Below are 45,060 nucleotides of genomic sequence, written 5' to 3' on the forward strand. Positions count from 1 at the left end.
AGAGGAGTAAGAGATAGAGCTTTTTTCTTATATAGACTTGCTAAATTATATGCTTAAATATAGAATCCCTCAGATTGTTACGTTGACCCATAATTTGGGCGATCTAAAGTATATAAAAAAAGAGAATCCAATTTCTCGGATTCTCTTTAGAGAGCGGAAGACGGGGCTCAAACCCGCGACCCTCAGCTTGGAAGGCTAATGCTCTATCAACTGAGCTACTTCCGCAATTTTTGTGGGCAAAGATGGATTCGAACCACCGAAGGCGTAAGCCAGCAGATTTACAGTCTGCCCCATTTGGCCACTCTGGTATTTGCCCTTTATTTTGCTCTTGAGGAGGTTTGTTTCTCAATTGCGGTGCAAAGATACAACTATTTATTTAAACTCCAAACAAAATCAATCATTTTTATTGCAGTAATTGCACATTCGTCTCCTTTGTTACCCAGCTTACCACCGGCACGATCCTCTGCTTGCTCCATTGTATTGGTGGTAATTAATCCGTAAATTACTGGTATATCGCCAGTTGCGTTTAGCTCGGTAATTCCTTGAGTGGCTCCCATGCAAACATAATCAAAATGCGGAGTATCTCCTTTAATTACGCAACCGATTGCGATTATTGCATCAATATCACAATTTTCCATCATTTGATTAGCGCCAAAGGTAAGCTCGAAACTTCCGGGTACGGTTTTTACCAGAATATTTTCATTTTTGGCTCCATGTTTTTTTAATGTATCGACCGCTCCTTTCAGTAAAGCACCTGTAATATTGAAGTTCCATTCAGATACAACAATGCCGAATTTCATATTCTCTGCGTTCGGAACAGAGTTGAAATCGTATTCGGATAAATTATGGTAAGCTGTTGCCATAGTAAGTAGTAATTTGAATTTTGGGGATTGACTTTTAAACGTAAATAACGCAGATAATGCGGATTTGTTCATTTTGAAATTCGCGTTATCTGCGTTATCCGCGTCTAAAAAGTATAATATACTTAGTTATATATAGTAAGGTATTTAGAGCCTTATTATTTTTTCATCAATTTAGCTTGTTCGATGTATTTGTCGATGTCCATTGCTTGGTAAGACTGGAAATATTTATCCTTAATCTTAGTATAAGCGTTTACTGCATCGTCATATTTTCCTTGTTTTACCAGGATTTCTCCGGCTTGCAACAGGAAGATCGGGCTCAGTGTATTGTTGTCAGCTTTGTCTGCTGCCGACAGCAGAGTAGAAGCCGCTTTATCTAATTGTCCAAGTTGTGCATAGCAGTTGCCGGTAGCACCCAAGATTGCCGGAGCAACCATCTGGTCGCTTCCATCGAAGCTATCCAGCATCTTTACTGCATCTTCATATTTACCGAGTTGTGCGTAGCAGATACCTGCATATGCTTTTGCCAAGTTAGCGGCTTTTGTTCCACTGTAGTCATCCGCTACTTTCAGGAAACCGGCATAACCGATACTGTCACCGTTCAGAGCCTGCTCAAAAGCGTCCTGCTCAAAGTATTCCTGTCCTTTGAAAAGAGCAGCTTGTGCTTTTTCTTCACGAGGTTCAGCATAGAGGTTTTTGTACATGATAAAACCTGCTACAATAATAATCACAGCAACAACACCGCCGATGATTGCGTTTTTGTACTTGATAAGAAACGCTTCCGATTGTGTCAGTGCATCTTCTACATTCAGATGTTCATTCTGATTTTTTTGTTCTGCCATTTTTATATGATTCTTTTTGTTATTATTCACTGTTTGATATTTCGACTCGCAAAATTAGTTTTTTTATATCTACAAATGAAATTTAGAGCCATCTTTTTTTATTTTACCTCCGAAAACCACGAAAATCTTGCTACTTTTGTGAACAAATTAACGTGTAAACAATGATACTGAAACGAATATCCATATTGAATTATAAGAATCTGGAAGAGGTGGAGCTGGGATTCTCCGCTAAACTGAACTGTTTTTTCGGACAGAATGGAATGGGAAAGACCAACTTGTTGGATGCGGTGTACTTTTTATCTTTCTGTAAGAGCTCCGGTAATCCGATTGATTCTCAGAATATTCGTCATGAACAGGACTTCTTTGTTATTCAAGGTTTCTATGAGGCGGAGGATGGAACTCCCGAAGAGATTTATTGTGGAATGAAACGCCGTTCGAAGAAACAATTCAAAAGGAATAAGAAAGAATACAGCCGTTTTTCGGACCACATCGGTTTCCTGCCTTTGGTCATGGTGTCGCCTGCCGACTCAGAACTGATTGCCGGTGGAAGTGATGAACGCCGACGGTTTATGGATGTGGTGATTTCCCAGTATGATAAGGAATACCTGGATGCATTGATCCGTTATAATAAAGCATTGACGCAGCGCAACACTTTGCTGAAAAGCGAACTGCCGGTGGAAGAAGAACTCTTTCTGGTGTGGGAGGAGATGATGGCACAAGCCGGTGAGGTTGTATTCAAGAAGCGTGAGGTGTTTATCAAAGAGTTTATTCCTATATTCCAGTCTTTTTATTCATTCATTTCTCAAGATAAGGAACAGGTTGGACTGTCTTACGATTCCCATGCGCGGGAGGCTTCTTTGTTGGAAGTATTGAAGCAAAGCCGGGAACGGGATAAGATTATGGGCTTCTCTTTGCGGGGAATTCATAAGGATGAACTGAATATGCTTTTAGGGGAGTTCCCGATCAAGAAAGAAGGTTCGCAAGGACAGAATAAGACGTATCTGGTTGCTTTGAAACTGGCACAATTTGATTTTTTGAAACGTACCGGAAGGACTGTTCCTTTATTATTGCTGGATGATATCTTTGATAAGCTGGACGCTTCACGTGTGGAGCAGATAGTGAAGTTGGTTGCCGGAGATAATTTCGGGCAGATCTTTATTACGGATACGAATCGGGAACATCTGGATCGCATTTTGCATAAAGTGGGCAGTGACTATAAGATGTTTTTGGTTGAAAAAGGAATCATTCGCGAAATGGAGGCTGAACAATGAAACGTAATGACGCTGAACAGATAGGGAAACTGATACAGCAATTTCTTCGTCAGGAGAGTTTGGAGTCTCCGTTGAATGAACAAAGATTGTTGGATGCCTGGCCTGAAATCTTGGGACCTGCGGCAACTTATACCAGCAATCTTTATATCCGTAATCAGACTTTGTATGTGCATCTCACTTCTGCGGCTCTTCGGCAGGAGTTGATGATGGGGCGTGAAATGCTGATACGTGCGCTTAATACGAAAGTGGGGGCTACCGTTATTACAAATATTATTTTTCGTTGATGGTTATAATAATATCCATGCGGATGTCGAAAGATTCCGCAGGAACTTCTTCTACTAATTGGAACGGAAAACAGATACCTGCTTTGTAGGCTGATGGTATGCGTGGTAAAAGTCGATCGTAATATCCTTTTCCCCGTCCCAGACGGTTTCCTTTCAGGTCAAAAGCTACTCCGGGAACAGCGATAAAGTCTATGGTTGCATAGTCGGTAAATAATTCTCCCGTCGGTTCTTCTATGCCATAGCTTCCAGTTGCCATGTCTTCGGGACCGGTATATATCCGTAATTCTAAATCATCGTCTACCACTACCGGGAGTAGAATACGTTTCTTTTTGCTCCATTTTTGTACAAATGTATGTGTTTCTACTTCATCCTTCAATGAATAGTAAAGTAAAACGGTGCTTGCCGCCCTAAAAGCCGGATGGGCTTCGAGGGCGGCAAGTATTTGGGTTGATAGTGACTTCCGCAACACTGAATTATAATGTGTCTTCAGTGTTGCTATATGTTTACGCAGTTTCTTTTTTCTTTCCATCTTTATTGGTTGCTTCTTCCTCTTCCACAGCTATCGGTGCTTTGGGAAAAGCTTCTCCTTTTTCGAGTATTTCAATACCTTTGTTGACAGTGGAGTCACTCTTGTTAAAATACTGAAGATAAGCCTCCAACCCTAGCATATTGTAGATGATGTTGCCATAAATGTTTTTTTCTAACAGCTTATACGACTTTTGGATCAGGATATTTCTTCTTTTCACTCCCTTACTGTCAGCAAAGCGGACAAACTGTTCTACCAGTCCTTGACGGCGGAGATAATTCAACAGTTCTTCTTCCGTCTCGTACTCGCTGAGCTTTTTCCGGTTATTGTCGGTATATTGGAAAGTAAATTGGATAGTCAGTCCGCGACCGATAACCGTAGAAAGGTAAGAAGTGACTCCTGTAGTATCTTGCGGTACGAATATATCCGGCATGATACCGCCGCCGCCATATACGGTACGTCCCAGACTGGTGTTATAGCGTTCTTTTTCATTCTGCTTGATACTGTCGCGTGAGAAAAATTCTCCATGCTCATAACGGTTGTATAAATCCAGTTCGTAGTTCCGGTCTTTGCCACTTTCGTATGGGCGTTGGATACAACGTCCGGACGGAGTGTAATAGCGGGCAATCGTCAGACGGATAGCGGAACCGTCACTGAAGTCGATAGGTTGCTGTACAAGTCCCTTGCCGAACGAGCGTCGTCCGATAACTGTTCCCCGATCGTTGTCTTGGATAGCTCCGGTGAAGATCTCGCTGGCAGAAGCGGAACCTTCGTCAATGAGTACGACGAGTGGCATTTTCTGGCAACTGCCTGTGCCGTTAGCAAATTCTTCTGCACGGGGATATTTACGGCCTTGCGTATATACTATCAGTTTTCCTTCCGGCAAGAATTCGTTTACCATGCGGATAGCTGCTTCCATATATCCTCCGGTGTTACCACGCAGGTCGATAATCAGCCCCTTGCACTTTTTATGGTTCAATTGTGCCAATGCGTTGAGCAACTCTACATGAGTGGTACGTCCGAACTTGCTCACTTTTATGTAGCCGATGTCATCGTTCACCATATAAGCGGCGTCTACAGTATTTTGAGGAATATCTCCACGTGTGATATTGAAGTTCAACAGGTCTTTTTCTCCCATGCGTTTGATTCCTAATTTCACTTGAGAACCTTTCGGCCCTTTCAAGGTACGCATGGCCCGTTCGTTGGTTACTTTCTTGCCGACAAATAAACTGTCGTCCACAGTGACGATACGGTCGCCTGCCATCAGTCCCACTTTTTCAGAAGGACCTCCCTGAATGACTGCATTCACATGAATAGTGTCATTCTGTATGGTGAACTGAATACCGATTCCACTGAAACTGCCTTCCAACTCCGAATTGACTTCTTCGAGGTTCTGTGCCGGGATATAAGTTGAGTGCGGATCAAGTTCGGCAAGAATCTGCGGCATAGCTTTTTCTACGAGGTCGGTCATGTTTACAGTGTCTACATATTGGTCATCTACGATTCGCAACAGTGCGTTCAGCTTGTTGGAGGAACCATTGATGATACCTAAACGGTTACCGGCGAAATGTTTGGCATAAAATGTGCCGATAAGAATTCCGATTACCACGCTGATTGCTATAATGACAGGTGTAAAACGTGAAGAGCTTTTTGTACTCATGTCTATTCCTTTTTTAAAACGTTCGTCTTATTTATTCGTCTTATTATTTGTCCGAAGCAGGCTTTTCATCCGGTTCTGTATAGATGACTTCGATTCCTGCCCGCTTTAATAACTCTATTCCATCTTCCAGGCGATAATGTTCCGAGTAAACCACCCGTTTGATACCTGCCTGTATGATTAATTTGGCACATTCGATGCAGGGAGAAGCGGTGACATACATCGTTGCACCGTCACTGCTGTTGTTTGAACGTGCTATTTTGGTGATCGCATTTGCTTCCGCATGCAGAACGTATGGCTTTGTCACGTTGTTTTCATCTTCACATACATTCTCAAAACCGGAAGGCGTTCCGTTATATCCGTCGGAGATAATCATTTTATCCTTGACGATTAAAGCTCCTACTTTGCGGCGTTGGCAATAGGAGTTCTCCGCCCATATGCTAGCCATGCGTATATAACGTTTGTCAAGTTCTGATTGTTTCTTCTCTGTGTCCATATTGTGTGTCGGATTAGTTACTGATTAACAACGTAAAAGACCATTCGAAAGGTCTGCTGACTTCCGGTAGGCTTATACAAAAGGTATAAATTTTTGCTGTCCCCTTCGTAAGATGTCGCATTCTTGAGACCTTCCAGAAAATTTTTGGCAAGTTTATCGCCTCCGTCCTTTCCTTCCGTGATATTGGCTTTGAACTTATTGTCTTTGCCGTTTGCACTCCAGGTTCCGGCAAGGGGATACGAAGTGATAACGCTTCCTCTTATGTTTCCTTTAATCAGATCATCTTCAGTTGTACCCTCAAATATAACATTGTATGTGCCATTTTTTTTTAAGTTCATCCATACTTTTCTTCTTTTCCGCTTCATTTTCCCAAAAGCCGAACATCTCGTGCCCTCCATCAACAGTGATATAGTTTAGCTTCCAAGTCTTTCCTGTAAATATGGCGGCTACATCATCCGAATCATTACATCCTGAAAATAAAGGAAGTAATAATAATAGTCCTATTATTTGAAATATACTCTTCTTCATAGTTAATACTTATTTCTTTATTCCATTTCTGATTAGCAACGCGTCAATAGACGGTTCTTGTCCTCTGAAACGTTTGTAAAGTACCATCGGGTGCTCAGTTCCTCCTTTCGATAGAATGTTGTTACGGAACGAATCGGCAATTTCACAATTGAATATTCCTTTCTGCTTAAACAGGGAGAATGCATCTGCATCCAACACTTCCGCCCATTTATAACTGTAATATCCTGCGGCATAGCCACCGGCGAAGATATGAGAAAATTGTGTACTCATGCAAGCTTCTTCGATGACAGGCAATATCTGCGCCTTTTTCCAGGCTTCCTGCTCGTAGGCTTTCACATCCCCTTCAAAGGCTGTATTGCGGGTATACCATGCCATATCGAGCAGACCGAAACTTACCTGTCGCAAACAAGCGTATGCTACATTAAAATTTGAAGCGTCTACCAATCGTTTTATTAAATCATCCGGCAGAGCTTCACCTGTCCGATAATGGCGGGCAAATGTATTTAGGAAATCCTTTTCTATGGCAAAATTCTCCATGATTTGTGAAGGCAACTCCACGAAGTCCCAATATACATTGGTTCCGCTCAAACTCTTATAGGTAGAGTTGGCAAACATACCGTGCAGGCTATGCCCGAACTCATGAAGGAATGTCTCTACTTCATTGAAAGTCAGCAGGGAAGGCTTGTTTTCGGTCGGTTTGGTGAAATTCATTACAACGGATACGTGCGGACGACTGTTTTCACCGGTTTGCTTATCTATCCATTGATCTTTGTAGCTGGTCATCCAAGCTCCGGCACGTTTTCCTAGACGCGGATGGAAGTCAGTATACAGGACAGCCAGGAATTTCCCGTCTTTATCGAATACTTCAAATGCCTCTACATCTTTATGGTAAACAGGAATCTCCGTGTTTTTGCGGAAAGTTATTCCATATAACTTTTCTGCAAGTCCGAATACTCCTTTCTTTACTTGTTCGAGTTCGAAGTAGGGGCGAAGCATTTCTTCGTTGATATTGAATTTCTTATCTTTCAGCTTGTTGGAGTAATAACTCCAGTCCCACGGCATTAAGACAAAATCCTCTCCTTGCTCTTTACGTGCCAACTCCTGTACCTCTTTGTATTCCTGTTGTGCGGTAGGTGTGTATGCTTCCAACAGTTGGTTAAGCAGCTTGTATACAGACTCGCTGTTTTCGGCCATCCGTTTTACGAGCGTATATTCCGCATAATCCTTGTAACCTAGCAATTGCGCTATTTTCATGCGCGTATTTGCTATCTTTTTTACGATCTCGATATTGTTGAATTCGTTGTCATGCGTACATTTTGTATTGTACGCCATGTATAACCTCTGCCGTAAATCACGGTTGTCGGCATAGGTCATAAAAGGAACATAACTTGGCGCGTGAAGGGTAAATGCCCATCCTTCTTTATCTTCACTTTTCGCTGTTTCGGCAGCTGCTTCCACAATAATTTCGGGAAGTCCGGCAAGACTTTCTTTTTTCGTCAACAGCATTTGGTAGCGATTTGTTTCTTTTAAGTTGTTCTCGCTGAAAGTCAGTGTCAACTTACTTAACTCGGTGGTTAACCGACGGTATTCTTCACGTGCTTCTCCTTCTAGATTAGCGCCGTGACGAACGAAGCTGTTATAGGCATTTTCCAACAACTTACTTTCTTCCGGATTGAGCTGTAAGTTTTCTTTTTGGTTGTATACCTCTTTTACACGTGCAAAGAGTTTTTCGTTCAACGTGATATTGTTACTATGCTCGCTGAGTAGCGGCATTATTTTTTGCGCCAATGCCTGCAGGTCATCGTTGGTTTCCGCACTGAGCATATTGCCGAACATGGCGGTAACTCTGTCCAGTAACTCTCCGGATTGTTCGAAAGCTTCTATTGTATTTCGGAAGTCTGCTTTTTCCGGGTTCTGTATGATAGCATTTATCTCTGCATTTTGTTGCTTGATTCCTTCAAGAATAGCAGGTTCATAGTGCTCGGTTTTTATACGGTCAAAAGGCACGGTTTCGTGCGGTGTCAAGTACTGCCCGAAGAAAGGATTCTGGGCATTTATTATATTACTCATGCTGCAAATTAGTATCAATGTTATTAATAATCTTTCCATAAGAACACAAAACTACTAAAATTGTAGCTTACTATGCGGATAAAAGCTTGCTTTTTAACAATATATAAAATGAATACAAAAAAACCGCTACGGTTATCCGCAGCGGTTTCTTATATGTTAATCTTCTAATTAAGCGTTAACTGATGCCATGTGAGCGATCAAATCAAGAACTTTGTTAGAGTAACCGATTTCGTTGTCATACCAAGATACAACTTTAACGAATGTGTCAGTCAAAGCGATACCGGCTTTAGCATCGAAGATAGAAGTACGAGTGTCACCCAAGAAGTCAGAAGAAACAACTGCATCTTCAGTGTAACCCAGGATACCCTTCAATTCGCCTTCAGAAGCTTCTTTCATTGCAGCGCAGATTTCAGCGTAAGTAGCCGGTTTAGCCAAGTTAACTGTCAAGTCAACTACAGATACGTCCAAAGTCGGAACACGCATAGACATACCAGTCAATTTGCCGTTCAATGCAGGGATAACTTTACCTACAGCTTTAGCAGCACCAGTAGAAGAAGGGATGATGTTACCAGAAGCAGCACGACCACCTCTCCAGTCTTTCATAGAAGGACCGTCAACTGTTTTCTGAGTAGCAGTTGTAGAGTGAACTGTAGTCATCAAACCGTCAAGGATACCGAACTTGTCGTTCAATACTTTAGCGATAGGAGCCAAGCAGTTAGTAGTACAAGAAGCGTTAGATACGAATTGAGTACCTTTAACGTATGTTTTTTCGTTTACACCGCAAACGAACATCGGAGTGTCATCTTTAGAAGGAGCTGACATTACAACATATTTTGCACCAGCCTCGATATGAGCCTGAGCTTTGTCTTTGCTCAAGAACAAACCTGTAGATTCCACAACGTATTCAGCTTCTACTTCATTCCATTTCAAGTCAGCCGGATTTCTTTCAGCTGTGATACGGATAGCTTGACCGTTAACGATCAATTTGCTGTTTTCAACATCTGCTTCGATAGTACCGTCGAATTGACCGTGCATTGTGTCATACTTCAACATGTAAGCCAAGTAATCAACCGGGCAAAGGTCATTGATACCTACGATTTGAATATCGTTTCTCTTCATTGCAGCGCGGAAAACGAAACGTCCGATACGTCCGAATCCATTAATACCTACTTTAATCATTTTGTTTAAACTTTTAAGGGTTTTATAATATTTGTTCAAATATCTCTCGGTCTCCGCATTTGTTTTATTTTTCAAATGCGGTGCAAAATTACAAAAATGTTTTTATATTCGCATATTAAATTCACATTAAATATTGAAAAAAGATGGGAAAGAGTACATTTTTACAGGACTTTAAGGCGTTTGCAATGAAAGGAAACGTCATTGACATGGCTGTCGGTGTGGTTATTGGTGGGGCGTTCGGCAAGATCGTATCATCGCTGGTTGCTAATGTAATTATGCCTCCGATCGGCTTGCTGGTTGGCGGTGTGAATTTTACGGATTTGAAATGGGTAATGAAGGCGGCTGAGATTGGAGCCGACGGCAAAGAGATTGCGCCTGCGGTATCATTGGATTACGGTCAGTTCTTGCAGGCTACCTTTGACTTTCTGATTATTGCCTTTTCTATATTCTTATTTATACGCTTGATTACGAAACTGACGGCTAAGAAAAAAGAGGAAGCGCCTGCCGCACCTCCTGCTCCTCCTGCACCTACGAAAGAAGAGGTGCTGTTGACGGAAATTCGTGACTTACTGAAAGAGAAGAGAGATTAATTCCGATAAAATATAGGAGGAGATTCCGGGCGTTATCCTGTGAATCTCCTTTTATTTTTCTCCTTATTATTAATAATAGATTGCGTACTTTTTTCTACTTTTGCAAATCATTTATTTAAAATCCAACCATTTATATGCAGGAAAAAATAATAATTCTTGATTTCGGTTCACAAACAACACAGCTTATAGGTCGTCGTGTGCGCGAATTGGATACATATTGCGAAATCATTCCTTACAACAAATTTCCAAAAGATGATTCTACAATTAAAGGGGTAATCCTTTCGGGCAGTCCTTTTTCGGTTTACGATAAAGATGCGTTTAAAGTCGATTTGAGTGAGATTCGTGGTAAATATCCGATATTGGGTATCTGTTATGGTGCACAGTATCTGTCGTATACCAATGGTGGAAAAGTGGAACCGGCGGGTACACGTGAATATGGACGTGCTCATTTGGCTTCTTTCTGCAAAGATAATGTGCTGCTGAAAGGAGTGCGTGACGGCTCGCAAGTATGGATGAGCCACGGTGATACGATTACTGCTATTCCTGATAATTTCAAAAAGATCGCTTCGACGGATAAAGTAGAGATTGCGGCTTATCAGATAGAGGGTGAGCAGGTATGGGGCGTACAGTTCCATCCGGAGGTGTTTCATAGTGAAGACGGTACGCAGATATTGAGGAATTTTGTGGTGGATGTCTGTGGTTGCAAGCAAGACTGGTCACCGGCCTCTTTCATTGAAAGTACTGTAGCTGAATTAAAAGCCCAGTTGGGAGATGATAAGGTTGTGCTCGGTTTGAGCGGTGGTGTAGATTCTTCTGTTGCTGCCGTGTTGCTGAATAAGGCTATTGGCAAGAACCTGACTTGTATTTTCGTAGATCATGGTATGCTGCGTAAGAATGAGTTCAAGAATGTGATGAAAGATTACGAGTGTCTCGGACTGAACGTGATTGGTGTAGATGCCAGCGAAAAATTTTTCTCGGAACTGGCGGGCGTGACTGAGCCGGAAGGTAAACGTAAGATTATAGGTAAGGGTTTTATCGATGTATTCGATGTAGAGGCTCATAAGATAAAGGATGTAAAATGGCTAGCTCAGGGAACAATCTATCCGGACTGCATCGAGTCGTTATCTATTACAGGTACGGTGATTAAGAGCCATCATAATGTAGGTGGACTTCCTGAAAAGATGAATCTGAAATTGTGTGAGCCACTTCGTTTGTTGTTTAAGGATGAGGTTCGTCGGGTAGGTCGTGAGTTGGGTATGCCGGAACATCTGATTACCCGCCATCCGTTCCCGGGACCGGGGCTGGCAGTGCGTATTCTGGGTGATATTACCCGTGAGAAAGTACGTATCTTACAAGATGCGGATGATATTTTTATTCAAGGATTGCGTGATTGGGGACTGTACGATAAAGTATGGCAGGCGGGAGTTATTCTGTTGCCGGTGCAGTCTGTCGGTGTCATGGGTGACGAGCGTACGTATGAACGTGCTGTTGCATTGCGTGCTGTGACCTCAACCGATGCTATGACTGCCGATTGGGCACATTTGCCATATGAATTTATGGGTAAAGTATCAAATGATATTATTAATAAGGTAAAAGGCGTGAATCGCGTAACCTATGATATTAGTTCTAAGCCGCCAGCTACCATAGAGTGGGAGTGATAAATTATTCCTAGTTATATATCAAAACTCATCACGGGTTACACAGATTTTTGGTTAAAACGAACTTTTAATGTTAATCTGTGGAAATCTGTGTAATCTGTGGTGAAAAATTTAGCAGTAGTCGAATTGTTTCGTTTATTGCAGAGCCACTTCTAATCGTTCACTAACTTCACTGCGTCCGGGATTAGGATCTCTTTCCGGCGTAATTCAAGCACACCGTTGTCTTGCAGTTCATTAAGAGCTTTGGACGTATTCAGCCGGGTGTCATCCAGATAACGGGCAAGGTCGTCCATCTTTACCTTGAATATTTTTTCTCCCTGTGTTTTTTCGCAATGTAGCAGGAAGAAACGAATGATTTTATTTTTCAAGTCCTGAGCCGGTTCCTCCCATAAACGGGAATAAAGATTTTGTGCCCGGTTACTGACAATATTCATGTAGTTAAGCCGGAAAATATCATATTTGAACAGGTCGCTGAGCACAAAGGCTTTGCTGATACTTACAGTATGCGCTTCTGTATGTGCTATGTAAGAAGAGGTGTAATGGGTGCTCATTCCAAACAGTGATTGCGGCTCTATTAAATAAGGTGCTTCCATCTGTTCGATGACTGTGTATATATTTTTGGGGGAATTTGTGACGATTGAAACTTCTCCTTTCAATAGAAAACAAAGTTGTGTGCAAGCACTTCCATTTTCAATGATGGTCTCCCCTGCTTTATGTTTGATAAAGTGTAGCTTTACTTTTTCCAGAATACTGGTAAAATCTTCATTACAAAGACCTTGAAATAAAGGCAATTGGAGCAAAGTGTCGAACATTGTTTCCATACGTCGTAATTTCTTGTTAATCGTACAAATTTACTCATAATACGATACTGCTGTCAACATCTGACCTCTCTTTTTGTTTTTTTTATTGTTTGAATGCATAAAAATAGAGTATATTTGCAGAAAAAAAAGGAGGAAATTATGTTCACAGGCTTTAATTGGCAGCAGATGGTCAGTGCGTTTATCGTACTTTTTGCCGTAATAGATATTATCGGCTCTATACCTATTATTATTAACCTAAAAGAAAGAGGCAAAGATGTAAATGCGATGAAAGCTACTGTCATTTCTTTCGTCTTGTTGATCGGGTTCTTCTATGCGGGTGATATGATGTTGAAGCTTTTTCATGTGGATATTGAGTCATTTGCGGTTGCCGGTGCATTTGTTATTTTCCTCATGTCTTTGGAGATGATTCTGGATATTGAGATATTTAAGAATCAGGGGCCTATCAAAGAGGCTACTTTGGTTCCGCTTGTTTTTCCTCTGCTTGCGGGCGCCGGAGCTTTCACGACGTTGCTTTCTCTCCGTGCCGAATATGCAAGCGTTAATATTATTATAGCTTTGGTGCTGAACATGATCTGGGTATATTTCGTGGTGAGTATGACCGGACGTGTTGAGCGTTTCCTCGGCAAAGGTGGTATCTATATTATTCGTAAGTTCTTTGGTATCATTCTATTGGCTATTTCCGTCAGATTGTTCACCGCCAATATAACGTTATTGATTGAAGCGTTGCATCGGTCTTGATTAATAATCTAATCTTTACTTGTTTTCTACTTGTTATTTTTGTATATTTGCATTACTTGAACGTCTCCTGTCATAGTTGCAGATAGATGGGAATTTCTTGTTTGTCATGAAAAGACCTCTGTTATTAAGTTAACCTTATTGTATATAAGTAAAAAGAAAAAATCACGGAACAATGAAACAAAAACGATATTTGTTGATCAGCCTTCTCATTTTTTGCTTGTTTGTAACATTGCAATGGGGCTATGCAAATACTACTATATTGTCCAATTATCGTTATGGACTTACCTTCAAAGCACATACTGTTAATCAGGATCAAAGAACAAGTCTTGATCTGACTCCGGATAGAAGTCTGCATCTGGGTAATAAGTTCTCGCTTAGTTTTGACATTAAGTTGAGAGAGGAATTGCATACTTATGGATATGTGTTTAGAATAATCTCCGACGATACTTCTTCTTGCTTGGATTTTATATCTTATCAACTACGATCCAAATTCAATTTTATATTGAACAAAGGTAGTTCGATTGTTGAGAATGTGGATTTTATAGACAGTACTCAAATAGTAAAGGATGAGTGGATTAAGATAAGGCTTGATTTCACAGAACAGGGGATTAAGATTTCGGTGAATGAGGCTACTCAAATGATGCGTCATTCTTTTAAAGACTTTAACAGTCTAAGTTTCTTATTTGGAAGCAATAGGCATCCAAAGTATTATACGACCGATGTTCCTCCCGTTAGTTTGCGTAACATTGAATTGCATAATCAGGATGGTAGAATAATACGATGCTGGAAGCTGGCCTTGCATAACAGAAAAGGAGAAACAATGGATGAAGTAGAGGCTCAACGTGCAATTGTTCAAAATGGCATTTGGGAAATAGATAGACATTATAACTGGCAGAAAGAGAAATCCCTGAAATTTGATAGTAAGAAGTTTCAATGTCAAAATCTTCAATTAGCTTATGATAGTATAGGTGGTAGGATATTTATGGTACTAAAAGAGAAGGTATTGGTCTACCATGTCGATAATAAACAGGTAGATACTCTATCAGTTGAAAAAGGAGAACCTTATTTTGGAGTATCCCGACAGGTTATTTATTCTGCTGCTACTGACGAGTTGATTTCCTATTCTACTGAACATCCTCTTTTAAGCAAATATAATTTTGCCACGCATGAATGGTCGATTCCTTCTACGTGGGAAGTGGACTCCAGACAGCATCATAATCATATGATAGATCCGGAAACCAATCATTTGATCCTTTTTGGAGGATATGGACGCCATACTTATAATGCAGATTTTGTGGAAAAAGGTTTGAATGACGGAGATCAATGGCAAATTATTTCTTTGGATTCCTGTATCACTCCTCGGTATTTAAGTGCTATGGGCATTGAGGATAAAGACCACATTCTTATAATGGGCGGGTATGGAAGCCGTTCAGGAAAGCAGGAAGAGTCTCCACAGAATTACTATGATCTTTATCGGTTGAATATCCGGGATAAATCATGTTCTAAAGTGTGGTCTTTTTTTAATGAAGGCGAGCATTTTACGTTTAGTAATTCAATGATAATAGATACTGTCGCTGATAAGTTGTATGCTTTGGTTTATAATAATGATCGTTTCCATACCAATCTCAACTTGTGCAGTTTTGATATTTGTACCTCAAATCCACAATCCAAAATAGTAAGTGATTCTATCGAATATGATTTTCTGGATATTAAGTCTTATTGTGATTTATTTCTTTATCAAGACCAGATGTTGTATGCTTTTGTTGTTCAGGAGAAGATACCGGGTGAGTCAGTTTTAGATGTATATTCTTTAGTATATCCTCCTTTATCGTCAGATGAGATTTATATGGAAAAGAACAAAGATTGTCATTTTTCTACATGGGTTATCTATGGAAGCATTTTAATATGTCTGGTATTCTTCTTCGTTATTGTATATGTCTACAAGAAAAAGAAAAGTAAAACAACTGGAGTTTCGATGACTATTTCCAAAGTGGAATATGGAGAACAAGAGATTGCTAAGCCATCTAACAGAAAAATATCTGCAATTTTACTTCTTGGTGGTTTTCAGGTCTTTGATAAACAAGGGAATAATATAACGGGTGAATTTACGCCTACTCTAAAATTACTTTTTCTTTTCCTATTGCTAAACTCCATCAAAGGTGGAAAGGGAACAACTTCACAAAGATTGGAAGAGACTTTTTGGTTTGATATGAGTAAAACGAGTGCAGCCAACAACCGTAGGGTTAATATCCGTAAACTTCGGCTAATTCTTGAGACGGTCGGGGAAGTACAGATTGTCAATAAAAATGATTATTGGTATATTGATATGGGTAAAGATACTCTATGTGATTATCATCAGGTATGCCAGATCTTAAATGCTTTTGAATTCTATAATTCTTCTAATAAAGAAATGATTGTCAACTTTGTAGAGTTGGCATCTTTGGGGGTGTTGCTGCCTAATGTAAGTACGGAATGGGTGGATGAATATAAATCAGAGTATTCTCATAACGTTATAGAACTACTTCTTTCTATCAGTGTTCGTGAAGAGATTGTGAAAGACAACAAACTATTGCTGAAAATAGCGGATATTATACTGATGCATGACTGTACGGATGAAGATGCTATTCGTATAAAGTGCAGGGCGTTATTTCTGTCTGGACAAAAAGGACTTGCTAAACAATGTTTTGATAAGTATTGTGCTGATTATAACCGTTTATTGAATACTTCTCCCGAATTTACATACGATGATGTGATTTGTGAGAGCTGATAGGTGGAATTTATTTTTTGAATGAAATAAATTTTGCATTAAAAGTGCATTAATGATTTCCCGGAAGTGGCTTTATTGCTTTCGGGTTCTTTTATTTTCTTCATAAGAGGGCAAAATATTTCTATTTTTTTTCTCTTTGTTTATCAGGTACTTATATGGAATGTGATAAGAAAAATCATATTATTAATATGAAATTAATGTTGTGATAATGCCTCTCATATACTTTCGCAGTACCAATTAATCGCAAATCTATCGAGTTATGAAGTGTACTGATACCTCTTGAGTAGGTTCATGATTCATAGTGATCTATAATAGATGATTGATTGAACAATATATCAACTTAATTTATAATTTATGAAAGCACGCATTTGCAAAGAGAAGCACTGGAATGTGCATTTAAGGTTCTTTCTTGTGATGATGGGAGACTTACTGTTCTCAGTTTCTGTTCTTGCCCAAAGTAACCTGATAACGGGTAAAGTTATAGACAACGCCAGCGAACCGATTATTGGAGCCAGTATTCAATCTTCTGTGGTCGGGAAGGGAACTATCTCTAATATGAATGGAGATTTTTCCATTGAGGTTCCTGTCGGGACGGAATTAACTATTAGTTTTCTTGGTTACCGTACTCAAAAAATAAAAGTGTCTGATATGCGGTCTTTAGTTATCAAATTGCTGGAAGATACACAGGCGTTGGATGAAGTGGTAGTGGTAGGTTATGGAGTTCAGAAAAAAGAGAGTTTGACGGGTGCTATTTCTAATATTAAAAATGATGAGATTATTAAAACGAAAGCTACCAGTCTGGCACAATCACTTGAAGGGAAAGTCTCGGGATTGAAGATACGGCAGAATGACGGTGAACCGGGACAATTTCGTTCCGATATCAATATCCGTGGTTTGGGTACTCCGCTTTTCATTATTGATGGGATTGTCAGAGATGGGGCTAATGAGTTTCAGCGTCTTAATCCGGATGATATAGAAAGCATTTCTTTCCTGAAAGATGGTACTGCAGCTATTTATGGTATGAATTCGGCTAATGGAGCCATTGTTGTAACAACAAAAAAAGGATATAAAGGAAAAGCGAAAATATCCTTGTCGGCTAATTGGGGATGGTCTAAACCGACTAATATTCCTAGGATGGCAAACGCAGCTCAATATATGGAGCTTAGAAATGATGCTGCAATATTAGGAGAAGGTAATCCATTGGTTACAAAAGAAGAACTGGAATTATGGAAGACGGGTGCTTCTGGATATGCCAGTACTGATTTATACGATCATGTGATTAAGAATAGTTCTATTCAGCAGCAATATACTTTGTCCTTGCAAGGAGGTTCGGATATTGTCTCATACTTTGGTAGTTTTAGCTATGCATCTGATGAAGGGTTGTTGAAATCCGGTGATTTGAGATATGAGAAATTTACTTTTCGTTCGAATACTGATATAAAAATAGCTAAAGGATTGACCGCAGGAGTTAATTTGGCAGGTAGATATGATAAGACCAGCCAGCCATGGAACTCTTTCTATGAGATCTTCAAGCAGACCCGTGTGAATGTGCCGACTGTGCCTGCGTATGCCAATAACAATCCGGACTATTTGGCAACTCAAAGTATGGGAATTAATCCCATTGCTTTGGCGGATGCGGATATGACAGGTTATCATTATTATTATAATAAAAACTTTCAATCGACATTCACTTTAAAATATGAAGTACCGTTTGTGCAGGGATTATCTATACAAGGGCAATTAGGCTATGATTATAATCACAATAAACATAAAGGATTGAGAAAGAAGTTTTCTACTTATACATACGCTATCGAAACGGATGAATATATAGAGAATGAATACAATAATCCTTCTATGATACAAGTGAATAATAACGAAGCGAGCAGGCTTGACATGCAAGCACAAATCAGTTACAATAGGTTGTTTAATGATACACATAATGTAAGTGCTACATTGGTTTATGAAAGGAGACAGGAAAAAAGCGATTGGTCGAATATAGAACGTAAGTTTGATTTATTGACTTATGATGAAGTAGATTATGCCGGATTGAAAGATGCTGTTTCAGGGGGGATGTCCAACGAACAGGCTTTTATCTCGTATGTCGGTCGGTTTAACTATGATTACAAAGGAAGGTATTTATTAGAATTAGGATTCAGAAATGATGGTTCTTACCGCTATGCTCCTGGTAGCAGATGGGCTTTTTTCCCTATGGGGTCTATTGGTTGGCGTTTGTCGGAAGAGAAGTTTTTGAAGGAAAAGTTGGGCTTTCTTGATAATCTGAAGATCAGGGCTTCATACGGGGAGTCCGGACAGGATGCAGGTGATCCGTTCCAATATGTGTCGGGTTATAATCTTAATGTTGGTATTTATGAATTTAATGACGGAACTACTACTTCGGGCATTTCTGCTCCCTCTATTACGAATACGAATTTAACTTGGTATAAAGCTAAGTTACTTGATATAGGATTCGATCTTTCTATATTCAAAGGATTATTCTCTTTGGAGTTCGACTTATACCAAAGAAAAAGAAGCGGATTGTTAGCTACAAGAGTGGTGGCATTACCTAATACATTTGGTTCGCAACTGCCACAGGAAAATTTGAATAGTGATTTGACGAGGGGTATTGACATAACGCTCGGGCATACTAATAAGATCAGAAATTTTTCTTATAGCGTCAAAGCGAATATGAACTTAGCCCGCACCCGGATGGAGCATGTAGAAAGAGGACCTTTCACCAGTAGCATGGATCGTTGGAGAAATCAGTCTTCCGGACGTTGGAATGATTTCACATGGGGGTATCAAACTAATGGGCAATTCCAAACTACAGAGGAAATAAAATATGCTCCTGTTCAGGATGGAGAGTTGGGAAATAGCAAGGAACTGCCGGGGGATTACCGTTATGTAGATGCTAATGGTGACGGTATTATCGATGATAATGATAGAATGCCTCTCTTTTGGTCAGGTACTCCACTGATTCATTATGGCTTTAATTTGGAGGCTTCTTGGAAAAATTTCGATATCTACGCTTTGCTTCAGGGAGCGGGAATGTATACTGTCCAGTTTTCAGAGGTTTATGCCGAGGTACTGTGGTCAAAAGGAGCGAATACTCCAGCCTATTTCTATGACAGATGGCGCAAAGAAGACCCTTACAATCCGAATAGTAAATGGGTTGCCGGGAAATGGCCTGCTACCCGTTTAATACAGGATACTGGAGCTATGTATAAAGAGAGTAATATCTGGCGTCGTGATGCTTCTTATTTAAGACTCAAAACTTTGGAACTGGGTTATACATTGCCAGACTGTATTTTGAGAAAGAGCGGTATTAGTAATATACGATTCTATATTAATGGCTATAATCTTTTAACCTTCTGTGATTCTTTTGTGAAAGCGTTTGATCCGGAAAAGGTGGAAGGCTCTTATAGTGCTGGAATGAATTATCCTCTGACTAAAAGTTTTAATATTGGTTTTACTGCTAATTTCTGATAGATTATGAAATATAAGATTATATTATTGCTGAATATGGCTCTTCTTTTTGCAGGATGTACGGATATTCTGGATATAGAGCCTAATAATAAGGTGGTTGCAGACAAAGTCCTGACTACTGAAGAGGGGATTGCGATGCACATGGCAAATCTTTACGGCCGTCTTCCTATCGAGGACTTCTCTTATGCGATTGATAAGGGCTTTAATTTGGGAATTGGGAATACTGACCCGAATAATGGTGGACGGGCTGCTGCTATGTACTGTGACGAAGCTATGCATTCTGAATTCGACGAATGGGGAAGTGAAGGATTTAATTTTTGGGAAAGATATACGGATGATAAAGGTTTGTATAATGCTTCTGTTGGTATTTACACATTGATAAGGGATATTAATAACCTGTTGGAAACGATTCCTACGTTGAATACTTCCAATGATAAAAAAATATTATTGGAGGGTGAAGCAGCTTTTCTACGTGCATATACATATTTTGCTTTGGCAAAGCGGTATGGTGGAGTTTCGATTATCAAGAAAGTTCAGGTGTATAATGGAGATGTAGAAGAATTGAAAGTGCCCCGCAGCACAGAAAAGGATACATGGGATTTTATCTTGAGCGATTGTGATGACGCTATCCGGAAACTAAGTGAGTCTTCAGAAGATACTCGTCGTGCTAATAAATGGATTGCATTGGCACTGAAGTCTCGGGCAGCTTTATATGCAGCTTCGATTGCCAAATATACTCATGAGCCTTATGTGGGTCTGTCGGGGCCGGCTGTAGAACAGAAACTTGTGGGTATTGATGCTTCGGAAGCAGATCGTTATTATGAAATTTGTATGCAGTCGTCTGATGAAATAATGAAGAGTGGGTTGTATGGTTTATATGGTGCAGAACCTCAAAGCAGAGACGAAGCTATCGTAAATTATAAAAAACTGTTTGAGGATCCAAGCAGTGTATTGAATGGAACGAAGGAACCTATTTTTATTAAAGGATATACATCTGGTACCCAACTTGCACACAATTATGATATTTGGTATCGTCCTAATCAGGTAGCAAACGGCTGGCCGCATCCGGGACGTATGAATCCTTCGTTAGATCTGGCCGATATTTATGAAGATTATACGGATGACGGGCAAGGATTAAGTAAGCCTATCCGTACTCGTGTGGATAATAATGAAATTTTTTCTGGTTTTGACAGAAATGCTAACTATTATTCTTATCCAATGGATGCTCCTTATGAAATATTCAATGATAAGGATATTCGTATGTGGGCTACTATGATTCTTCCGGGTACGCAATGGAAGGGACAGAAAATCATTATTCAGGGAGGATTTATTCGTCCCGATGGAAGTTATGTGTTCAGAACAGATGCCAGTACTCAGGGGAAAGATGGAAAGACCTACTATTCGTTTGGTGCGCAGGATCAGAAAATGTATTCGGGATTTAGTTCTGTTGGTGGTAACTACACCCGTTCTGGTTTTCTTCTTCGCAAATTCTTGCAGGAAAGTAAAGACGTGACTTCTGAGTGGAATAAGGGATTTACAGATTGGATCGAATTTCGTTATGCTGAGATTCTGATGAATTATGCGGAAGCATCCATAGAACATTCGTCTGCAACGGGTGAACAGCTGAAAAAAGGGAAAAAAGCGCTTAATGCTGTTAGAAAGCGAGCTGCACACAAAGACGAAATTCCATTAACAATAGAGAATGTACGTAAAGAGCGTTTTGTTGAATTTGCTTTTGAGAATAGACGCAGATGGGATCTGATTCGTTGGAGGATATTTCATAAGGAATATGAGAACCGAATAAAGAAATCCTTGGTTCCGTTCCTCGATTTAAGAGGAGAAACTCCTAAATACATCTTTGTACGCATGGATGCTCCTGGAGTGAACAAACATTCGTTTGATTATTCCTGGTACTATCAGGATATTCCTGGTACCGGTAGTAACGGACTTGTTCAGAATCCTTGATATATCAAAACTTTACTTTAAAGACAGAAAATATGAAAGCAACTTTTTATTTATTGAAAATAATATTCTTTTCCATATGTTTTGTAGCATGTGAAAAGGACAATCTGGATATAGCCCCAAATGCTACATTCGGTGGGGAAATCCGGGATATGGAGACAGGTGAGTTGGTGGAGCAAGAGATAATCAGAGGTTCGCAGATTTATTTTATTGAACTCGGATGGGACAATCCTCCTGTTCAGGCAATGGCTGTTAAAAATGACGGAACATTCCAAAATAATCTCATGTTTGCGGGCGATTACAAAATAATTCTGAATAAGGGGAATTATATTCCTCAAGATACGATTGATTTTAGAATTAATAAAGGAAAGAATTATAAGGTGTTTGAGGTTCTGCCTTACATACGTATCGTGAATCCTGATATTAGATATAAAGGTAATAAAGTAGTAGCAAAATTCAGTTTACAGCAATATACGGTAGATCCGGTAAAAACAATCGCTCTATTTGCACATACAGAGTCCCATGTAAGTAGTAATATCCAGACAGCTAAAGTGAGTAGTGAAATAAATACTGCTGTATCACCTTTGACGGAGTACGAATTGAGCATGGATTTGAGCCAGACTACTGGAATTGAACGGGAACATAGTTATTTTTTCAGAATCGGAGCATTGAGCAGTACGTCGGAAGCTAAATATAATTATTCTCCTGCAGTAGAAATCGACTTATAAAGGAATAGGACATTTATGAAAAGAAAAATACAAGATTGCCTTGCATACAGACTGTTTTTGTTGTTACCACTTTTCTCGTTTGGAGGATGTGTGGAGATAAAAGCTCCTGTTGATTACGTAAATCCATATATGGGAAATATTAGTCACTTGTTGGTACCGACTTATCCGACTGTCCATTTACCTAACAGTATGTTACGAATATATCCTCAAAGGGAGGATTATACAAGTAATAAATTGAAGGGATTACCTGTGATAGTGACAAGTCATAGAGGAAATTCGGCCTTCTCTATCAATCCGTTCAATAGCTTTTGTGATAGTTTAGAGAAGGGTAGTAGGTCTTCTTTTATATTGTATAATTACGATAATGAAAAGATCAAGCCTTATTATTACAGTGTTTTTTTGAGTGACTATGATATAGAGGTAAAATATGTCCCTTCTCATCAGTCGGCTTTATATCAATTAGATTTCCGGACAGGGCAACCTGGGCTTTTGATCGGGGCGACAAATGGAGAGTTGCATGTAGAGAAAAACAAAGTTTTTGGTTATCAGCAAATCGGTTCCTATGAGACAAGAGTGTATCTTTATCTGGAAACGGACGTGGTTCCTTTACAAACGGAAGAAGGAAATACTGTCGTAATGAAATTTCCAGAGAATGATAAAAGGATTAATCTTCGTTATGGAATCTCTTTTATAAGTGTAGATCAGGCGAAAAAAAATATGGAACGCGAAGTGGCTGGAAAGGATTTGGAAACTCTTACACGAACAGGTAGAACTATTTGGAATGATGCTCTTGGAAAGATTCAGGTAAAGGGAAACTGTGAGGATAGTAAGACTATATTCTATACTTCTTTATACAGAACATATGAACGAATGGTTTGTCTTTCTGAAGATGGACAGTATTATAGTGCTTTTGACAATCAGGTTCATCAGGATAGCGGTGTTCCTTTTTATACTGATGATTGGATCTGGGATACGTATAGAGCTACCCATCCATTGAGAATATTACTGGAACCGGAACGCGAGAAATATATGATTCAGTCTTTTATCCGGATGGCTGGTCAGATGAAACATTTTTGGATGCCTACTTTTCCGGAGATAACAGGTGATAGCCGACGGATGAATTCAAATCATGGGGTGGCTACTGTACTTGATGCTTATGTAAAAGGAATTACGGATTTCGATTTAAAGGAAGCATATCGTGCTTGTAAAAATGCTATCACTGAAAAGACATTAGCACCGTGGTCGGATATGGAAGCCGGAAAGCTAGATTCTTTTTATGTGTCAAACGGATATTTTCCGGCGTTAGCTTCTGGTGAAGAGGAAGTTGTTTCCGAAGTACATAGTTTTGAGAAAAGGCAAGCTGTTGCTGTGACATTAGGTACAGTGTACGATGAATGGTGTCTGGCACAAATAGCCAGACTGCTGGATAATAAAGAGGATTACAATTACTTTTTGCAAAGAAGTTTGAACTATCATCAATTGTTTAATGCAGAAACAAAATTTTTTCATCCTAAAGATAGTGAAGGAAATTTTATCACTCCGTTTGATTATCGTTATTCCGGTGGAATGGGTGGAAGGGATTATTATGGCGAAAATAATGGATGGGTTTATCGTTGGGATGTCCCCCATAATGTAGCGGATCTTATCAAACTGATGGGAGGGAAAGAGGCGTTTGTTGATGAGCTGGAAAAGATGTTTGATACTCCTTTAGGAAAAAGCAAGTATGAATTTTTCTCCCGTTTTCCTGATCATACAGGTAATGTCGGACAGTTTTCTATGGCAAATGAACCTTGTTTACATATTCCTTACTTATATAACTATGCCAATAAACCCTGGATGACCCAGAAAAAGATTAGGACATTACTGGAGGAATGGTTTAGAAATGATTTGATGGGGATGCCGGGAGATGAGGATGGTGGTGGCATGAGTGCATTTATTGTCTTCTCGCAGCTAGGTTTTTATCCGGTTACGCCAGGATTACCTATATATGTCATTGGAAGTCCGGTGTTTGAACGGGCAAAAATTCAGTTGAGTGATGACAAAACCTTTGAAGTATATTGCCATAATTATTCGCCGAAACATAAATACATTCAATCGGTTAAGCTGGATGGAGTGGAATGGGATAAATCTTGGTTTAGTCATGAGGAACTGATGAAGGGAAATAAATTAGAAGTAACGATGGGGGCCTATCCCAATAAGGAGTGGGCGTCTCAAGACCAGTCTGTCCCTCCTTCATTTGAAATGAGAAAATAAAGAATATGAATAATTAAAATTAAATCAATTATGATGCAGAGACTCTTTTTTATGATGATTTTTTTCTTGTCACTTTCATTGGAAAGTTGTAGCAAAGAAGATGATAATAATCCTTCTAATTCGGAGAATAACGGAGGAAATAATAATTTAGGTACAGAGTTGGATTATGATACTTTCTGCTTTTATTATGATTGGTATGGAAGTGAGGCTATTGACGGTCAATATAAACATTGGGCCCATGCTATAGCACCCGATCCTAATGGTGGATCCGGTCAGAATCCGGGGACCATTCCGGGTACACAGGAGAGTATAGCCAGTAATTTTTATCCTCAATTAGGAAGATATAGTAGTAGTGATCCTAATATTTTGGCCAAACATATGGATATGTTTGTTATGGCGCGTACCGGAGTGTTGGCACTTACCTGGTGGAATGAACAGGATGAGACTGAAGCCAAGAGAATCGGTCTTATACTGGATGCAGCAGATAAGAAAAAAATAAAAGTATGTTTTCACTTGGAGCCATATCCCAGCAGAAATGTGCAGAATCTTCGGGAGAACATAGTTAAATTGATAACGAGGTATGGAAATCACCCGGCCTTCTACAGAAAGGATGGCAAACCTTTGTTTTTTATTTATGACTCTTATTTAATCGAACCTAGTGAATGGGAAAAGTTATTAAGTCCTGGTGGCTCCATTACAATCAGAAATACAGCCTATGATGCTTTGATGATTGGATTATGGACTTCTAGTCCGACAGTGCAACGGCCTTTTATTTTGAATGCTCATTTTGATGGTTTCTATACATATTTTGCAGCTACCGGGTTCACGTATGGTTCTACCCCGACTAATTGGGTAAGTATGCAAAAATGGGCAAAGGAAAATGGTAAGATATTTATTCCAAGTGTGGGTCCCGGATATATAGACACACGTATACGTCCTTGGAATGGTTCGGTAATCCGGAATAGAACGGATGGGCAGTATTATGACGCTATGTATCGAAAGGCCATTGAAGCTGGGGTTTCGGCTATTTCTATTACCTCCTTTAATGAATGGCATGAAGGGAGCCAGATAGAACCGGCTGTGCCTTACACAAGTTCCGAGTTTACTTATTTGGATTATGAGAACCGTGAACCTGATTATTATCTCACCCGCACTGCGTACTGGGTTGGGAAATTTAGAGAAAGCAAACAATAATTATATTTGTTAATAAAAATAAACCATGAAAAAAGTCACAAAAGTAAAGATGTTGTTAATAATGCTATATGCATTGTTTATATCAGTATGTTCTATTTCTTGTTCTGATGACGACGATAATGTGCTAAAGGTAGACACAGTAGCTTTTATAAGCCAACTGACTGATTATCAAAATCAGCTGGAAACATTGAGGGATGGATCGCAGTATGGAAATAAGACGGGAATGTATCCGGAAGAGAGCAGGGATATACTTGAACTGGTATTAATCCAGATAAAAAAGAGTATCCGGCAAATTGAAAACGGAGAAGAGACTAATCCTTCACAGGAGAAAGTGGATGAATTGATTCAGGCTGCTAAAAAAGCGATGGAGGATTTTAAAGCAACTGTGATTATAGAATATGTTTCTGTAGCTGCAGAATTGTATGTAGACGGACAAAATGACGGGTATATTGATTTTGGAGCAAGTGAGAACTATTCTAAGTTTGGTAATACTGGTGAACAAGTTTTTACTGTTGAGTTGTGGGTGAAGTTGAAATATACTTCCGGTTTTGGTAGTGTGGTGGATGTCTTTATCGAAGATAGTCCCGGACATTATAGAAAAGGATGGGTAATTAATAACTTTGATAATAAGAGACTACGTATGTCGTTGGGAATGGATAATTGGGGATTGTTGGAACCTGGCATTGATTTCAGTACGACAGAGAAATGGGTTCATTTTGCAGCAGTTATTAACGAGAAAGGAGTTGATGGAGATGTTAATTCAGAAGGAAAACCTATTGTTGTAAAAGTGTATATGAATGGCGAATTGAAGGATCAGGCGACAGGGCTTGATGGTAATCCTTATAATCCGAATGATTTGGGAACATCTATGATTGCTTTTAGACATATGGGGGGGAATCTTGGTATGACAAATGACTGGAAACTATCTGGATATATCAAACATTTCCATCTTTGGAAATCTGCCAAGTCACAGGGAGAAATTAAAAAGCTGATGAATGAGGAAATTAAGGTTACAGGACAGGAAGATGATTTAGTTTGTGGATGGGAGTTTGATGCAACAGTGGAGGATGATACTAATATACCTGATTTGACAGGCAAATATTCTGCTAAGTTGCTTGGAGAGTATAAGTGGATTCCTTTGGAATAAAAGATTCTTTATCTGTTTCCTTTGGTAGGGCAGAAGCTTTTTGAGGCTGTCAGAAGTTTGGATTTACTATGTTTGGGATATTTTGTCTCTAATCAATCAGATAGTAAAACAGGCTTTTGACAGCTTTACTTTTATTTGATAAATTAAATGTGGTCTGTTTACTCTGCTATTTCAGCCCTTTAAGGGCTTTTTCCTTTCTCTTCTTCATTATTTTCCTCTTCCATTTCATCTGCAAAAGGTTCCGGCCGTTGCGGTCCGTGATTTACGAAAACGAAAGCGCAGAGCGTTCCCATAATTCCTCCGCTAAGATGTCCTTCCCACGACATATTGGTAGGGGAGAAATAAGGAAACATATGCCATATAATTCCTCCATATAAAAAGGTGACAAGTAAAGAGATGGCAATGAGTAGAACATATTTGCGGAGAATACCACTGAAAAAGAGAAAGAAGGCAAAGCCATAGATCAGTCCGCTGGCACCGATGTGCCATCCCGGTTTTCCGATCAGAAAAGTAAGTAGTCCGCTTCCGAGCCAAATGAGAATAAAAATTTTACTGGCTATTCCCCGGTAAAAGTAAAAAAGACACCATGACAAGAAGAATAAAGGGATTGTATTTGCTAATAAATGACTGAACCCGCTGTGTATCAGCGGATGGGTTAAAATGCCGGTCAGTCCCCGTTTCTCCATAGGATATACCCCCAAGCGAGAGAAGTCCCAGTCCATCCCGACTTCCATAATCTTGAGTATATAGAGAATAAAAATAAGGAACAAAGGCTTTGCTGTAGCCAGCATGATACGCTGAATATCTTGCTTCATGACATTCTTTTCTTTAGATATTTTACGCAATACTACGAATATTTGCACAAAATCTGAAAATAAAAAGCCTTTTTATTTTTGTTTTTATCTATAATTTGTACATTTGGGCGTTATACCTATTGTATATGCTGCTACAGCCAATATATACGGTATGTAACAATAAATAGGTATACGATATAATGACCAATAATTAACCTTTAAATAATGCACAACTATGAGTTATTTACGATTTGACAAGACCCTCATGACGAATCTCGAAGAGTCTCTTCAAAGAGAAATTCTTCGGACGAACAAGGCAGGAGCTTATCATTGTACAACGATTGTTGATTGTAACACACGCAAATATCACGGCCTGTTGGTGATTCCTATCCCCAATATAGACGATGAAAATCATGTGCTGCTATCTTCTCTTGATGAAACGGTAATTCAACACGGTGCAGAGTTTAACTTGGGATTGCATAAATATCAAGGAAATAACTTCAGTCCTAACGGGCACAAGTATATCCGTGAATTTGATTGTGAACATATCCCGGCGACAACTTACCGTGTTGGAGGTGTGATTCTCCGCAAAGAAAAAATCTTTGTACATCATGAAAATAGAATCCTGATTCGTTATACGTTGCTGGACGCTCATTCGGCGACAACTTTGCGTTTCCGGCCGTTTCTTGCTTTCAGAAGTGTACGCGAATATACCCATGAAAACGCTCAGGCGAGCCGTGAGTATCAATTAGTGGAGAACGGAATCAAGACTTGTATGTATCCCGGATATCCGGAACTTTATATGCAGTTGAATAAAAAATGTGAATTCCATTTCCAGCCCGACTGGTATCGGGGAATCGAATATCCGAAGGAACAGGAGCGCGGATATGACTTCAATGAAGATCTTTATGTACCTGGTTATTTTGAAGTAGATATAAAGAAAGGAGAAAGCATTGTTTTCTCTGCCGGAATTTCAGAAACGACGACTCGCAGGCTGAAACAGACATTTGAAGCGGAAGTGGCCGATCGTACACCGCGTGATAGTTTCTACCACTGTTTGGAGAACTCTGCTCATCAATTCCACAATCAGCAGGAGGGCGAACACTATATTCTCGCCGGTTATCCGTGGTTCAAATGTCGGGCGCGCGATATGTTCATCGCTTTGCCGGGACTGACACTTGCCATTGACGAGATAGATCAGTTTGAAGATGTGATGAAAACGGCGGAAAAGGCAATCCGTAACTTCATCAATGAAGAACCTGTGGGGTACAAAATTTATGAAATGGAACACCCAGATGTGTTGCTGTGGGCTGTATGGGCTTTGCAGCAATATACCAAAGAAACTTCGCGCGAACAGTGCCGCCAGAAATATGGAGAGCTTTTGAAAGATATCATGGTATTTATCCGTCAAAGGAAGCATGACAACCTTTTCCTGCATGAAAACGGACTGTTGTATGCCAACGGTACGGAGAAGGCGATTACTTGGATGAACTCTACGGTAAACGGTCATCCGGTGATTCCGCGTACGGGATATATTGTTGAATTTAATGCGTTGTGGTATAATGCGTTGCGCTTTGTGGCTGATTTGGTACGCGAAGGTGGTGATGTAATCCTTGCAGATGAACTTGATGCGCAGGCCGAAGTGACCGGTAAATCATTCGTGGAGGTGTTCCGTAACGAATATGGATATTTGCTCGATTATGTAGACGGCAATATGATGGACTGGAGTGTACGTCCGAACATGATATTTACCGTAGCATTTGATTATTCTCCTCTGGACCGGGGGCAGAAGAAACAGGTGCTCGATATCGTAACCAAAGAATTGCTCACTCCTAAGGGGATTCGTTCGCTGAGCCCGAAGAGTGGGGGATACAATCCGAATTATGTAGGTCCGCAGGTACAGCGTGACTATGCTTATCATCAGGGAACAGCTTGGCCTTGGTTGATGGGATTCTATCTGGAGGCTTATTTACGGATTTATAAGACCAGCGGACTGTCGTTCGTCGAACGTCAGTTGATTAGCTATGATGATGAAATGACCAGCCATTGTGTGGGGTCCATTGCCGAGCTATTTGACGGGAATCCGCCTTTCAGAGGACGTGGCGCCGTGTCGTTTGCCATGAATGTAGCGGAAATATTGCGTGTTTTGAAGCTGCTGTCTAAATATTATTAAAGAAAGGAGGAACGAAGATGAAAGTTTTAATGTTTGGATGGGAATTCCCCCCGAAAATATATGGTGGTCTTGCAGTTGCTTCTTACGGAATAACTAAAGGATTGAGCTTGCAGGGTGATATGGAAACAGTATTTTGTATGCCTAAGCCTTGTGGTGAAGAAGAAAAGTTCTTGAAAATAATCGGCATGAACCAGGTGCCTGTTGTGTGGCGTGATGTCAATTATGACTATTTGAAGTCACGCTTGCAGGGATATACGTCACCGGAAGAGTATTATGCTTTCCGCGACCATATCTATGCCGATTTCTCGTATATGCATGTCAATGATTTGGGATGTATGGAGTTTGCAGGAGGTTACCCCGGTAATCTGCATGAGGAAATCAATAATTTTTCGATTATTGCCGGAGTAGTAGCCCGTCAGCAGGAGTTCGACATTATCCATGCACATGACTGGCTGACTTATCCTGCCGGTGTGCATGCCAAGATGGTGAGCGGAAAACCGCTTTGTATCCATGTGCATGCTACGGATTTTGACCGTTCTCGCGGAAAAGTCAATCCGACTGTCTATTCGATCGAGAAGAACGGTATGGATCATGCCGACTGTATCATGTGTGTGTCCGAGCTTACCCGGCGTACAGTGATAAATGAATACCATCAGGATCCAAGAAAAGTGTTTGCCATGCACAATGCCGTTTATCCGTTGTCGCAGGAACTGCTGGATATTCCGCGTCCCGACCATTCGAAAGAGAAAGTGGTTACTTTCCTCGGACGTATCACTATGCAGAAAGGTCCTGAGTATTTTGTGGAAGCTGCCGCTCTGGTGTTGCAGCGTACCCGTAACATCCGCTTCGTGATGGCAGGTTCGGGTGATATGTTGAATGCCATGATCAATCTGGTTGCCGAGCGTGGCATTGCCGACCGTTTCCACTTCCCGGGATTTATGAAAGGCAAGCAGGTATATGAGGTTTATAAGAATAGTGATGTATTCGTTATGCCTTCGGTATCAGAACCTTTCGGTATTGCCCCGTTGGAAGCTATGCAATGCGGAACGCCTTCCATCATATCAAAGCAGTCGGGATGTGGTGAGATTCTTGATAAGGTGATTAAGACCGATTACTGGGATATTCATGCGATGGCCGATGCGATTTATTCCATTTGTACTAATCCGTCTCTTTTCCAATATCTGCAGGAAGAAGGAAAACGGGAAGTGGACGGAATTACTTGGGAAAAGGTAGGCCTGAGAATTCGTGCCCTTTACGAGGATGTGTTAAGAAACTATGGTAAATAACGAAACAATATACAAAAATGAGAACTATCTGTCTTTATTTTGAAATACATCAAATTATACATTTGAAACGTTATCGTTTCTTCGATATCGGTAATGACCATTATTATTACGATGATTACGCGAATGAAACGGGTATGAACGAGGTTGCCGAACGTTCATATATTCCTGCTCTCAGTACATTGATTGAGATGGCTAAGAATTCGGCTGGCGCTTTCAAAGTGGCGCTTTCTATCTCGGGCGTGGCTTTGGAACAGTTGGAGATCCATGCTCCGGCAGTAATTGATTTGTTGCATCAGTTGAACGATACCGGTTGTTGCGAGTTCCTTTGCGAACCTTATTCACACGGTCTGTCCTCACTTGCTAACGAGGATTGTTTCCGTGAGGAGGTGATTCGCCAACGTAATAAGATGAAACAGATGTTTGGCAAAGAACCGAAAGTGTTCCGTAATTCCAGTTTGATTTACTCGGACGATATTGGTGGATTGGTGGCTTCTATGGGCTTCAAAGGAATGTTGACGGAAGGTGCTAAGCATATATTGGGATGGAAGAGTCCGCATTATGTATATCACTGCAATCAGGCTCCCAGTCTCAAACTTCTGTTGAGAGATTTTAAGTTGTCGGATGATATCAGTTTGCGTTTCTCCAACTCGGATTGGGCGGAATATCCTCTGTTTGCCGATAAGTATATCAGTTGGATTGATGCGTTGCCACAGGAAGAACAGGTTATCAATATCTTTATGGAGTTGAGTGCGCTTGGTATGGCTCAGCCGTTATCTTCCAATATTCTTGAATTCCTGAAAGCTTTGCCGGAATGTGCAAAAGCGAAAGGTATTACTTTCTCTACACCGACCGAAATTGTGACGAAACTGAAATCTGTATCTCAGCTTGACGTTGCCTATCCTATGTCATGGGTGGATGAGGAAAGAGATACCAGTTGCTGGTTAGGTAATGTCATGCAACGTGAGGCTTTCAACAAATTGTATAGTGTGGCGGAACGCGTTCATCTGAGTGATGACCGGCGTATCAAGCAGGACTGGGATTATTTGCAGGCAAGCAACAACTTCCGTTTCATGACGACGAAGAATACGGGTATCTGGCTGAATCGCGGTATTTATGACTCTCCTTATGATGCGTTCACGAACTATATGAATATCTTGGCCGATTTCATCAAACGGGTGGATGCATTGTATCCTGCCGATGTGGATAGCGAAGAACTTAATTCTTTGCTGACTACGATCAAGAATCAGGGAGATGAAATTACCGGACTAGAGAAGATGGTTGAGAAATTGCAGGCAAAGGTGGCTAAGGAAACTGCTGCTAAAAAAACGACTGCAAAGTCGGCAACAACAAAGAAGGTCGCTGTTAAAAAGACTGAAACTGAACCGAAAAAGACAGCCGGAAGACCTAAGAAAACGACTGGAAAGTAAGAAGAGGTAAATTCTTGTTATACACAAAGCCGCGGACAGGATGCGATTCCGTCCGCGGCTTTGTAATGTGCTTTTATGGGGAATACTCTATGGCTATACAGAAACAGCGCAGGTTGCATTAATGCAACCTGCGCTGTTTCTGTAAGTTCTTTTATAGTGTTCTATTTATTGAAGTTTGTAGAAATAACTTCAAGTTTTAGTTTGTATTTATCTTGTTCATCCTCGGATAAAGTGGGATCTGTTGCATTAGCTCCCCCTTTTAAACGTGCATAACCGGGTTTTAAATCGTGTTGTATGCTGATTACATTGGACGAAGTTCCATAATTACTGTTTGCAGAAGAGTCTTTAGTTACAAGTACCGGAATAAGTACAAATTTGTTCCAGTCTTCTCCTTTATCTTTATCAGCCAGACAGTTGTTTACCATCTGCGTGATATTGTTGAATGTGTATGCGGTGAGATTTCCTGTAGAAGATGAATAATCAAACAGGGATGATTTTATACCATCACTCAGTTCATTGTTTTTGAAGAAATCGTCTTTGTATTTTTTACGTATCAACAGGACACTTCGCGGAACGGACATTCCGAATTTCTTGTCGCTTGTTGCTTCATTGTAGATAGGAATGCTTAATTTAACGGCATTCAGCGTATCACTTCCAAGTGTGTTCGATATTTCTTCAATAGGAAGTGTTACCTCTGTGAATATTCCTGCGGGACTTTTTAAGTAAGTACAGTCTTTTCGGTCAATGCACTCTTCTATTTTCGTACCATTTTCCAATTTGTTTGCTTGAATAACTTCACGTGTGGATGTGAAAGAGCGGCCGGCATATACTACGGAATCCTTCCCTAAGGATGTGCGCAATTTGGCACCTGTTATACTGTCTCTGGCGTGTTCCAGAAATGCTACATCCATTTGTACAGCGTTAACGTAGAGAATAGTACCGTCTCCGTAATCGCTTTCGACATATAATCCGGGAAATATATCTTGAAATTTCTTATACAAATCTTTCGTACGTCCTTCTTTTAATAATTCCTTGCCCAACTCTTCCGTTCTTGCCTTATCTAACGTGATTTTGACATAAGGAGTGTAGGTTGAAAGATTACGTATAGAATCACTGACGGATAAATCGACTGCCGTGTAAGATTTTCTACCTAATAAACTTGTCTCTTTATCATAATAGAGATCGGGGTCGATATTGGTATAGTAAGCATTAGGATCTTTGTACCAATATTCATTGGTACCTTCCTTTTTTTTGTCCAATTCATACATACTCAAGCGGCAGGCAGTCAAAGAATCTCCGAAGTAACTGTCATACCAAAGATAAATATTGATCTGACAGTTGCCGATAGAAGTCTCTCCGTCTTTAATAGTAGTGTAGTTTTTGTGTACGCTTTCTTCTACATTGTTGAAGTCTGCTATCATCTTTCCAGTACCACTATTGTAATCTCCTTTGAAGGCTTCAGGGAAAGTCATACCTTCCGGGCAGTTAAGCTGGACTAAAAAGCCTGCTTGATAAGTCCCGAATATTTCATCTGTAAACTTACCCACATACCCGATATTTGTTTTGGCATAAACTTCTCCAACGGGAATAGATTGGGTTGTTACATCAAATGTCGTTAGTTTTCCATTAATATTCTGGTCACTTCCCGGAAACATTCCCAGTCCTAATCCGGCTGTGTTATCATCACAGTTCCAAAAAGTGATTGCCAGTAAAGCTATTAAGGCATATTTTGCTTTCATGATTGTCGTATCTTGAATTTTTTATTCTTCTTTGTTATTGTCGGCAGCGGCTTCCCATACCTGATCGTAGAATTCATTACAGGCGTCTGCATAGTTTTCCGGATTTTGGTAATCAAGTACCAGCTTGCCTGATTGGCGGGCATATTCAATAATAGATTCGTCCACTTTTTCACTGTTTTGTATTACTCCATCGGAATAATCAACAGCTAGTTTGCAGAGAGCAGCATAATCTACCGGTTCTTTCAAATCACCCAAGTCTTTTCTTGTGATACCTTTCAACATCAATTTAGTTGCAAAGTCATCGCTAAGTGTATTTTTAAAGTCGTCTTCATAAACCGAGAATACTACTTTAGCGTCACGGAAGGAAGGCTCGTCTTTGTAGGCTTTCTTAATATAAAGAGGAGCCAAAGCAGTCATCCAGCCGTGACAGTGAATTACATCCGGACACCAGCGTAACTTCTTCACCGTTTCCAGTACGCCGCGTGCATAGAAGATAGCGCGGCTGTCGTTATCATCATATTCCACACCGTTTTCGTCTGCTGTCTGCAAACGGTTCTGGAAATAATCATCATTATCGATGAAATATACCTGCATACGTGCAGATTGGATGGAAGCGACTTTTATAATCAGGGGATGGTCAGTATCGTCAATAATCAGATTCATACCGGAAAGGCGAATCACTTCGTGCAACTGGTTTCTGCGTTCATTGATGTTTCCCCATTTGGGCATAAAGGTTCTGATTTCACGGCCTTTTTCTTGGATCGCCTGTGGAAGGTTTCTACCTATATTGGCCATTTCGGATTCTGAAACGTAAGGTGTAATCTCTTGAGTAATAAATAAAACTTTATTCGCCTTTGTCATAATAACAATAGTTCTCTATAATATTGTGCAAAGATACGAAAAAAAAGACACATTAAATAAGATATTCTTTCTTTATGTGGCAAATATTAGTTTATTTTGCAGAGTTTTTGCAAACGAGTAAAACATAAACCAATAGACGAAAATGAAAGTAGTGCACACTATCAAGGACTTACAGGCCGAATTGTCGGCACTGAAAGTCCAGGGTAAAAAGGTAGGATTGGTTCCTACAATGGGTGCTTTGCATGCGGGACACGCATCTCTGGTAAAGCGCAGCGTAAGTGAGAATGGTGTAACTGTAGTGAGTGTCTTTGTGAATCCCACACAGTTTAACGATAAAAACGATTTAGAGAAATATCCGCGTACGTTGGAGGCTGATTGCAGCTTGTTGGAAGAATGTGGGGCAGCATTGGTCTTTGCTCCTTCGGTGAGCGAGATGTACCCGGAACCGGATACCCGTCAGTTCAGTTATGCTCCGTTGGATACTGTGATGGAAGGAGCGTTCCGTCCGGGACATTTCAATGGCGTTTGCCAGATTGTCAGCAAGCTGTTTGACGCAGTGCAGCCGGATAGGGCTTATTTCGGTGAGAAGGATTTCCAGCAGTTGGCGATTATCCGTGAGATGGTTCGGCAATTAAATTATTCTTTGGAGATTGTGGGTTGCCCGATCGTACGTGAAGAAGACGGGTTGGCATTGAGTAGCCGTAACAAACGTTTGTCTGCAGAAGAACGTGAAAATGCTTTAAATATTTCCCGCACATTATTTAAAAGTCGTAACTTTGCGGCCACTCATACGGTAAGTGAGACGCAAAAGATGGTGGAAGATGCGATTGAAGCTGCACCGGGCTTGCGTTTGGAGTACTTTGAGATTGTAGACGGAAATACATTGCAGAAGATAAATGATTGGGAAAATACTTCTTATGCGGTAGGGTGTATCACCGTATTCTGCGGGGAAGTACGACTGATTGATAACATTAAATATAAAGAATAACTAAAAAGACGAAACCTTATGATGATTGAAGTGTTGAAGTCGAAAATTCATTGCGCGCGCGTCACGGAAGCTAATTTAAACTACATGGGTAGCATCACGATTGATGAGGATTTGCTGGACGCTGCAAACATGATTGCGGGTGAGAAAGTGTATATTGCCGATAACAATAACGGTGAGCGCTTTGAAACCTACATTATCAAAGGTGAACGCGGTTCGGGCAAGATTTGTCTGAATGGTGCTGCGGCACGTAAGGTGCAACCGGATGATATTGTTATTATCATGTCTTACGCACTGATGGATTTTGAAGAAGCCAAGTCGTTTAAACCGACAGTTATTTTCCCAGATCCTGAGACAAACCAAGTGGTAAAGTAGGAAAGTATCTTTGATATTTGAATAATAAGGAAAGCCCCGTCTACATCAAGTAAACGGGGCTTTCCTTATTCTATTTTTATTATGCTGAAGCAAGCGTCGGCGGTTAGTTACCGGCATTTGCTTTTAGTTGCTCATTCATGGCAGCAGCAGCCTTGCGGCCGTCTCCCATGGCGAGAATGACCGTAGCTCCACCGCGCACGATGTCACCGCCTGCATAAATCATGGGAATGGAAGATTCCATATTGTCATTAACGGCAATCGTTCCTTTGCGTCCTAATTCCAGCCCTTTGATAGAACTCGGAACAATCGGGTTGGGAGATACACCTACACTGACGATGGCCAGATCGATGTCTATTGTTTCTGTTGCTCCGGGAATGGGTACAGGACTGCGACGTCCGGAAGCATCCGGTTCACCTAATTCCATCTTTTGCAGGACTACCTGTTTTACGCATCCCTGTTCGTCGGCTATGTATTCGATGGGATTATGGAGTGTCAGGAATTCTACTCCCTCTTCTTTGGCATGTTTTACCTCCTCGATACGTGCGGGCATTTCTTCTTCCGAACGGCGGTAGATAATCATGGCACGTTCGGCACCCAGACGCTTGGCGGTACGAACAGAATCCATAGCTGTGTTTCCGCCACCGATAACCGCTACATTCTTGCCGAAAGCTACCGGAGTGTCGGATTCTTCACTGGCTGCGTCCATCAGATTGACACGGGTGAGATATTCGTTGGAAGACATGATGTTGATCGAGTTCTCTCCGGGAATATTCATAAAGTTCGGCAGTCCCGCACCGGAAGCGACAAATATACCTTTGAAACCTTCTGCCTTCAAATCCTCCACGCTGATTGTTTTTCCTACGATGCAGTCCTTGATAAAGTTAACCCCCATCTTCACAAGGTTGTCTATTTCTACATCTACAATCTTGTTGGGCAGACGGAATTCGGGAATACCGTATTTCAATACACCACCGATTTCATGTAATGCCTCAAATACAGTTACATCATAGCCAAACTTAGCCATATCACCGGCAAATGCCAGTCCGGCAGGTCCGGAACCGATTACTGCTATTTTGATACCGTTCTTATTAGCGATGACAGGTACTGAAATTTGTCCGCTTTCGCGTTCGTAATCAGCGGCAAAGCGTTCCAAATAACCGATAGCGACCGGCTTCTCATTCATTTTCAGATGAATACATTTTGATTCACACTGTTTCTCCTGCGGGCAAACACGACCGCAAACAGCCGGAAGCGCACTTGTCTCTTTCAAGGTTTTGGCTGCTTCGAGGAACTCTCCGCGCTCGATATTTTTGATGAAACGAGGAATATCGATACCTACCGGACAGCCTTCGGTACATCCCGGATTAGCACAGTCAAGACAACGTTTGGCTTCTGTAACTGCCTGTTCTGCCGTCAAACCTTGATTTACCTCTTCTTTGCGGCTGTGTGAACGGTATTCCGGGTCAAGTTCATTCATCTCTACACGAGGAATCGCTGTACGCTCTTTGGGTTTCATTGATTTGCGCAACTCCTGTCTCCAGGCTGCATTACGGCTGTTTTCGTCTATTTCTTTAGTGGCTTCACATTCTGACTCCAGCTTGTGCATTTCTTCGCGTTCGATATTCTTGAATGCGCCCATACGTTTCAGCATTTCGTCAAAATTAACCTGGTGACCGTCAAATTCGGGACCGTCTACACAAACGAATTTTGTTTTTCCTCCTACGGTGATACGGCAAGCGCCGCACATACCTGTTCCGTCCACCATGATGGTGTTTAGTGAAACATCGGTCGGAATCTCATATTTTTTGGTTAGCAAGCAAACGAATTTCATCATGATTGCAGGACCGATGGCGAAGCATTTATCCACTTTCTCGCGTTTGATAACTTCTTCCACACCTTCCGTCACCAAACCTTTGCGACCGTATGAACCGTCGTCCGTCATGATGATTACTTCGTCGGAACTTTCACGCATTTCTTTCTCCAGGATGATAAGGTCTTTGTTACGTCCCGCCAATACGGTAATCACACGATTTCCGGCAGCTTTCAAAGCCTGTACGATGGGGAGCATCGGAGCAACACCTACACCACCACCGGCACAAACTACTGTTCCGAACTTCTCTATGTGTGTAGTCTGTCCCAACGGACCTACTACATCCGTAATGTAATCACCCTCGTTCAGCTCACAAAGACGGGTTGAAGAAAGCCCGACTTCCTGTACTACTAAGGTAATAGTGCCTTTCTTTACGTCAGAACCGGCTATAGTCAGAGGCATACGTTCTCCCTTTTCGCCTACACGCACGATGACGAAGTGTCCGGCCTTACGAGATTTAGCAATCAGAGGAGCTTCAATCTCAAATTTGAATACTTTCTCAGAAAAGCGTTCTTTGCTAATGATTTTGTTCATTATCTAATTATTTTGTTGGTTTTATTACGTAACTGCTATCAGAATGTTATAAATTTCGGCAAAGATACAGCTTATTTACGAAAAACAAAAAGAAAAGCCACTCTTTTGATGAGTGGCTCTTTATATACTTGCTCTTTTATTAGTCTATCATGTCAAAGCCGCAATATGGAACCAGTACTTTCGGGATTCTGATACCTTCCGGAGTCTGGTTGTTTTCGAGCAAAGCGGCAACGATACGGGGGAGTGCCAATGCCGAACCGTTCAATGTATGGCAAAGCTCGGTTTTCTTGTCCGCGTTACGGTAGCGGCATTTCAGGCGGTTGGCCTGATAAGTATCAAAATTGGATACGGAACTTACTTCCAACCAGCGTTTCTGTGCTTCCGAATATACTTCAAAGTCGAAGCAGAGCGCAGCGGTGAAACTCATGTCGCCACCGCAAAGGCGAAGTATGCGGTACGGAAGTTCCAGTTTCTGCAACAAACCTTCTACGTGGTCAAGCATTTCCTGATGAGACTGCTTAGAGTGTTCCGGCTTGTCGATACGGACTAATTCTACTTTGGAGAATTCGTGCAGGCGGTTCAGGCCACGCACATCTTTGCCGTATGAACCTGCTTCGCGACGGAAACATTGAGTGTATGCGCAGTTCATAATCGGTAGCTGTTTCTCTTCCAGAATTACGTCACGATAGATGTTTGTCACAGGGACTTCTGCTGTCGGGATCAGATATAAATCGTCTACTTCGCAGTGATACATTTGTCCTTCTTTGTCGGGAAGTTGTCCTGTGCCGTAACCGGAAGCAGCGTTGACAACTGTCGGCGGCATGATTTCGGTATATCCGGACTTGCGTGCTTCGTCCAGGAAGAAGTTGATAAGGGCACGTTGAAGTTGTGCGCCTTTACCTTTGTATACAGGGAAACCTGCACCTGTGATTTTTACACCCAGATCGAAATCAATCAGGTCGTATTTTTTAGCCAATTCCCAATGAGGAAGCGCATCTTTAGGAAGTTCTGTTTCCATGCCCCCCATCTTTTCTACGACATTGTCTTCTGCTCCTACACCTTCAGGTACACTGTCATAAGGAACATTGGGGATCGTGTAGAGCACGTTCTGCATTTCTGTTGCAGCTTGTGTCATGACAGCATCCAATTCTTTGTTACCTTCTTTCAGTTCGGCAACGCGGGCACGTGCAGATTCAGCCTCTTCTTTCTTGCCTTCTTTCATCAGTTGTCCGATAGTACGCGAAAGCGAGTTGACCTCTGCCAGGTTTTTATCTAATTGATTTTGTGTAGTACGTCTCTTGTCGTTTAAAGCAATCACTTGGTCGATTGTCTCTTTTGCATTTTTGAAATGCTTCTTTTCCAGTCCGCGGATAACCGCCTCTGTGTTTTCTGTAATTTGTTTAATGGTAAGCATATCTATACTTTTAATGAACTTTCGTTTAATGGATGCAAAGATAAAGAAAAAACAAAGAACCAAGCAATGAAAACTGACATAAAAAAGAAAGGAGATGCAATCACTTGGATTACATCTCCTTCTCTTGAATATTTTCTGTAATGCAATTACGCTTCAGTTGCAGGAACAACAGAAACATATCTTCTGTCTTCTTTGCCTACCTTGAAACTAACTGTACCATCTACCAAAGCGAAAAGAGTGTGGTCTTTACCCATTCCGATGTTTTCACCCGGATGGAATTCAGTACCTCTTTGACGAACGATGATGTTGCCTGCTTTGCAAGCTTCGCCACCAAATATCTTAACGCCTAATCTCTTACTTGCTGATTCGCGGCCGTTCTTAGAACTACCGACACCTTTTTTATGTGCCATTTCTTCTTACTTTTTAAATTGATTAAGCTACTACTTCTGTGATTGTTAACTCAGTGAACTGTTGACGGTGACCGTTCAATTTTCTGTAACCTTTTCTTCTTTTCTTGTGGAAAACAAGTACTTTGTCACCTTTAACCAAGTTTGATACAACCTGGCAAACAACTTTAGCGCCTTCTACGATAGGGGCACCTACTGTTACGTTTCCGTCTTTGTCTACCAAAAGAACTTTTTCAAATTCTACTGTTGAACCGTTTTCTGCACCTTCGATGTGGTGAACGAACAACTTCTGACCAGCTTCTGCTTTAAACTGCTGACCGTTAATTTCTACAATTGCGTACATCTTATATATAATGTATAAGTTAGCTCCGGCGGGTGGTCTTTAATCACTTAGAGAACTCTTTGTCGAACCCGTTGCGGAATAATCGGGCACAAAAGTACTATTTTTATTCATACCCGGCAAATATTTCTTTTATTTTTTTGCTATCGGACTAACTCTTCAAGATTTCTCATGATGATTTTGTGTGGATAAGCTTGCAGTTCTTCTGCGGTAGTCATTCCGTTGAGTACTCCGGCAAAGTCCACTCCGGCGTTGCAGGCAGTCTCCGCATCAACGGTGCTGTCTCCGATGTACAAAGTCTCTTGAGGTGCACTACCCAAATGTTCCAAAGCAAATCGTACTCCTTCCGGTGAAGGTTTGGCGGCTTTCACATCTTCTCCGCCCACCACAATATCCAGAAAATCTTCGGGCATATACTTTTCCAAAAAGCTTACTATTCTAAAACGATATTTAGTAGAGATAATGCCGATACGGGCGCCTTGTTTTTTCAGCGCTGTCAATGTCGATAATGTGTCGGGAAAAAGACAGGTATTCACGTTCATGTGTATATCTGCTTCCTGCCTGTATTCCTGTCGGAAGGCTGCAAGTTGTGCCGGGTCGGTCACTCCGGTCAGAATGCTGAAAGATTCTTCGAGTGTTTTACCGATAGTACGTTTGATAGCTTCATCAGTGACTGTCAAATATTGGTGACGGGTAAGTACGATTCTGAAGCATTTAACGATGCCGCGTGACGAATCGGCCAGGGTATAGTCGAAATCAAATAAATAGGTTTTATAATTCATAGAGGAACTTTGGGGTTTGATTGTTAGCGGATTCTGCCTCCGCTAATCCAATGTCTGTTATAGTAATCTTCACTTAGCCTGCTGACTATTACTCCTTTACTTGTGCTGGCATGAATGAACTTTCCATTCTTCAGGTAGATGCCGACATGGGCTACTTTTCTTTTAGAGCGGTTGCTGGTAAAAAAGAGCAGGTCTCCTTCTTTCAGGTTTCGTTTGGCTATCTTGTTGCTCCTGCTTTTCAGGGCCTCCGTGTTGCGTGGCACTTGAATGCGGTATACTTTACGATATATCTGATAAACCATGCCGGAACAGTCAGTACCTCTCTTTGAGTCTCCACCTCCACGATAGGGAGTTCCTATCCAATTGGCCGCTTCCAGATAGAGCTTGTGGTTATCTTCCATATTGATGTCCACCCCTAATAGGATAGAAGCCCGTGCCAATGCCTGATAATCCAGACGTGGAGCGGAGGTGCGGCAGGAACTGAGCATGGCAGTCAGCCCTACTAGAATAAGTATCAGTTTGAATTTTGTTTTCATCGTTTATTCTTAAATAGTAAATTTCCTCATTCTTTCACATTAAAATAATCTTCCAGCTCTTTTTCGGCTGAATTGTCCTTGTTGGTTATATCGCGGATGATTACCCCATATTCCAGCAGAGCTATTCGAGGACATACATCTACCGTATGATTCAGGTTATGACTGGAGATTATGACTGTTGCCCGGTATTCTTCGTTATATTTTTTCAGCAGATGTTTGATGACAGACTGAGAACTGGGATCGAGGAAATTGAACGGTTCATCCAATATCAATAATTGCGGATGATGAAGCATGGCGGAGATGATACCGATTTTCTGTTTGTTGCCGGCGGAGTAATTACGGATCAGTTTCTTGTGTCCGATCACTTCTCCGTTCATGAAGCGTTCGAAAGTAACCAGGCGTTCGTCCACCTCCTCCTTTTTTAATCCGTACATCTTTCCGATGAAGTAGAAATATTCTTCAGGAGTAAGATAGTCAATCAAAAAACCGTCATCTATAAATGCGCCTGTAAAGCTTTTCCAGTCTTCGCTTTGGCTTACGTCAATGTCATTGATCGCTACTTTCCCGTTGTCCGCTTTTAATAGGTCGAGCATTAATCGGAAAAGTGTTGTCTTTCCGGCACCGTTGTTTCCTACCAAGCCGAGCATATCACCTTGATTGATTTCATAGTGTTCTATATCTACCGCAACCTTTTCACCGAAATTCTTTCTAAGTCTGTCAATGGCAATCATGACTTTCTATGTTTATATGGGTTAATGATTCATGAACTTTTTATTGGCGGCTGTCTCTGAAACCTTCCATATTTTCATATCTCCGCTCCATGAAGCGATGATATACATTCTTGATCCATAACGGAGAAGTCAGGACAAAACCAAGCCCGATTACCAACAGGATGGTGTAAGTAATCGTTTCACCTAAAAACGTATTTAATAGGCTGTATAAAATAAGCGGGACACCGAATGCTCCAAAGTTGACTAACATCTGTATCGCACTGTTGGTTTGGCGGCTTGTTACTTTTTCGTTGAGGGGGACTGTCTGCTTATTGTAAACAGCCAGTTGGAAAAAACAGAAATAAATAAAGCCGATGGTATAGAAAAACCAGGCGAAAGCACCTAACAGAGTCAGTTTGTGCATGATGATGGCGGGAATCATCAATAGGAAAGGAATGATTTCGCCTATACTATAAATGTAGTATTTAGCTTTAAGCAAACTTCTGATTGATTCTTTGCGAGACATCAATCCGTCGATGTAATTACCCTCGAATGACATTATTTGTGATAGGATGATCATTCCGAAAGCGGCAAAATTGTAAACGCAGATAAAGGAGGTCATGACGTTACCGTCATAGACACTCGAAAAACTGAGCAGGGTGGAGAAGGCTATAATTACGATGGTGATACTGCGCAGTGAGCCCTTACAACGGCGGTTGCGTAGGAGCATTTTTAGTTCTAGTCTCATGTACTCGCCAACTTCTCCGTAACGTTCGAAGAATTTGTATTCGGAAACATGCTTGATCCGGGTATCATCTACTTTAGATAATTCGGCATAGATAAGTCCGGACATAATCTTGCGGTTGATCAGCCATAGAAGGATGATGACCAGTATCGTGCCGAGAAAATAGAGGATGTCCCCTTGAATATATCCGTCTCCCAGATCCATGAAAAAATAGAAGAGCGGACTGTCTTGGGGAATTAAAAGAAGGCACCCTGTTCCACCGTAAAAAACGATGGGTAACAGAATCCACCAAATACGTTCATTGATAAGTGTCCGGCAAAGCAAATACCAGTAATTGTTAGCGATAATCAGAAGTAAAATGCCTATGAGATAGGTAATGACTCCAATGGTACCAAAGAATTTGGTAATGGTGATGAAAGAAAAAGGGACAAATAGGAATAACCAGAACAGGTTGAACAGACTAAGTCCGGAACGGATAAGAAGAAAGTCGATGACGCGATTCCGTTTAACCGGCAGCAGGAGGTAGGGCTTTACCTCCTGTGTCGGTGTCTTTTGGAACGGAACACGCAACAGGAAATCGAGTGCCAGGATAAAAATCAAAACTACGCCGTTCATAACGTGATATGGTTCCCGATTGGGAACCATATCTGAAAAACCGAACGCGAACGTCGTACCGAAGAATATCAGGTAACCGGCCCAGAATGCGCCCATGACATAACCGAGTATTTTAGCTACTTTGTTCTTTTCATACATCGGATGCCGTTTGGCGGCGAGCCTTCCATGTTTGCGTAATTCGTTGAATATCATCATTCTGTTGATATGCTAGAGAATTTTATTTGGCTTCTTCCGGCATAGTCATTACAACTTGAATTTCGTTGTTCTGTTTCAGCAGCCTAGCGAGGAAGTCTTGTACTTCTTTTGCTGTAATGCTGTTGACTATCTTTTCGTAATCTTTTGTATTGTCGATACCTGTATAGAAGTATTCGTCCAGATTATTAAGCCAGTAACCGTTTTCTTTCTGTGCATCT

General features: G+C 40.9%; 37 protein-coding genes, 2 tRNA genes and 1 pseudogene. 17 read left to right on the forward strand and 23 right to left on the reverse strand.

Translation table 11 applies throughout. The features are described from left to right. Positions 1 to 152: 152 nt before the first annotated feature. The 4 genes from BACFIN_RS02915 to BACFIN_RS02900 all read right to left on the reverse strand — a co-directional run bounded on the left by BACFIN_RS02915 (position 153) and on the right by BACFIN_RS02900 (position 1,702). Positions 153 to 225, reverse strand: a tRNA-Gly gene (locus BACFIN_RS02915). 8 nt (positions 226 to 233) lie between these two features. Beyond that, positions 234 to 316, reverse strand: a tRNA-Tyr gene (locus tag BACFIN_RS02910). A 52-nt stretch (positions 317 to 368) separates the two neighbouring features. After that, positions 369 to 863: a 6,7-dimethyl-8-ribityllumazine synthase gene (ribH, locus tag BACFIN_RS02905; protein ID WP_022275424.1), complete on the reverse strand. Its 495-nt coding sequence runs from the start codon at positions 861 to 863 to the stop codon at positions 369 to 371. Between the two features lie 155 nt (positions 864 to 1,018). Beyond that, a complete protein-coding gene (locus BACFIN_RS02900) occupies positions 1,019 to 1,702 on the reverse strand; it encodes a tetratricopeptide repeat protein (protein WP_032839908.1) in 684 nt (227 codons plus the stop codon). Positions 1,703 to 1,863: 161 nt separating this feature from the next. Between BACFIN_RS02900 and recF the strand changes: the two genes are divergently transcribed. After that, positions 1,864 to 2,973 (forward strand): DNA replication/repair protein RecF, encoded by a 1,110-nt coding sequence (gene recF / locus BACFIN_RS02895; protein ID WP_007757230.1) that lies wholly within the window; start codon positions 1,864 to 1,866, stop codon positions 2,971 to 2,973. Further along, on the forward strand, positions 2,970 to 3,257 hold the full coding sequence (locus BACFIN_RS02890; protein ID WP_007757231.1) for a DUF721 domain-containing protein: 288 nt from the start codon (positions 2,970 to 2,972) through the stop codon (positions 3,255 to 3,257). Before recF ends, BACFIN_RS02890 begins: the two co-directional genes overlap by 4 nt. Here BACFIN_RS02890 and BACFIN_RS02885 read toward each other — a convergent pair. From BACFIN_RS02885 to gap, 6 genes and pseudogenes are all read right to left on the reverse strand, one after another. Beyond that, the gene (locus BACFIN_RS02885; protein ID WP_050761312.1) at positions 3,244 to 3,723 is read right to left on the reverse strand and encodes a 5-formyltetrahydrofolate cyclo-ligase; all 480 of its coding nucleotides are present in this window, start codon (positions 3,721 to 3,723) and stop codon (positions 3,244 to 3,246) included. The two genes, BACFIN_RS02890 and BACFIN_RS02885, sit on opposite strands and share 14 nt — an antisense overlap. A gap of 37 nt (positions 3,724 to 3,760) precedes the next feature. Continuing rightward, positions 3,761 to 5,443, reverse strand: coding sequence for a S41 family peptidase (locus BACFIN_RS02880; protein WP_007757236.1), 1,683 nt, complete (start codon positions 5,441 to 5,443; stop codon positions 3,761 to 3,763). 43 nt (positions 5,444 to 5,486) lie between these two features. Then, complete coding sequence (locus BACFIN_RS02875) at positions 5,487 to 5,936, reverse strand: dCMP deaminase family protein (protein WP_007757240.1); 450 nt, start codon at positions 5,934 to 5,936, stop codon at positions 5,487 to 5,489. A gap of 17 nt (positions 5,937 to 5,953) precedes the next feature. Then, a pseudogene (locus BACFIN_RS23910) lies at positions 5,954 to 6,464 on the reverse strand (DUF4847 family protein). Positions 6,465 to 6,473: 9 nt separating this feature from the next. Then, positions 6,474 to 8,534, reverse strand: a complete 2,061-nt coding sequence (locus tag BACFIN_RS02870) for a M3 family metallopeptidase (protein WP_007757246.1) — start codon at positions 8,532 to 8,534, stop codon at positions 6,474 to 6,476. A 168-nt stretch (positions 8,535 to 8,702) separates the two neighbouring features. Then, a complete protein-coding gene (gene gap / locus BACFIN_RS02865) occupies positions 8,703 to 9,713 on the reverse strand; it encodes a type I glyceraldehyde-3-phosphate dehydrogenase (RefSeq protein ID WP_007765077.1) in 1,011 nt (336 codons plus the stop codon). 143 nt (positions 9,714 to 9,856) lie between these two features. Here gap and mscL point away from each other — a divergent pair, with 143 nt between their 5' ends. Next, positions 9,857 to 10,303, forward strand: a complete 447-nt coding sequence (gene mscL / locus BACFIN_RS02860; RefSeq protein WP_007757250.1) for a large-conductance mechanosensitive channel protein MscL — start codon at positions 9,857 to 9,859, stop codon at positions 10,301 to 10,303. A 134-nt stretch (positions 10,304 to 10,437) separates the two neighbouring features. Then, positions 10,438 to 11,961, forward strand: coding sequence for a glutamine-hydrolyzing GMP synthase (gene guaA, locus BACFIN_RS02855; RefSeq protein WP_007757252.1), 1,524 nt, complete (start codon positions 10,438 to 10,440; stop codon positions 11,959 to 11,961). Positions 11,962 to 12,113: 152 nt separating this feature from the next. Here guaA and BACFIN_RS02850 read toward each other — a convergent pair whose 3' ends face one another. Then, positions 12,114 to 12,782 (reverse strand): Crp/Fnr family transcriptional regulator, encoded by a 669-nt coding sequence (locus tag BACFIN_RS02850; RefSeq protein ID WP_007757254.1) that lies wholly within the window; start codon positions 12,780 to 12,782, stop codon positions 12,114 to 12,116. A gap of 138 nt (positions 12,783 to 12,920) precedes the next feature. On the opposite strand from BACFIN_RS02850, the gene BACFIN_RS02845 reads away from it, so the two are divergent. From BACFIN_RS02845 to BACFIN_RS02810, 8 genes are all read left to right on the forward strand, one after another. Next, entirely contained in the window at positions 12,921 to 13,520 is a 600-nt protein-coding gene (locus BACFIN_RS02845) for a MarC family protein (protein WP_007765080.1), read from the forward strand. Positions 13,521 to 13,692: 172 nt separating this feature from the next. Next, complete coding sequence (locus BACFIN_RS02840; protein ID WP_007757258.1) at positions 13,693 to 16,287, forward strand: hypothetical protein; 2,595 nt, start codon at positions 13,693 to 13,695, stop codon at positions 16,285 to 16,287. Between the two features lie 354 nt (positions 16,288 to 16,641). Continuing rightward, complete coding sequence (locus tag BACFIN_RS02835; RefSeq protein WP_007757259.1) at positions 16,642 to 19,770, forward strand: SusC/RagA family TonB-linked outer membrane protein; 3,129 nt, start codon at positions 16,642 to 16,644, stop codon at positions 19,768 to 19,770. A 6-nt stretch (positions 19,771 to 19,776) separates the two neighbouring features. Beyond that, entirely contained in the window at positions 19,777 to 21,735 is a 1,959-nt protein-coding gene (locus BACFIN_RS02830; RefSeq protein ID WP_007757260.1) for a RagB/SusD family nutrient uptake outer membrane protein, read from the forward strand. Positions 21,736 to 21,767: 32 nt separating this feature from the next. Then, the gene (locus BACFIN_RS02825; RefSeq protein ID WP_032839915.1) at positions 21,768 to 22,460 is read left to right on the forward strand and encodes a DUF3823 domain-containing protein; all 693 of its coding nucleotides are present in this window, start codon (positions 21,768 to 21,770) and stop codon (positions 22,458 to 22,460) included. A 15-nt stretch (positions 22,461 to 22,475) separates the two neighbouring features. Further along, positions 22,476 to 24,713 carry a GH92 family glycosyl hydrolase gene (locus BACFIN_RS02820; RefSeq protein WP_007757263.1) on the forward strand — a complete coding sequence of 746 codons (2,238 nt, stop codon included), beginning with the start codon at positions 22,476 to 22,478 and terminating at the stop codon, positions 24,711 to 24,713. Between the two features lie 30 nt (positions 24,714 to 24,743). Then, positions 24,744 to 25,907: a glycoside hydrolase family 99 protein gene (locus tag BACFIN_RS02815; RefSeq protein WP_007757265.1), complete on the forward strand. Its 1,164-nt coding sequence runs from the start codon at positions 24,744 to 24,746 to the stop codon at positions 25,905 to 25,907. Positions 25,908 to 25,932: 25 nt separating this feature from the next. Continuing rightward, the gene (locus BACFIN_RS02810; RefSeq protein ID WP_007757267.1) at positions 25,933 to 27,054 is read left to right on the forward strand and encodes a DUF4972 domain-containing protein; all 1,122 of its coding nucleotides are present in this window, start codon (positions 25,933 to 25,935) and stop codon (positions 27,052 to 27,054) included. 179 nt (positions 27,055 to 27,233) lie between these two features. Here BACFIN_RS02810 and BACFIN_RS02805 read toward each other — a convergent pair whose 3' ends face one another. Further along, a complete protein-coding gene (locus BACFIN_RS02805) occupies positions 27,234 to 27,869 on the reverse strand; it encodes a rhomboid family intramembrane serine protease (RefSeq protein WP_032839909.1) in 636 nt (211 codons plus the stop codon). A 214-nt stretch (positions 27,870 to 28,083) separates the two neighbouring features. Here BACFIN_RS02805 and BACFIN_RS02800 point away from each other — a divergent pair, with 214 nt between their 5' ends. From BACFIN_RS02800 to BACFIN_RS02790, 3 genes are read left to right on the forward strand one after another with little or no spacing between them, the layout of a single operon-like run. Then, a complete protein-coding gene (locus BACFIN_RS02800; RefSeq protein WP_007757269.1) occupies positions 28,084 to 30,021 on the forward strand; it encodes a glycogen debranching enzyme N-terminal domain-containing protein in 1,938 nt (645 codons plus the stop codon). A gap of 17 nt (positions 30,022 to 30,038) precedes the next feature. Further along, positions 30,039 to 31,307, forward strand: coding sequence for a glycosyltransferase family 4 protein (locus tag BACFIN_RS02795; protein WP_007757270.1), 1,269 nt, complete (start codon positions 30,039 to 30,041; stop codon positions 31,305 to 31,307). A gap of 17 nt (positions 31,308 to 31,324) precedes the next feature. Continuing rightward, positions 31,325 to 32,734, forward strand: coding sequence for a glycoside hydrolase family 57 protein (locus tag BACFIN_RS02790; protein ID WP_007757271.1), 1,410 nt, complete (start codon positions 31,325 to 31,327; stop codon positions 32,732 to 32,734). A gap of 161 nt (positions 32,735 to 32,895) precedes the next feature. Here the strand turns inward: BACFIN_RS02790 and BACFIN_RS02785 are convergent, their stop codons facing one another. Then, positions 32,896 to 34,473, reverse strand: coding sequence for a DUF4270 domain-containing protein (locus BACFIN_RS02785; RefSeq protein ID WP_007757272.1), 1,578 nt, complete (start codon positions 34,471 to 34,473; stop codon positions 32,896 to 32,898). A 21-nt stretch (positions 34,474 to 34,494) separates the two neighbouring features. Next, positions 34,495 to 35,334 carry a glycogen/starch synthase gene (locus BACFIN_RS02780; protein ID WP_007757275.1) on the reverse strand — a complete coding sequence of 280 codons (840 nt, stop codon included), beginning with the start codon at positions 35,332 to 35,334 and terminating at the stop codon, positions 34,495 to 34,497. A gap of 142 nt (positions 35,335 to 35,476) precedes the next feature. Here BACFIN_RS02780 and panC point away from each other — a divergent pair, with 142 nt between their 5' ends. Both panC and panD read left to right on the forward strand, forming a co-directional pair. After that, positions 35,477 to 36,322 (forward strand): pantoate--beta-alanine ligase, encoded by an 846-nt coding sequence (panC, locus tag BACFIN_RS02775; RefSeq protein WP_007757277.1) that lies wholly within the window; start codon positions 35,477 to 35,479, stop codon positions 36,320 to 36,322. Between the two features lie 18 nt (positions 36,323 to 36,340). Next, the gene (gene panD / locus BACFIN_RS02770; protein WP_007757279.1) at positions 36,341 to 36,694 is read left to right on the forward strand and encodes an aspartate 1-decarboxylase; all 354 of its coding nucleotides are present in this window, start codon (positions 36,341 to 36,343) and stop codon (positions 36,692 to 36,694) included. Positions 36,695 to 36,797: 103 nt separating this feature from the next. Here the strand turns inward: panD and BACFIN_RS02765 are convergent, their stop codons facing one another. From BACFIN_RS02765 to BACFIN_RS23510, 9 genes are all read right to left on the reverse strand, one after another. Further along, a complete protein-coding gene (locus BACFIN_RS02765) occupies positions 36,798 to 39,098 on the reverse strand; it encodes a bifunctional dihydroorotate dehydrogenase B NAD binding subunit/NADPH-dependent glutamate synthase (RefSeq protein WP_007757281.1) in 2,301 nt (766 codons plus the stop codon). 139 nt (positions 39,099 to 39,237) lie between these two features. After that, positions 39,238 to 40,512: a serine--tRNA ligase gene (gene serS / locus BACFIN_RS02760; protein ID WP_007757283.1), complete on the reverse strand. Its 1,275-nt coding sequence runs from the start codon at positions 40,510 to 40,512 to the stop codon at positions 39,238 to 39,240. Between the two features lie 146 nt (positions 40,513 to 40,658). Continuing rightward, positions 40,659 to 40,922 carry a 50S ribosomal protein L27 gene (gene rpmA, locus BACFIN_RS02755; RefSeq protein ID WP_007757287.1) on the reverse strand — a complete coding sequence of 88 codons (264 nt, stop codon included), beginning with the start codon at positions 40,920 to 40,922 and terminating at the stop codon, positions 40,659 to 40,661. 22 nt (positions 40,923 to 40,944) lie between these two features. Continuing rightward, on the reverse strand, positions 40,945 to 41,262 hold the full coding sequence (rplU, locus tag BACFIN_RS02750; RefSeq protein ID WP_007757288.1) for a 50S ribosomal protein L21: 318 nt from the start codon (positions 41,260 to 41,262) through the stop codon (positions 40,945 to 40,947). Positions 41,263 to 41,402: 140 nt separating this feature from the next. Continuing rightward, complete coding sequence (locus BACFIN_RS02745; RefSeq protein ID WP_007757290.1) at positions 41,403 to 42,041, reverse strand: HAD-IA family hydrolase; 639 nt, start codon at positions 42,039 to 42,041, stop codon at positions 41,403 to 41,405. A 23-nt stretch (positions 42,042 to 42,064) separates the two neighbouring features. Beyond that, on the reverse strand, positions 42,065 to 42,577 hold the full coding sequence (locus tag BACFIN_RS02740; protein WP_007757291.1) for a C40 family peptidase: 513 nt from the start codon (positions 42,575 to 42,577) through the stop codon (positions 42,065 to 42,067). A 26-nt stretch (positions 42,578 to 42,603) separates the two neighbouring features. After that, on the reverse strand, positions 42,604 to 43,308 hold the full coding sequence (locus BACFIN_RS02735) for an ABC transporter ATP-binding protein (protein ID WP_007757293.1): 705 nt from the start codon (positions 43,306 to 43,308) through the stop codon (positions 42,604 to 42,606). A gap of 40 nt (positions 43,309 to 43,348) precedes the next feature. Continuing rightward, positions 43,349 to 44,842, reverse strand: coding sequence for a DUF5687 family protein (locus BACFIN_RS02730; RefSeq protein WP_007757294.1), 1,494 nt, complete (start codon positions 44,840 to 44,842; stop codon positions 43,349 to 43,351). A 22-nt stretch (positions 44,843 to 44,864) separates the two neighbouring features. Then, positions 44,865 to 45,060: hypothetical protein (locus BACFIN_RS23510; protein WP_007757296.1), on the reverse strand; the 196-nt coding region annotated here is incomplete at its 5' end.

This window comes from Bacteroides finegoldii DSM 17565 (assembly GCF_000156195.1).
In the GTDB taxonomy this organism is placed as follows: domain Bacteria; phylum Bacteroidota; class Bacteroidia; order Bacteroidales; family Bacteroidaceae; genus Bacteroides; species Bacteroides finegoldii.

Excerpts from the sequence above, each read along its gene's own strand:
- ribH (WP_022275424.1), bottom strand. The coding sequence starts at position 863 with ATGGCAACAGCTTACCATAATTTATCCGAATACGATTTCAACTCTGTT.
- BACFIN_RS02900 (WP_032839908.1), bottom strand. The coding sequence starts at position 1,702 with ATGGCAGAACAAAAAAATCAGAATGAACATCTGAATGTAGAAGATGCA.
- recF (WP_007757230.1), top strand. The coding sequence starts at position 1,864 with ATGATACTGAAACGAATATCCATATTGAATTATAAGAATCTGGAAGAG.
- BACFIN_RS02890 (WP_007757231.1), top strand. The coding sequence starts at position 2,970 with ATGAAACGTAATGACGCTGAACAGATAGGGAAACTGATACAGCAATTT.
- BACFIN_RS02880 (WP_007757236.1), bottom strand. The coding sequence starts at position 5,443 with ATGAGTACAAAAAGCTCTTCACGTTTTACACCTGTCATTATAGCAATC.
- BACFIN_RS02875 (WP_007757240.1), bottom strand. The coding sequence starts at position 5,936 with ATGGACACAGAGAAGAAACAATCAGAACTTGACAAACGTTATATACGC.
- BACFIN_RS02870 (WP_007757246.1), bottom strand. The coding sequence starts at position 8,534 with ATGAGTAATATAATAAATGCCCAGAATCCTTTCTTCGGGCAGTACTTG.
- gap (WP_007765077.1), bottom strand. The coding sequence starts at position 9,713 with ATGATTAAAGTAGGTATTAATGGATTCGGACGTATCGGACGTTTCGTT.
- mscL (WP_007757250.1), top strand. The coding sequence starts at position 9,857 with ATGGGAAAGAGTACATTTTTACAGGACTTTAAGGCGTTTGCAATGAAA.
- guaA (WP_007757252.1), top strand. The coding sequence starts at position 10,438 with ATGCAGGAAAAAATAATAATTCTTGATTTCGGTTCACAAACAACACAG.
- BACFIN_RS02850 (WP_007757254.1), bottom strand. The coding sequence starts at position 12,782 with ATGGAAACAATGTTCGACACTTTGCTCCAATTGCCTTTATTTCAAGGT.
- BACFIN_RS02845 (WP_007765080.1), top strand. The coding sequence starts at position 12,921 with ATGTTCACAGGCTTTAATTGGCAGCAGATGGTCAGTGCGTTTATCGTA.
- BACFIN_RS02840 (WP_007757258.1), top strand. The coding sequence starts at position 13,693 with ATGAAACAAAAACGATATTTGTTGATCAGCCTTCTCATTTTTTGCTTG.
- BACFIN_RS02835 (WP_007757259.1), top strand. The coding sequence starts at position 16,642 with ATGAAAGCACGCATTTGCAAAGAGAAGCACTGGAATGTGCATTTAAGG.
- BACFIN_RS02830 (WP_007757260.1), top strand. The coding sequence starts at position 19,777 with ATGAAATATAAGATTATATTATTGCTGAATATGGCTCTTCTTTTTGCA.
- BACFIN_RS02825 (WP_032839915.1), top strand. The coding sequence starts at position 21,768 with ATGAAAGCAACTTTTTATTTATTGAAAATAATATTCTTTTCCATATGT.
- BACFIN_RS02820 (WP_007757263.1), top strand. The coding sequence starts at position 22,476 with ATGAAAAGAAAAATACAAGATTGCCTTGCATACAGACTGTTTTTGTTG.
- BACFIN_RS02815 (WP_007757265.1), top strand. The coding sequence starts at position 24,744 with ATGATGCAGAGACTCTTTTTTATGATGATTTTTTTCTTGTCACTTTCA.
- BACFIN_RS02810 (WP_007757267.1), top strand. The coding sequence starts at position 25,933 with ATGAAAAAAGTCACAAAAGTAAAGATGTTGTTAATAATGCTATATGCA.
- BACFIN_RS02805 (WP_032839909.1), bottom strand. The coding sequence starts at position 27,869 with ATGAAGCAAGATATTCAGCGTATCATGCTGGCTACAGCAAAGCCTTTG.
- BACFIN_RS02800 (WP_007757269.1), top strand. The coding sequence starts at position 28,084 with ATGAGTTATTTACGATTTGACAAGACCCTCATGACGAATCTCGAAGAG.
- BACFIN_RS02795 (WP_007757270.1), top strand. The coding sequence starts at position 30,039 with ATGAAAGTTTTAATGTTTGGATGGGAATTCCCCCCGAAAATATATGGT.
- BACFIN_RS02790 (WP_007757271.1), top strand. The coding sequence starts at position 31,325 with ATGAGAACTATCTGTCTTTATTTTGAAATACATCAAATTATACATTTG.
- BACFIN_RS02785 (WP_007757272.1), bottom strand. The coding sequence starts at position 34,473 with ATGAAAGCAAAATATGCCTTAATAGCTTTACTGGCAATCACTTTTTGG.
- BACFIN_RS02780 (WP_007757275.1), bottom strand. The coding sequence starts at position 35,334 with ATGACAAAGGCGAATAAAGTTTTATTTATTACTCAAGAGATTACACCT.
- panC (WP_007757277.1), top strand. The coding sequence starts at position 35,477 with ATGAAAGTAGTGCACACTATCAAGGACTTACAGGCCGAATTGTCGGCA.
- panD (WP_007757279.1), top strand. The coding sequence starts at position 36,341 with ATGATGATTGAAGTGTTGAAGTCGAAAATTCATTGCGCGCGCGTCACG.
- BACFIN_RS02765 (WP_007757281.1), bottom strand. The coding sequence starts at position 39,098 with ATGAACAAAATCATTAGCAAAGAACGCTTTTCTGAGAAAGTATTCAAA.
- serS (WP_007757283.1), bottom strand. The coding sequence starts at position 40,512 with ATGCTTACCATTAAACAAATTACAGAAAACACAGAGGCGGTTATCCGC.
- rpmA (WP_007757287.1), bottom strand. The coding sequence starts at position 40,922 with ATGGCACATAAAAAAGGTGTCGGTAGTTCTAAGAACGGCCGCGAATCA.
- rplU (WP_007757288.1), bottom strand. The coding sequence starts at position 41,262 with ATGTACGCAATTGTAGAAATTAACGGTCAGCAGTTTAAAGCAGAAGCT.
- BACFIN_RS02745 (WP_007757290.1), bottom strand. The coding sequence starts at position 42,041 with ATGAATTATAAAACCTATTTATTTGATTTCGACTATACCCTGGCCGAT.
- BACFIN_RS02740 (WP_007757291.1), bottom strand. The coding sequence starts at position 42,577 with ATGAAAACAAAATTCAAACTGATACTTATTCTAGTAGGGCTGACTGCC.
- BACFIN_RS02735 (WP_007757293.1), bottom strand. The coding sequence starts at position 43,308 with ATGATTGCCATTGACAGACTTAGAAAGAATTTCGGTGAAAAGGTTGCG.
- BACFIN_RS02730 (WP_007757294.1), bottom strand. The coding sequence starts at position 44,842 with ATGATGATATTCAACGAATTACGCAAACATGGAAGGCTCGCCGCCAAA.